General features: G+C 41.6%; 45 protein-coding genes and 1 pseudogene (2 of these 46 cut by a window edge). 30 read left to right on the plus strand and 16 right to left on the minus strand.

Annotated features, from left to right (window positions below):
• Nucleotides 1-1053, plus strand: the 3' portion of a protein-coding gene (locus AC2SLM_RS02470; protein WP_486551777.1) for a translocation/assembly module TamB domain-containing protein. The gene continues 3966 nt to the left of window position 1, outside the view; only the last 1053 of its 5019 coding nucleotides appear in the window; its start codon lies off the left edge, out of view; its stop codon occupies nucleotides 1051-1053.
• A 271-nt stretch (nucleotides 1054-1324) separates the two neighbouring features.
• On the opposite strand, the gene hemP is transcribed toward AC2SLM_RS02470, so the two are convergent.
• Nucleotides 1325-1489 carry a hemin uptake protein HemP gene (gene hemP / locus AC2SLM_RS02475; protein ID WP_077449338.1) on the minus strand — a complete coding sequence of 55 codons (165 nt, stop codon included), beginning with the start codon at nucleotides 1487-1489 and terminating at the stop codon, nucleotides 1325-1327.
• A 188-nt stretch (nucleotides 1490-1677) separates the two neighbouring features.
• Here hemP and AC2SLM_RS02480 point away from each other — a divergent pair, with 188 nt between their 5' ends.
• The 18 genes from AC2SLM_RS02480 (at nucleotide 1678) to AC2SLM_RS02565 (ending at nucleotide 26975) form a co-directional block, all read left to right on the plus strand.
• Nucleotides 1678-2826 (plus strand): NUDIX domain-containing protein, encoded by a 1149-nt coding sequence (locus tag AC2SLM_RS02480; RefSeq protein WP_486551779.1) that lies wholly within the window; start codon nucleotides 1678-1680, stop codon nucleotides 2824-2826.
• Between the two features lie 377 nt (nucleotides 2827-3203).
• Entirely contained in the window at nucleotides 3204-3905 is a 702-nt protein-coding gene (locus AC2SLM_RS02485; protein WP_486551780.1) for a lipocalin family protein, read from the plus strand.
• Between the two features lie 233 nt (nucleotides 3906-4138).
• Nucleotides 4139-5581, plus strand: a complete 1443-nt coding sequence (locus AC2SLM_RS02490; RefSeq protein WP_486551781.1) for a glyceraldehyde-3-phosphate dehydrogenase — start codon at nucleotides 4139-4141, stop codon at nucleotides 5579-5581.
• A 407-nt stretch (nucleotides 5582-5988) separates the two neighbouring features.
• A complete protein-coding gene (obgE, locus tag AC2SLM_RS02495; RefSeq protein WP_486551782.1) occupies nucleotides 5989-7203 on the plus strand; it encodes a GTPase ObgE in 1215 nt (404 codons plus the stop codon).
• A gap of 229 nt (nucleotides 7204-7432) precedes the next feature.
• Nucleotides 7433-8656 (plus strand): glutamate 5-kinase, encoded by a 1224-nt coding sequence (gene proB / locus AC2SLM_RS02500; protein ID WP_486540364.1) that lies wholly within the window; start codon nucleotides 7433-7435, stop codon nucleotides 8654-8656.
• Nucleotides 8657-8925: 269 nt separating this feature from the next.
• On the plus strand, nucleotides 8926-10032 hold the full coding sequence (gene hemE, locus AC2SLM_RS02505; RefSeq protein ID WP_486551784.1) for a uroporphyrinogen decarboxylase: 1107 nt from the start codon (nucleotides 8926-8928) through the stop codon (nucleotides 10030-10032).
• A gap of 228 nt (nucleotides 10033-10260) precedes the next feature.
• On the plus strand, nucleotides 10261-11328 hold the full coding sequence (argC, locus tag AC2SLM_RS02510) for an N-acetyl-gamma-glutamyl-phosphate reductase (RefSeq protein ID WP_486551786.1): 1068 nt from the start codon (nucleotides 10261-10263) through the stop codon (nucleotides 11326-11328).
• A 222-nt stretch (nucleotides 11329-11550) separates the two neighbouring features.
• Nucleotides 11551-12336 (plus strand): hypothetical protein, encoded by a 786-nt coding sequence (locus AC2SLM_RS02515; protein ID WP_486551788.1) that lies wholly within the window; start codon nucleotides 11551-11553, stop codon nucleotides 12334-12336.
• 112 nt (nucleotides 12337-12448) lie between these two features.
• Complete coding sequence (gene clpS, locus AC2SLM_RS02520) at nucleotides 12449-12898, plus strand: ATP-dependent Clp protease adapter ClpS (protein WP_486551873.1); 450 nt, start codon at nucleotides 12449-12451, stop codon at nucleotides 12896-12898.
• 563 nt (nucleotides 12899-13461) lie between these two features.
• On the plus strand, nucleotides 13462-15981 hold the full coding sequence (clpA, locus tag AC2SLM_RS02525; protein WP_486551789.1) for an ATP-dependent Clp protease ATP-binding subunit ClpA: 2520 nt from the start codon (nucleotides 13462-13464) through the stop codon (nucleotides 15979-15981).
• A gap of 411 nt (nucleotides 15982-16392) precedes the next feature.
• On the plus strand, nucleotides 16393-17148 hold the full coding sequence (locus tag AC2SLM_RS02530) for a uracil-DNA glycosylase (protein WP_486551791.1): 756 nt from the start codon (nucleotides 16393-16395) through the stop codon (nucleotides 17146-17148).
• A gap of 138 nt (nucleotides 17149-17286) precedes the next feature.
• A complete protein-coding gene (gene tadA / locus AC2SLM_RS02535; protein WP_486551875.1) occupies nucleotides 17287-17796 on the plus strand; it encodes a tRNA adenosine(34) deaminase TadA in 510 nt (169 codons plus the stop codon).
• A gap of 214 nt (nucleotides 17797-18010) precedes the next feature.
• Entirely contained in the window at nucleotides 18011-18724 is a 714-nt protein-coding gene (gene cmk, locus AC2SLM_RS02540; protein WP_486551876.1) for a (d)CMP kinase, read from the plus strand.
• A gap of 194 nt (nucleotides 18725-18918) precedes the next feature.
• Entirely contained in the window at nucleotides 18919-20601 is a 1683-nt protein-coding gene (gene rpsA, locus AC2SLM_RS02545) for a 30S ribosomal protein S1 (RefSeq protein ID WP_486551793.1), read from the plus strand.
• 435 nt (nucleotides 20602-21036) lie between these two features.
• Nucleotides 21037-21336 carry an HU family DNA-binding protein gene (locus AC2SLM_RS02550; RefSeq protein WP_486540348.1) on the plus strand — a complete coding sequence of 100 codons (300 nt, stop codon included), beginning with the start codon at nucleotides 21037-21039 and terminating at the stop codon, nucleotides 21334-21336.
• A 68-nt stretch (nucleotides 21337-21404) separates the two neighbouring features.
• Nucleotides 21405-22625 (plus strand): CNNM domain-containing protein, encoded by a 1221-nt coding sequence (locus AC2SLM_RS02555; protein WP_486551795.1) that lies wholly within the window; start codon nucleotides 21405-21407, stop codon nucleotides 22623-22625.
• A 273-nt stretch (nucleotides 22626-22898) separates the two neighbouring features.
• Complete coding sequence (locus AC2SLM_RS02560; protein ID WP_486540344.1) at nucleotides 22899-23381, plus strand: hypothetical protein; 483 nt, start codon at nucleotides 22899-22901, stop codon at nucleotides 23379-23381.
• Between the two features lie 219 nt (nucleotides 23382-23600).
• Nucleotides 23601-26975, plus strand: a complete 3375-nt coding sequence (locus AC2SLM_RS02565) for a LysM peptidoglycan-binding domain-containing protein (RefSeq protein WP_486551797.1) — start codon at nucleotides 23601-23603, stop codon at nucleotides 26973-26975.
• Between the two features lie 150 nt (nucleotides 26976-27125).
• Here AC2SLM_RS02565 and AC2SLM_RS02570 read toward each other — a convergent pair whose 3' ends face one another.
• Nucleotides 27126-28358 carry a transglycosylase SLT domain-containing protein gene (locus AC2SLM_RS02570; RefSeq protein WP_486551798.1) on the minus strand — a complete coding sequence of 411 codons (1233 nt, stop codon included), beginning with the start codon at nucleotides 28356-28358 and terminating at the stop codon, nucleotides 27126-27128.
• Between the two features lie 932 nt (nucleotides 28359-29290).
• The gene (locus AC2SLM_RS02575) at nucleotides 29291-30058 is read right to left on the minus strand and encodes a Nif3-like dinuclear metal center hexameric protein (RefSeq protein ID WP_486551799.1); all 768 of its coding nucleotides are present in this window, start codon (nucleotides 30056-30058) and stop codon (nucleotides 29291-29293) included.
• Nucleotides 30059-30534: 476 nt separating this feature from the next.
• Here AC2SLM_RS02575 and AC2SLM_RS02580 point away from each other — a divergent pair, with 476 nt between their 5' ends.
• Nucleotides 30535-31872 (plus strand): S1C family serine protease, encoded by a 1338-nt coding sequence (locus tag AC2SLM_RS02580; RefSeq protein ID WP_486540338.1) that lies wholly within the window; start codon nucleotides 30535-30537, stop codon nucleotides 31870-31872.
• Between the two features lie 132 nt (nucleotides 31873-32004).
• Here AC2SLM_RS02580 and yfaE read toward each other — a convergent pair whose 3' ends face one another.
• Together yfaE and nrdB are read right to left on the minus strand one after the other, a co-directional pair.
• Complete coding sequence (gene yfaE, locus AC2SLM_RS02585) at nucleotides 32005-32262, minus strand: class I ribonucleotide reductase maintenance protein YfaE (protein ID WP_486540336.1); 258 nt, start codon at nucleotides 32260-32262, stop codon at nucleotides 32005-32007.
• A gap of 215 nt (nucleotides 32263-32477) precedes the next feature.
• Complete coding sequence (nrdB, locus tag AC2SLM_RS02590) at nucleotides 32478-33611, minus strand: class Ia ribonucleoside-diphosphate reductase subunit beta (protein ID WP_486551800.1); 1134 nt, start codon at nucleotides 33609-33611, stop codon at nucleotides 32478-32480.
• A 294-nt stretch (nucleotides 33612-33905) separates the two neighbouring features.
• Here nrdB and AC2SLM_RS02595 point away from each other — a divergent pair.
• Nucleotides 33906-34064: pseudogene (locus AC2SLM_RS02595) on the plus strand (IS1/IS1595 family N-terminal zinc-binding domain-containing protein); the annotation flags it as partial.
• 6 nt (nucleotides 34065-34070) lie between these two features.
• On the opposite strand, the gene AC2SLM_RS02600 reads toward AC2SLM_RS02595, so the two are convergent.
• Nucleotides 34071-35057 carry a hypothetical protein gene (locus tag AC2SLM_RS02600; RefSeq protein ID WP_486551801.1) on the minus strand — a complete coding sequence of 329 codons (987 nt, stop codon included), beginning with the start codon at nucleotides 35055-35057 and terminating at the stop codon, nucleotides 34071-34073.
• 842 nt (nucleotides 35058-35899) lie between these two features.
• Here AC2SLM_RS02600 and AC2SLM_RS02605 point away from each other — a divergent pair.
• The 5 genes from AC2SLM_RS02605 (at nucleotide 35900) to AC2SLM_RS02625 (ending at nucleotide 39404) form a co-directional block, all read left to right on the plus strand.
• Nucleotides 35900-36238 carry a hypothetical protein gene (locus tag AC2SLM_RS02605; protein WP_486551803.1) on the plus strand — a complete coding sequence of 113 codons (339 nt, stop codon included), beginning with the start codon at nucleotides 35900-35902 and terminating at the stop codon, nucleotides 36236-36238.
• Nucleotides 36239-36424: 186 nt separating this feature from the next.
• On the plus strand, nucleotides 36425-36634 hold the full coding sequence (locus AC2SLM_RS02610) for a hypothetical protein (RefSeq protein WP_486551805.1): 210 nt from the start codon (nucleotides 36425-36427) through the stop codon (nucleotides 36632-36634).
• 2 nt (nucleotides 36635-36636) lie between these two features.
• Nucleotides 36637-37416 (plus strand): hypothetical protein, encoded by a 780-nt coding sequence (locus AC2SLM_RS02615; protein ID WP_486551806.1) that lies wholly within the window; start codon nucleotides 36637-36639, stop codon nucleotides 37414-37416.
• A gap of 121 nt (nucleotides 37417-37537) precedes the next feature.
• On the plus strand, nucleotides 37538-38728 hold the full coding sequence (locus AC2SLM_RS02620) for a DNA circularization N-terminal domain-containing protein (protein WP_486551807.1): 1191 nt from the start codon (nucleotides 37538-37540) through the stop codon (nucleotides 38726-38728).
• Nucleotides 38729-39167: 439 nt separating this feature from the next.
• Nucleotides 39168-39404: a hypothetical protein gene (locus AC2SLM_RS02625; protein ID WP_486551808.1), complete on the plus strand. Its 237-nt coding sequence runs from the start codon at nucleotides 39168-39170 to the stop codon at nucleotides 39402-39404.
• A gap of 328 nt (nucleotides 39405-39732) precedes the next feature.
• Here the strand turns inward: AC2SLM_RS02625 and nrdA are convergent, their stop codons facing one another.
• The 5 genes from nrdA to AC2SLM_RS02650 all read right to left on the minus strand — a co-directional run bounded on the left by nrdA (nucleotide 39733) and on the right by AC2SLM_RS02650 (nucleotide 49123).
• Entirely contained in the window at nucleotides 39733-42009 is a 2277-nt protein-coding gene (gene nrdA, locus AC2SLM_RS02630; protein WP_486551809.1) for a class 1a ribonucleoside-diphosphate reductase subunit alpha, read from the minus strand.
• 579 nt (nucleotides 42010-42588) lie between these two features.
• Nucleotides 42589-42930, minus strand: a complete 342-nt coding sequence (locus tag AC2SLM_RS02635) for a YbeD family protein (RefSeq protein WP_486540328.1) — start codon at nucleotides 42928-42930, stop codon at nucleotides 42589-42591.
• A gap of 215 nt (nucleotides 42931-43145) precedes the next feature.
• Nucleotides 43146-45014, minus strand: a complete 1869-nt coding sequence (gene rpoD / locus AC2SLM_RS02640; protein ID WP_486551811.1) for an RNA polymerase sigma factor RpoD — start codon at nucleotides 45012-45014, stop codon at nucleotides 43146-43148.
• Nucleotides 45015-45357: 343 nt separating this feature from the next.
• Nucleotides 45358-47607, minus strand: a complete 2250-nt coding sequence (dnaG, locus tag AC2SLM_RS02645; protein ID WP_486551812.1) for a DNA primase — start codon at nucleotides 47605-47607, stop codon at nucleotides 45358-45360.
• A 226-nt stretch (nucleotides 47608-47833) separates the two neighbouring features.
• Entirely contained in the window at nucleotides 47834-49123 is a 1290-nt protein-coding gene (locus tag AC2SLM_RS02650) for an outer membrane protein assembly factor BamD (protein WP_486551814.1), read from the minus strand.
• Between the two features lie 569 nt (nucleotides 49124-49692).
• On the opposite strand from AC2SLM_RS02650, the gene AC2SLM_RS02655 reads away from it, so the two are divergent.
• The 3 genes from AC2SLM_RS02655 (at nucleotide 49693) to AC2SLM_RS02665 (ending at nucleotide 52694) form a co-directional block, all read left to right on the plus strand.
• Nucleotides 49693-50784 carry an RluA family pseudouridine synthase gene (locus AC2SLM_RS02655; protein WP_486551877.1) on the plus strand — a complete coding sequence of 364 codons (1092 nt, stop codon included), beginning with the start codon at nucleotides 49693-49695 and terminating at the stop codon, nucleotides 50782-50784.
• Nucleotides 50774-51796: a purine nucleoside phosphorylase YfiH/LACC1 family protein gene (locus AC2SLM_RS02660; RefSeq protein ID WP_486551816.1), complete on the plus strand. Its 1023-nt coding sequence runs from the start codon at nucleotides 50774-50776 to the stop codon at nucleotides 51794-51796. The genes AC2SLM_RS02655 and AC2SLM_RS02660 overlap by 11 nt, the downstream gene beginning before the upstream one ends.
• A gap of 268 nt (nucleotides 51797-52064) precedes the next feature.
• Complete coding sequence (locus AC2SLM_RS02665) at nucleotides 52065-52694, plus strand: flavodoxin family protein (protein WP_486551817.1); 630 nt, start codon at nucleotides 52065-52067, stop codon at nucleotides 52692-52694.
• 23 nt (nucleotides 52695-52717) lie between these two features.
• Here AC2SLM_RS02665 and AC2SLM_RS02670 read toward each other — a convergent pair whose 3' ends face one another.
• The 5 genes from AC2SLM_RS02670 to tolQ form a co-directional block, all read right to left on the minus strand.
• Complete coding sequence (locus AC2SLM_RS02670; RefSeq protein WP_486540318.1) at nucleotides 52718-52861, minus strand: hypothetical protein; 144 nt, start codon at nucleotides 52859-52861, stop codon at nucleotides 52718-52720.
• Nucleotides 52862-52971: 110 nt separating this feature from the next.
• Nucleotides 52972-54285 carry a hypothetical protein gene (locus AC2SLM_RS02675; RefSeq protein ID WP_486551819.1) on the minus strand — a complete coding sequence of 438 codons (1314 nt, stop codon included), beginning with the start codon at nucleotides 54283-54285 and terminating at the stop codon, nucleotides 52972-52974.
• A gap of 84 nt (nucleotides 54286-54369) precedes the next feature.
• Complete coding sequence (locus AC2SLM_RS02680; protein WP_486551820.1) at nucleotides 54370-55284, minus strand: cell envelope integrity TolA family protein; 915 nt, start codon at nucleotides 55282-55284, stop codon at nucleotides 54370-54372.
• Nucleotides 55285-55422: 138 nt separating this feature from the next.
• Entirely contained in the window at nucleotides 55423-55875 is a 453-nt protein-coding gene (tolR, locus tag AC2SLM_RS02685) for a protein TolR (protein WP_486540310.1), read from the minus strand.
• 13 nt (nucleotides 55876-55888) lie between these two features.
• Nucleotides 55889-56626, minus strand: coding sequence for a protein TolQ (gene tolQ, locus AC2SLM_RS02690; RefSeq protein ID WP_486551822.1), 738 nt, complete (start codon nucleotides 56624-56626; stop codon nucleotides 55889-55891).
• Nucleotides 56627-57091: 465 nt separating this feature from the next.
• Here tolQ and AC2SLM_RS02695 point away from each other — a divergent pair, with 465 nt between their 5' ends.
• A protein-coding gene (locus AC2SLM_RS02695) for an NCS2 family permease (RefSeq protein WP_486551823.1) crosses the window boundary here: on the plus strand, nucleotides 57092-57671 show its start. The gene runs 716 nt beyond the window's last position; only the first 580 of its 1296 coding nucleotides appear in the window; its start codon is at nucleotides 57092-57094; its stop codon lies off the right edge, out of view.

Here is a 57671-nt window from a genome sequence, read left to right on the forward strand (position 1 = left end):
ATGAGCGGCGAGGGGACGGGTGATATTAGTGGGACGATTAACTGGCAGCAAGAAATGCAAGCCAAGATTCGTATTACCGGCGAGCGTCTGATCGTTAGTCAGCCACCATTATTATTTGCGGAGGTGAGCCCTGACTTTAATATTATCGTTAAGCCAAATCAGCAGTATGTCAATATTGTGGGCGCTGTTTCGGTACCGACAGCCACGATACGTCCACCAGAGGCGAACGAAGAAGTGGTCACCAAGTCAGAAGATGTGGTCGTACTTGATCGCCGTTTGATTGGTAATATTGATGAGGTTCTAGAAATCTCTAAACCTTGGTCAATTAACGCTGATATTGGGGTTGATTTAGGTCGTAATGTGAACTTCCGCGGCTTTGGTGCGGTATTGCCACTGGCTGGTGCCGTACATATTACTCAAAAAGGTCAAGGGGTGATGAAGGCGCGTGGTGTGGTTCAGGTTAGCCGTCGCAGTGATATCGATGCCTTTGGCCAAAATCTTGAGCTTAACTATGGTCAGGTTCGCTTTAATGGCGATGTCACCAATCCTACCTTAAGTATTGAGGCGGTTAAAAAGATTGAAGATCAAACGGTCGGTGTGCGTATTAAAGGTACTGCTGCAGAGCCGAATATTGTGGTCTTCAACGATGCGGGCTTGACCCAAGGTCAGGCAATGAATGCGCTGGTTACTGGACGTATCTCAAACTCAGGGGCGACTCAGATTAGTGAAGAGGGCTTTAAGTCTCAGGTTACTAATAATTTGGCAGCAGCAGGTTTGAGCTTAGGGTTAAGTAGCACACGCAGTTTGACCAATAGTATTGGTGATGCCTTTGGCTTAGAACGTTTGACCATTGACGCTTCTGGTAGTGAAGATGATGCCAACGTGAACGTGACGGGTTATATTACCCCAGACTTATACATCCGCTATGGTGTGGGTGTGTTTAACGCACAAAATAGCCTGTCATTGCGCTATCAGTTGACTCGCAGAATCTATGTCGAGGCGACCTCAGCAGCGGAGAACGCAGTCGATGTGGTTTATAGCTTCCACTTCTAGGTAGAGCATTAACCAATTGATTGTGTCAAAACAAAGCGTTAGTTTAAAGAGATAAAAAAAGGCATCGCTAAGCGATGCCTTTTTGGTTGAGCGAGACTGTTAAAAGACGACCTATTTGCTAATAAAAATTCAACCCAGTCACGGTTCATATTAATCAAATGACGACTTTACTTAATAAGTTTCGTCTCAGTAGGTGTTGTGACGAAGTGTCGTTCATTAAGGTTAAACAATTTGCCTAGAATTTGTTTATCTTCAAATATTTTGTTAACCGCTATTTGGTTAAGATTAGACGGTTATTACGAGTGAGACGTAAGCGGTATTCCTCTCCTTCATGTTGGATACGCACTTCTTTGGTTAGTGCGAATAGGTGCTCTGATTGCAGCATAGGAAGTTGGTTGTCACGAAGGTTAAGTGCGCGTGAAATGATAGTAGCCATGATAGTATCCTCTGTGTCTTAAAAGTTTTGGTTAATATTTTTATTAGCAATAAGGTCTATCGCAAATCAACTTATTGATAATGATTATCATTAACTTGATTATTATTTATTCTTCACGTCTTTGCAAGTGGTTTTTTTATTTTTATGAGGAAATAGGTGTCAATTTATTTATTTCAGGAGACAAACTGATGATGCAAATTGATGTGGCTGTTGCCGTTATACATTATGGTGACTCGTTTTTATTAGGATTTCGCCATGCAAAACAGCATCAAGGCAATCGATATGAGTTTGTCGGCGGTAAGATAGAGGTTGATGAGCATCCTAAGCAAGCCCTTATTCGAGAAGTTTACGAGGAGATTGGACTGGATATAACAGCAGGCAGTTTGATTAATCCGCTTGGGGTCCTGCGCCATACTTATCATGATTTGGACGCTCAAAAAGAGTCTAAGACTGTGTGCTTGCACGTATATAGAGTTGAGCTCACCTCTGCGCAATATGGGGATTTTCGATACCGTGAGCAGGGAAGTGAGGGGCAGTCGCTACATTGGGCAGATAAAGCAGCTTTATTATCAGGAGAATACGCATTACCTGAGGCCAATTCAGCGATTTTGAAGTGGCTTAGCTTGCCAGATTGCATCACCATTACTCAAGAGATTACGCAGATAGCTGAAACCGATAGTACTGATGTAGTAGAGAGCTTTGAAGAGAATAGTATTAAAGCATGGGCTGATTTTTATAGTCAGCACTTAATGGATAATGGCTGTGTTTATATACGCCTAAAACTATCGAATACTGACCAACAGATAATAGCAATTAGCAAGTTAGCAAAAAAGCGAGCAGATATTAGTTTTATTGTTAATCATACATTAGCCAATGAATTGATTAATCATCACAATAATAGCAAATTGATATCGAGATTGGCCGCACAGCATTTGACGCAAGCTGATTTGGACAGCCTTGTTTCTGATCGTTATCAACTAGATAAGGGGGCAGTTAGTCACCTAACTTATTTACCATTAACGATAAGTTGCCACTGTGAAAACAGCGTTAATAAAGCCAATCAATTAGCCCGATATTTACTCAATCAAGCAAGAGTAGCACAGCAAACGATGCCTATAGTGTTAGGCGTTTTTATATCCCCTGTCAATAAAACGAAAACACACAGTCAGCAGCCGGCATTGGGTTTTGATAAGTTTGATGTATTGGCTAGAAAGTCGGAGATTCCAGTTATCGGGTTAGGCGGATTAGCACCAAACGATGTGAGTCAAATACGTAGATACTCTGGAGATAAAGTAGCAGGAATTCGTAAATTTTTACGGGTCAATGCACAACAATAAAACAGGTTAAATTTACGTTTAATAGCATACTTTACAAACCTTATCCTATTACTACATTTTATTGATAGTAATGACTTTTAGATGGGAATACTCTAGAAATACACAAAGAGTTATCAATACATTTTTAGCTATTTTAGCTTGATGCTCATAGTTTAATACTGAGCTTAGTCATTAGTAAAGAGCACTTTAATGGCTCTTGGTCGCCTCTGTTGACTCTAACCTTTATCTATTATCTTTGTATTATTAAATTAATGAACAAGATAAGGCTATTAAGCACCACTGGCGATACGTTTAACCAGTAAATAAGCAAAAGATTAAAGTAAAAATAAGTATTGTTATATACCATTTTATACCGCTAACAAATCAAAAGGTTGACTATGAATCAACACAAGCATGAAATCTCAGAGAGACCCTTTATGCAGGCATTACTCAAACATACAGGTATTGCATTGGCCATCTTAGTGCCACTGGCGGCTTACTCTGCGTTTTCACAAGCAGCAACGGGCATGACGACTGAACAACAGCAAGCACGTGCTAATGCGCTATCACAAACAAAAGCCGCACCGACGGCACCTCGTTCTGTCAGTGAAGTTGATTTGAATAAGTATGCAGGTCAGTGGTACGAAATCGCTCGTTTCCCTATGTATTTTCAGCGTAAGTGCGTATCTGACGTGACTGCAACTTATCGACTCAATCATGACGATGCAGGCGATATTAAATCTGTTGATGTTGTTAATCAGTGTAGAAAAGAAGATGGCTCGATGATGAGCGCAGAAGGGCTAGCCAAACCAGCCAATAACACAGGTAGCGAGCTTAAAGTGACCTTCTTACCAAGCTGGATTAGATGGTTACCTGTTGGCAAAGCAGATTATTGGGTATTAGAGCTTGACGATAATTACCAAAGCGCATTAGTGGGTACGCCTGATAATAAATACCTATGGGTATTGTCACGTAAACCGACATTATCACAAGAGACATTCAATAAATATAAAGCCAGTGCCCAAGCGCAAGGCTATGATGTGTCACAGTTGCAAATTACGACGCATACTGGCACACCAAATACGCTAGTGGCTAAATAGTCACTAGCCGTTCCTTATTGTAATGAATGTTATTGAGACCAGTATTCTAGTAAAATCTGACTCAATAGGTGGGTATTATCCACGTATTCGACTGGCTTAAATAAGCAATATGATTTAAAATCTAGCATTTAAAGTAGAGTCAGTTGCCAATATAAATATCTGCTACATAGGATCATTATATTGAATACACTGGAAGCTAAGTTACCCAACTTTTCACTTCATTTACCCAAAGGATGACTATTGTGAGTAATGCTGATACGCGCCGCAAGTTACACCAAGTTCACCTAGCTAAATATCAAGAACAAGAAAATAAGGCTCATGAGCTTGTTAATCAGCTTCATGACTTATATATCAATAAAGATGTTAAAGTTAAGCTATTTGGTGAAGCGCTTAATGGCCTATCGACTGCTGATGTGCTAACTAAAATTGAGCAAACAGCCGTACGCAACAACGGTAAAGCGTTAACAGTTGATGATATCTTAGCAACCGTAAAAGACGTTGCTGACATTAACGAAATTAACACTGCTGTAGTTGATGCAGGCCAATTGGTTAAAAATAACGTTAGCGCTGCTGATGCGTTTGCTAAAGCAGACAAGTCTCAGCCTGCCAATAGCGAAGCGACAGACGTGGTCCTATATGGTTTTGGCCGTATTGGTCGTATCTTAACTCGTTTGTTACTTGAAGAAGCAGCAACTGACAAAGGTTTACAACTAAAAGCATTTGTTGTTCGTCCTGGTAAAGAGGGCGACATCGCAAAGCGTGCTTCATTACTTGAGCGTGACTCAGTCCATGGACCTTTCCCAGGTTCTGTGGTTGTTGATGAAGAAAACCAAGGCATCATCGTAAATGGCCGCTTCATCCAAGTTATCTATGCTAATGATCCAAGTGAAATTGATTACACCAGTTATGGTATTAATGATGCAATCGTCATTGATAATACAGGTATCTGGAAAGATGAAGATGGCCTAGGTAAACATTTAAAAGCTAAAGGTGTTAAAAAAGTATTGTTAACTGCGCCATCAAAAGGCGAGATTAAAAACGTTGTTTATGGTGTTAACAATGACACTATTGGTAATGATACTATCGTGAGTGCAGCTAGCTGTACTACTAACGCTATCACGCCATCGTTGAAAGTATTAAACGACGAGTTTGGTATTGTTAATGGTCACGTTGAAACCATTCACGCATTTACTAACGATCAAAACTTAATAGATAACTATCATAAATCAGATCGCCGTGGCCGCAGTGCGGTATTGAATATGGTTATCACTAGCACTGGCGCTGCCAAAGCAGTGGGTAAAGCGTTACCTGAGTTAAATGGTAAGCTAACGGGTAATGCTATCCGTGTTCCAACGCCAAACGTTAGTATGGCTATCTTAAACCTAAATCTTGAGAAAGCACCAGAAAGTGCTGAAGCATTAAATGCTTTCTTTAAGAAAGTATCTGATAGCGATGCTTGGCAGTCTCAAATTTCTTATACTGATTCAACTGAAGCCGTATCTTCTGACTTTGTTGGTACTAAGCAAGTGGGTATCGTTGATGCCCAAGCGACTATCGTTACTGATAATCATGCTACCGTATATGTTTGGTATGACAATGAAGTAGGTTATAGCACTCAAGTACTACGTGTTGCTGCTCAAATGGCCGGCGTGCATTACACAAATATCAGTGCTTAATAATTAGTCTTTATTGACTGATAATTGTCTTTAATAGTTTATACAGGAAGTCTGTCGTTTAACCCTATTGTCAAGCGCCAGTTAGAAATTAAAGCAGCTTATCGTGCATTAGTATGAACACTTATGTGTGACTTTCAGAGCATTAACTGTTTGATTCGCCACAAACTAATGACTGACACGATTTGCAACGATACCCGATAATCGTTATGGTTGTCGGGTATTTTTTTATTATTTGTTTTGTTCGATTATGCTGTAGAATACGGCTTAATGAATGTCGTACATTATTATTAACAAAATTTATTTATACCAGACTATTATTCTAATATGCATTTTTCTAAATTATTTTAGAGAGATGCCGTTAGCCATTTAAAAATACCAATTTAAAAAAAGTTAAGGGAGCAAGACCAATGCGATTTATTGATGAAGCAATTGTTACTGTCAAAGCAGGAGACGGTGGTAACGGCATTGTGAGCTTCCGCCGGGAAAAATATGTTCCGCGTGGTGGCCCAGATGGCGGTGACGGTGGTAAAGGCGGTGACGTGATTGTAATTGCCGATGATAATACCAATACTTTGGTAGATTATCGTTATACTCGCCGCTACGATGCCGGCCGCGGTGAGAATGGTCACAGCAAGAACTGTGCGGGTAAAGGCGCGGATAATATTTACCTACGTGTGCCAATTGGTACTACTATTGTTGATAACGAAACGGGTGAGGTTGTCGGTGATTTGACCGAAATCGGTCAAGAGTTGTTGATTGCTAAAGGCGGCGATGGCGGCTTGGGTAACACCCATTTTAAGAGCTCAACCAATCAAGCACCACGTAAAGCCACGTCAGGCTTTGAGGGTGAGCTGAAGCAGTTAAAGTTTGAGCTAAAGGTAGTCGCCGATGTGGGCTTGATTGGTTTACCGAACGCGGGTAAATCAACTTTTATTCGCCAAGTATCTTCAGCCAAACCTAAAGTAGCCGACTATCCGTTTACCACACTTGTGCCAAACTTAGGTGTGGTCGATGTGGGTCGTCATCGCTCGTTTGTAATGGCAGATATTCCAGGGCTGATTGAAGGCGCATCAGAAGGTGCAGGTCTTGGTATTCGCTTCTTAAAGCATGTGGCGCGTACCCGCCGTCTGCTACATATTATCGATATTAAACCTATTGATGGTAGTGATCCGGTTGAAAATGGTAAGGTCATCTTGAATGAGCTTGAGCGTTTCTCACCTGAACTTGCTAACCTGCCACAAATACTTATTTTAAATAAGATTGATCAGGTACCTGATGAAGATGAGTTAAACGAGCTGTGCCTACATATTGTGGCCGAACTCGGCTGGACAGGTGCAGTATTTAGAACCTCTACCTTAACCGGTGAAGGTGTAGATGATGTGAAATATCATCTGATGAATGAGATTGAACGTGAGCGCGAACGCGAAGAAGAAGACCCTCTGTTTGCCGAAGCGCAAAGAGAGCGGTTTGAGCGTTTGGAAGCGGAAGTACGTCTCAATACCGAAGAGCAGAAAGAGGCTTATCGAGAAGCGCGACGTGCTCAGCGTGAAGCTGCTCTACAAGCGGCAATGGATAGTGATGACGACGATGAAGATGGCGTAGAGATTATTTACGCCCCTTAAGCTCGAGTCTATTTGTCTTGCAATGATTAAAAATTTAAAAATTAGCTAGATATTTTTACTTCAAAAGTAGAAGTATCTGGCAGGTTAAAAAGAGACACTGGCTGATAGTAAAGGACATCACTATTGGTTGTTCTCTTTCAAATATAATATGACAAAGTATAGCTAGCCTCTTTTAGTACAGGGCATAGGACGATTCATATAAATACATTATTATATTATGGGAAGGATTATGAGTGCTAATAACAGCGGTAAAAAAGCAAAGAAAACAAAATTACAGGGCAGTATTCCAAAACCGGTTGACTCTAATGATGACCGTTTTGCCACAGAAAAAAGATCGTTTGATTTACAACGTATTATCGTAAAAATCGGCTCTTCGCTGTTAACCAATAATGGTAAAGGGCTAGACCGTACAGCGATTTATGAATGGGCAAGCCAAATTGCCGCTTTGCACAATCAAGGCAAAGAAGTAATTTTAGTCTCGTCAGGGGCAGTGGCCGAGGGTGTGGTCAGAATGGGGCTTAATGAACGTCCTAAAAAGTTAGAAGGCCTGCAAGCCTGTGCGGCAATCGGCCAAATGGGTCTGATCGAAACCTGGTCATCTGCTTTGATTCAAAGTGGCGTGCAAAGTGCGCAAATCTTACTAACTCACGATGATTTATCTAATCGCGAGCGTTATTTAAATACGGCTAATACGTTAGATAAATTGCTATCTTGGCGTGTATTGCCTGTTATTAACGAGAATGACACCATTACCGTTGATGAAATTAAGTTTGGTGATAATGACACGCTAGGCGCAATGGCCGCAGCTATGGTTAGCGCTGATTTATATATTATCTTAACCGATCAAGATGGGGTATTTACGGATAATCCACGTGAAAATCCTGATGCTAAGATGATTCGTCAAGAAAGAGCAATGGCAGACTATCTGTTTGATATTGCCGGCGAAGGCGGTAAGCTTGGTAGCGGTGGTATGTTAACCAAAATCCGTGCCGGACGTTTAGCAGCGATGGGCGGCTGTCCGACTGTTATTGCTAATGGTAGCATTGATAAAGTGATTAACCGTATTGCCGAAGGCGAGTCTGTTGGTACGCTACTCAAAACCAACCAAGCGGATAAAATCATTGCGCGTAAGCAGTGGTTAGCGGCTCACTTACGTATGGCAGGTACCTTGTTTATTGATGCTGGTGCAGTCGACGCGATTACCGTTCAAGGCAAGAGCTTATTACCGGTCGGTGTGGTTGATATCCAAGGTGACTTTGAAGAAGGTGATGTGGTTGCGGTTGTTGATCAAGATACCAATGAGCGTGTAGCAGTGGGTCAGGTGAATTTCTCATCGCAAGAAGCTCGCCGAGTTGCTCGTGAACGCACCAAAGATTTTGATAAAATTCTTGGTAATAGCGAAGAGCGGGTGGTCATGATTCACCGTGATGACATGGCTATTTTAAATAAATAGTGCGGTTTTTAATAATTGGGTCTATTATTTATTTACGCTTAGCCATTAGTTATTGATAGGAACTCAATAACTGATGCAATTATAATAACGATTTCGCTATGTCTTACTAAGTCTTAATTTCATTATAGAGATTGAATATGGCGGAATCACAGATAAAATCGGGTCATAATTAGTAGCAGATAAATAATTAATATCAGCTGCCTGAATTGACAATAACTCATTTAATATAACTATTTTGATTATATTCTGGTGACTTTAAAGAGATAATAATGTCTATAACTTCCTCACACTCTGTTAACTCGACACACAGCTTTACCCCTTTAAAAAATGATCGTTTGCTAAAGGCAATGCGATTTGAGCAGGTTGATGTCACGCCCGTTTGGATGATGCGTCAAGCAGGACGTTATTTACCAGAATATAAAGACACCCGTGCTGAAGCGGGTGATTTCATGAGTCTTTGTAAAGATACGGCTCGCGCTACCGAAGTTACCATGCAGCCACTGCGTCGTTTTGATTTAGATGCCGCTATTTTGTTTAGTGATATTCTGACCATTCCGGATGCGATGGGCTTAGGTCTGTATTTCGAGACTGGTGAAGGTCCTAAATTTAAGCGTACCTTACGCACAGAGGCTGATTTTAAGCAGTTAGAAACTTATGATCCAAACGATGCACTAGGTTATGTAATGGATGCGGTGACCAGCATCCGTAAAGAGCTCAATGGCTTAGTACCGTTATTTGGTTTCTCGGGTAGTGCGTGGACATTAGCAACGTATATGATTGAGGGTGGCAGCTCAAAAGATTATCGTTATACCAAAGGCTTGTTATACAGCAAACCTGAGTTTTTACATCAGATATTAGATCATGTCACCACAGCGATTATTGACTATCTAGATGCACAAATTGTTGCCGGTGCTCAGATTGTTCAGCTATTCGATAGTTGGGGCGGGGCACTTGCTCATCGTCAATTTATCGAGTTTTCACACAAATATAATAAGCGTGTGGTTGCTGAGCTAAAACAGCGTCATCCAGAGGTACCTGTGGTTGTCTTTACCAAAGGTGGCGGATTGTGGCTTGATGTACAGATGGATAGCCAAGCGGATTGTTTGGGTCTTGATTGGACCATGCCGTTAGATAAAGCGCGCGCTATTTTGGCAACCGGTGAGCGTAAGATTGCGGTACAAGGTAACTTGGATCCAGCTACTTTATATGGCTCATCCGAGTTAATTAAACAGTCGGTCAATGCCATGCTAGATGATGCCTATGCTGGCGGCGAAAAGACAGGATATATTGCCAATTTGGGTCATGGTATTACTCAGTGGGTTAATCCTGAAAATGCAAAAGTATTCGTAGATGCCGTGCATAGCTATAACCTTTAATACAATGACACGCTTTAACTTTAATAAGTAACGCTTATTTAACTAGCTGATAAGTCATTATTATTTAATTAAAGGCTAGTAACCTTTTAATAAATTGTTTAAGTTTAGGCAAATGCGTTACTATAAAACGATAGTGATAAAATAAGACAACGACAACGTTACTTTAAATAATCGCCTTAGAGCACATTTTAGCTTTATGCGCGTTACGTTAAACAAGTAGGATACGATATGTTGCAAGCAGCGATAGTAGGTGGAACAGGATATACAGGTGTGGAGTTGATTAGATTATTATCAGCACACCCTGAGGTCGCTGTTAAATGGTTAACCTCACGCTCAGAGGCAGGGAAGCCCGTTGCCAGTGTTTTTCCAAGTCTACGCGGATTTACCGATTTAGTTTATAGTGATTTAGGAGAGCGTACAGTTGAAGCACTCGCCGAATGCGATGTGGTATTTTTTGCGACCCCTCACGGTGTGGCGATGCAGCAAGCGCAAGCATTGGTTGATGCCGGTGTAAAGGTAATTGATTTAGCAGCAGATTTTCGCTTGCAATCATTAGAAGAGTTTGAGCAGTGGTATAAACACAAACACGCCTGCCCAGATCTTTTGCAACAAGCAGCATACGGTTTACCCGAGATTAACCGTGAAGCGATTAAATCAGCGAGTGTTATTGGTAATCCAGGCTGTTATCCAACAACTGCTATATTAGGCTTAAAGCCAGTTATCGAAGCACAAAATGATGCCAATGAAGCCTTGGTTGAACCGCGTATAATTATCGATGCAAAATCAGGTGTGTCAGGCGCGGGTCGTCAAGCTAAGCTTGATTTGAATTACGCTGAGACCACAGATAACTTCAAAGCTTATGGTATTAGCGGGCATCGCCATTTACCTGAGATTAACCAAGGTGTGCATCAGTTATTGAACAGTAGGTTTGCACATAAGGTTCGCTTTGTTCCGCACTTAGTGCCTATGATACGCGGTATGTTTACCACCATACACTTGGTGTTGACAGAAGCAGGTGCTAAGCAGGAGTTACAAGCCATTTATGAAGCGGCTTATAAAGATGAGCAATTTATTGATGTATTACCAACCGGCGAGTTCCCAGATACCCGCAGCGTAAGAGCGAGCAATCGATTACGTATTGCCGTGCATCAAGACAATGATAATAGGGAGGCTACTATTTTAGTGGTTCAAGACAACTTAGTGAAAGGGGCTGCTGGGCAAGCGGTACAGTGTATGAACGCTATGTTCGGGTTTGATGAGTCACTTGGGCTAAACCATGTGCCTGTGGTGCCCTAAAAGTAGACCCCTTAACCTTGTTTTTTGTAAAATAGCTGCGGCTTGATATCCTAATAAAGCATACAAAATCATAGGCATACAAGCAGCTGTATTTTATAAATATTTCATTGCCACAAATCTGCTGTTAGTTATTGGTTTAAGAGTTAGGTATAATAATCTGCCTTAAATTTGCCTTTGGCTTCTTAACTGACCGCCGATTCATAAGATACGAGCTTAGATTACATGTCCACCGAAATCAGCAAACCTACTCCTAAATTTAAGAAGCGATCATCTAGTCCGATGAGTCCGCTGATATTGGTATTATTTGCGAGCGCAGTATTACTGACTGGCATAATTGCCACTGTATTTGGCCACAAGTTTGGTTACCATCGTGGTTATCAGGCCTCACAAAATGCCGCAAAAATGAAAGGAGAGGCGCAAGAGCTTTCTGCTGAAGAGGTTAAGTCACTACAGCTAAAAGTTAATGCCCTTAATAAACAAGTCGATGCAGCCAAACAAGAGCGCGACATTAGCCTAAATAATCTAGGGCAATTGCGCCGTGATATTGAGGATTTAGAGATTCAAAATCTTCAGCTGAATCAGGTTAACAATGTCTATGCCGATACGCTAGTTGATCAAGGTGGCCTGCCTTTACAGGTGGTGGGCGCTAAGATGGAACCGTTGCCTGAAAATGCGTTTGAGTATCGCTTTGATGTGGCCATGCTTGCAGAAGATGGTAATCAGCATCGACTCAAACCAACGCTGACTTTGCTAGATGAAGAGAACTTGGTCGAAGTACCATTAGAGCCAAAATATTATGACATCAAGGGTATTTCACGTATCCGTGGCCGTTTTGTGATGCCGCAAGGCTTTAAACCAAAGCAGGCGAAGCTTGAGCTTCAAGCCGCTGGTCAAGAGGTTGAGCAGATTTATAACTGGCAGTTATCAAGTCCGGTCGATAAGATGCCTATGTCATTATCTGAAGTGCCAGAGACAGATCCGCGCCCAGTGACTGAAGGTGATAAATAGTTAAGCGATTGGCTATTTAGTGATAATTGAAATTCAGTCATTAGCCCTCATAATCTATAACTTACATACTTTCTTTAATTTAAGCGGTGAAATAACAAAATCTATGTCTATGATGATAGAAAAGACCTTGCTTGATACTGTGACAACTGAGCGCACATCGAGTCATCCGATATCTGCAGATTGGCATCATCCTGCCACGCTGCCAATTGCGCATCCCTCCAAAGTCTCACCGTCTAAACTGATAGACGATGAGTCTGAAGAGGAAGGTGAAGTTGAGGTCATGGTTGCTGACCCAGAGTTGGCTGAGCCGCCTATGTACGCTGTAGTTATGTATAATGATGACTACACTCCAATGGAGTTTGTGGTCTATATATTACAATCAGAGTTTCGTCATAATACGGAAAAAGCGGTTGAAATTATGCTGAATATTCACCATCAGGGACGGGGTATTGCCGGTATTTACCCTAAAGATATTGCTGAGACAAAAGCAAAAAAAGCCAATCAATCAGCGCGTAAAGAGGGCTACCCTTTATTAACTCAAATTGAGCCACATCAAGGTTAAAGCTATATCTGTCTATATTTTCTATATTGTAGGCCGACTTTAAGTTCAGTCTTTACCTTATAATGTTGATTAGCCAAGAAATTTGGCGTTTAAGCTCTGTAATCCGTTAGATACGACTAATTAACTCGGCCCTCTTTAAATCTTCTTAACCAGACACCATTATAGTAATAAGCTTTGATGAGTCTGAGCTTATTTTTCTACTTTGTTAGAAATTAAGCTGTCAATGGTCTTATCCTATCTTTATCTTATAACTTAATTAACACTCAAAACAACCCTCATTGCACCATTCTTACTGCCATTACCCTTATGCTAAACCTCTGAAATAATGTGTGAAAATGGCAGCATTCACTCAAACAGTTTAATTAGTAACCTTGATTTTTAGTGCTAGTAACCTTACCTACTAATTAAGTCATAAAAGATTATTGTTTTTATTGAGATAGTTATCTGCATGAATGCGATTAAATAACCCAATCGGGATTTTAATTGCTATAGTTAACAGACCGTTCATCTTATATCTACAATAATCTTACGATCAAAAATAACAATATTATCAGGACACATATATGCTAAGTCGTCATCTAGAAGTTTCATTGCGGTTAGCCATGACGTTGGCAAGACAAAAGTCGCATGAATATTTAACAGTAGAACATCTACTATTGGCACTACTTGAGAATAACAATGCAGCGACCACACTTAAGTCATGCGGTGCAGACATTGGTAGCCTGCGCTCAGACTTAGAAGCGTACATAGAAAAACACACGCCAACCCTAGATGCAGATCTGGAGCAAACGCCACAAGCAACGCAGAGTTTTGACCGTATTTTGCAGCGTGCTATCTTCCACGTGCAATCTATCGGCTCAGGTCGATTGGTACAAGGTTCAGATATCTTGGTATCTATGTTCTCAGAGCATGATACCTATGCTGTATATCTCCTTAAAAAACAAGGTGTTAGCCGTCTTGAGTTAACTCAGTACTTATCACATGGTGCTGATGGAGACGAGACACGTGATGGCCAGACAGAAGTAGAAGGCAGTGATAGCAAAGCGGGTAAAGCACAAAAAGACCCATTAACTGAGTTCGCTCAGAACTTGAACAAGCGTGCTGCTGAAGGCAAAACAGATCCTTTGATCGGCCGCTCTAGCGAGATTGAGCGTACTGCTCAGGTGTTGTGCCGCCGCCGTAAGAACAACCCATTATTAGTGGGTGATCCAGGCGTGGGTAAAACCTCGATTGCTGAAGGTCTAGCGTGGCTTATCATTAATAACAAAGCGCCAAAACCATTACAAGGCTGTGTTATTTATAGCCTAGATATTGGTTCGCTCATCGCAGGTACTAAGTATCGCGGCGACTTTGAAAAGCGCATGAAAGCGCTGCTTGATGAGTTGAAGAAAAAGCCAAATGCGATCTTATTTATTGATGAGATTCATATGATTATTGGGGCAGGTTCCTCAATGAGTAGTAATATGGATGTCTCAAACTTGATTAAGCCAGCACTGGCTAACGGCGAGTTAAGATGTATCGGTTCAACGACCTTTACAGAATACCGTCAAGTGTTTGAAAAAGATCATGCTTTATCTCGTCGATTCCAAAAGATTGATGTGAATGAGCCAAGCATTGATGACAGTATTGAGATTTTACGTGGTCTAAAATCACGTTATGAAGAGTTTCATAATGTTGAATATACCGATGCAGCATTAATCAGTGCGGTACAGTTATCAGCTAAGCATATTCATGAGCGCTTTTTGCCAGACAAAGCCATTGATGTGATTGATGAAGCGGGTGCCTATAAGCGTCTAGGTATTACTCCAGATGCTGATCAAGTCGATGATGAAGATCAGTTGATTAATGAGCTAAATAGTAAAGAGCCGACAGATTATGATGCTCAAATTGATGCTGATGAGACTGGCCTAGAAGAAGAGGCTGATACGGAAGCGGAATTTGATGCCACTGACGTAGAGGCAGAGACTGACAATAGCGAAGAGGAAGCGGCAGAAGAGCGCCCTGAACCGACTGTTATTGACGTTGAGGATATCGAAGCCATTATCTCTAAATTGGCTCGAATTCCACCTAAATCTGTTTCGAATGATGACAAGTCATTGCTTGAGCACTTAGATCGTGATTTAAATCGTTTGGTATTTGGTCAAGATGAAGCGATTAAAACCTTATCTGATGCGATTAAATTATCACGTGCAGGTCTTAAATCTGCTGATAAGCCAATTGGTTCATTTATGTTCGCTGGCCCTACTGGTGTTGGTAAAACAGAAGTATCTAAGCAGTTGGCTAATTTGATGGGCATTGAGTTGGTTCGCTTTGATATGTCAGAGTACATGGAGGCGCATACTGCATCTCGTTTAATTGGTGCGCCTCCAGGTTATGTAGGCTTTGATCAAGGTGGTTTGTTAACTGAGAAGATTAATCAGTATCCACATTGTGTGTTGTTATTGGATGAGATTGAAAAAGCGCATCCTGATGTCTTTAACTTGTTATTGCAAGTAATGGATCATGGTACGTTGACTGACAATAATGGCCGTGTGGCAAGCTTTAAGCAAGTTATCTTGATTATGACTACTAACGTGGGTGCGGAGAATATTAGCCGTGCGTCAATGGGCTTTACTAAGCAAGACCATAGCCGAGATAATACAGAAGCGATGAACCGCGTGTTCACACCTGAGTTCCGTAACCGTTTAGATGCGATTATCCACTTCAATCCATTAGACCCATCGATTGTGGTCTCTGTGGTTGATAAGTTCTTAGTTGAACTACAAGCACAGCTTGATGACAAGCAAGTGGTTTTAGAGATTGATGATGCGGTACGCGAGTATTTAGCAGAAAAAGGATATGATCGTTTAATGGGTGCACGCCCAATGCAGCGTCTCATCCAAAATGAAATCAAGAAGCCACTGGCGAACATGGTTTTATTTGGTGATTTAGTTGATGGCGGTGCCGTGCATGTAACCTTAAATGAAGAGGCTTTTGAAGCGCCATTAGATGATGGCGGCAAGGCCGCTGCAGAAGGTAGTCGCATTCTACTGACGGTTGTTGAAAAGCATGGTCAACGTGGTGTGGAATATGCGGAAGGCTAATAGCGATTTGCTGTAGCTTATAGTAAGTATGAGACTAAAAAGAGGTTAACTTGAGGTTGGCCTCTTTTTTTATCTTTTTGTTCTATAGGTTTGTGCACAGAATGGGTGTTGGTTATACAGATTGATTGAATACGATTTACAGCATCTATGAGACAGCCCTAATTTTTCTATGCATTGTGTTATACAATGGGGTATTAATACTATAGTCAGCGAAAGATTAAACGGTTACGGCATTAACCTTGCTAAGCCTTACTTGTAGTACATGCGCTCACTTGCCTTGTCACCATTTTAGACTTCTCTGACTATCAGTGGTGGGTTATTAAAAATAACCACACGTTATAAGCACATTTAAAATACGTCATCATCAAAAAATTAGAATAAATTCATATCATAAAATTAAAGAGTGGATATATGCAATCAATTGATAGCTTAATCTCTGGACAAGTAGAGCCTCAAAAAACAGCTGAAGAAAAGCAAGCCATCTTAGCTCGCGTGCAGATGCCAGAGGATTGGAAACAGGCATTAGCCGATGAATTGACCTCACAGAATATGGATAATTTGCGTGAGTTTTTAAAGCAAGAATATGGCGCAGGTAAGAGCATTTATCCCAAAGCCAGTCAGATGTTTAACGCTTTTAATTTGACGCCACTCTCTAACGTAAAGGTGGTCATCTTAGGTCAAGATCCTTATCATGGCCCAGGTCAAGCAATGGGGCTGTCGTTCTCTGTGCCCAAAGCCATTCCTAAGCCGCCGTCATTGAATAATATCCTAAAAGAGATGGCTTCTGATATTGGAACCTTGCCACCAAGACATGGCGATTTGACGCATTGGGCGCAACAAGGGGTTTTATTGTTAAACGCCTCTTTGACGGTAGAAGAGGGTATGGCAGGCAGTCACCAAGGTAAGGGCTGGGAGCAGTTTACTGACGCAGTGATTGATGTGGTAAATAAGCAAACCGAGCATACGGTATTTATCCTATGGGGCAGTAAGGCGAAGCTTAAGGGTAAGTTTGTAGATACTGATAAGCACTTGGTATTGTCTGCGGTGCATCCGTCTCCCTTGGCAGCAAATAGAGGAGGGTTCTTTGGTACTAAACCTTTCTCAAAAGCCAATGATTATTTGCAACAACATGGAAAAACGCCTATTAATTGGCAATTGCCACAGTAATTTCACATTGGCCCAAATATAAAATACTCGTTTACATACTTGTTAAGAAGCCATCGATTTATGATTCAGCCGCGTCCTAAAACAGAACATATCAGTCTAGCCCCTTATTCGTTAATAGAGGATGCTTGTGCTGATCATATGTTAGATGCGAAATATTGGTCGCTGGATGATGTGACTTTTATGCATCAGGCGTTGGTTTTAGCTCAGCAGGGAGCGCAGCAACAAGAGGTGCCGGTCGGTGCAGTTTTAGTGTGTGAGGGTAAGGTTATAGGTGAAGGGTTTAATAAGCCCATTACTAGCAGTGATCCAACGGCACATGCTGAGATAGTGGCGTTACGCTGTGCTTGTCAGGCAATACAGAACTATCGTCTGCCACCCAATACCACGCTTTATGTGACGCTAGAGCCTTGTACTATGTGTCTTGGCGCATTAATCCACGCCCGTCTTGAACGGCTAGTGTTTGCCACTTTTGAACCGAGAGCAGGAATGGTCGGTAGTCAGCTAAACCTCACTGAAATGGACTTCTATAATCATCGCATTTCAGTAAACTTTGGTTTGCTACAGCCAAACAGTCAGCAAATGCTTAGGTCATTTTTTAAGAGGAGGCGTGAGAAAAAAGCAGAGCACATGACTGAAAACAAAGCTTAAATCAAAGTGAACACAGATGTTTAAGGAGTTATTATTGATAGACAATATGTGAAGACGATTTTGCTATTATTATGTAAATATTAGGTGGTTATAGGCTTAGTTTTTTGTTATAATCCCGCCCTATTTGCGTTTATTGACTTAATTAGGCTGAATACATCAGTCTAACATCAAGTATTAACGAGTCAAATGTCTCATATATAACGGGTACTAAATGATGAGCTATCCTGTCATTACAATCGATGGCCCAAGCGGTGCAGGTAAAGGCACAGTCTGCTTAAAGCTTGCCAATGCGTTAGGTTATCGTTTATTAGATTCAGGTGCGTTATACCGTATTGTCGGTCTTAAGGCATTTGAGAAAGGATTGCTCACAGGTGATACTCAGCAAGTGCTTAATGAGGATGATGAAGAGAATATCGCGCAGCTCACAGAAGCGCTAGATATTCAATTTCTTCCTCAAAGCTCTGGTAAAGTTGATATTGTTGTTGATGGCAATAATGTGGCTGGCGAGATTAGAAATGAGACGGTTGGTGGTTATGCGTCAAAAGTTGCGGCATTGTCTAAAGTACGTGCAGCGTTACTCTCATTGCAGAAAAACATGAGCAATGAATCGGGCTTAATTGCCGATGGTCGTGATATGGGAACAGTTGTTTTTCCAGATGCTGATGCCAAGGTTTATTTGACTGCTAGTGCCGAAGCCCGTGCTAATCGCCGAGTGGCTCAATTAAAAGAAGCCGGTGAGCAAGCGGATTATGCTGCGATATTAAAAAGCATCAAAGGTAGAGATGAGCGTGATGAGAGCAGAAGCGCCTCTCCATCGAAACCTGCAGAGGATGCTTTGGTACTAGATAGCTCGTCAATGGACGCAGAGGCAGTATTTACAGAAATCAAAAATTTCTGTCAACAAAAGGGTATTTGCTTTAGCGCATAAACCGCTAAGCTCTATTCATTAGTTATAAGGTAATACGAACTTAGATAGCAGAACAAGTTAATAGTCTGTTATCCTCAAATTTAACGTTTTTATCAAATGAGAATCAAAAGAGCAAAACCAGCGTTAATCTTTTATTCTCATTAACTTGAACCGTACTGTGCTGGACAGGATACGGCTATATTAAGGTAATCATAATGGAATCATTTGCTGAACTATTTGAAGCGAGTCTAGAAGAGCAGGGTCTTGATATTGAGCGTGGCTCAGTAATCAGCGGTGCTGTTGTAGCAATCGATAGCGATTGGATTACAGTTGACACTGGTTTAAAGTCTGAGGGTGTTGTTGCTCGTGAAGAGTTCTTAGACGACAATGGCGAGCTTGAAGTAGCAGTGGGCGATAGCGTTGATGTTGTTGTTGAAGCTGTTGACAACGGTATGGGTCAAACCTTACTGTCACGTGAAAAAGCAAAACGTGTTGAAACTTGGAATGCGCTTGAGAAACTATTTGAAGGCGATGAAATTGTAAAAGGTATCATCTCAAGCAAAGTAAAGGGCGGTTTTACTGTTGATATTGGTTCAGTACGCGCTTTCTTACCAGGTTCATTGGTTGACGTTCGTCCTATCCGTGACACAACGCACCTTGAAGGCAAAGAGCTAGAATTCAAAATTATTAAACTAGACCAAAAACGTAACAACGTCGTTGTTAGCCGTAAAGCGGTTATGGAAGCTGAAAACTCAGCTGAGCGTGAAGAGCTACTTAATAAGCTTGAAGAAGGTATCGAAGTTGAAGGTATCGTTAAAAACCTAACTGACTACGGTGCATTCGTAGACTTAGGTGGTATCGATGGTCTACTACACATCACTGATATGGCATGGCGCCGTATTAAGCACCCATCTGAAGTTGTTGAAGTGGGTCAAGACCTTAAAGTCAAAGTACTTAAATTTGACCGTGAGCGCAACCGCGTAAGCTTAGGTCTTAAGCAGTTAGGTACTGATCCTTGGGATAATGTTGGCGGTACTTACCCAGTAGGTAGCATCGTTAAAGCTCGCGTAACTAACCTAACTGATTATGGTTGTTTCGCTGAGATTTCTGACGGTATCGAAGGTCTAGTACACGTATCAGAAATGGATCATACCAACAAAAACATTCACCCATCTAAAGTTGTTCAGATTGGTGACGAAGTTGACGTTATGATTCTAGATATCGACGAAGAACGTCGTCGTATCAGCCTAGGTATCAAGCAAACTCTACCAAACCCATGGGAAGAGTTTGATAAGAAATATGACCGTGGTGATAAGCTAACGGGTACTATCAAGTCAATCACTGACTTCGGTATCTTTATCGGTCTTGACGGTGGTATCGATGGTCTAGTTCATCTATCTGATATCTCTTGGAATGAAGCTGGCGAAGAAGCTATCCGTAACTACAACAAAGGCGACACTGTTGAAGCTATGGTTCTATCAGTTGATGCTGAAGCTAACCGCATCAGCCTTGGTATTAAGCAGTTAAGCTCTGATCCATTCAACGAGTACCTAGTAACTAACGACCGTGGTTCAATCGTTAACGGTACAGTTAAAGATGTTGACGCTAAAGGCGCAACTATCACTTTAGCTGACGAAGTTGAAGGCTACTTACGCGCATCTGAAATCCAACGTGATAAAGTTGAAGATGCTACTAAGCACTTAAACGTAGGCGACACTGTTGAAGCTAAGATTATTAGCGTTGACCGTAAATCACGTGGTATCAGCTTATCAATCAAAGCAAAAGATGAAGCGGAAGAGCGTCAAGCTATTAAAGAGCTTGGTAGCACTCAAATAGTAGCACCTGAAGCACAGCCAAAAACTATTGGTGACTTAATCAAAGAGCAAATGCAAGACTAATATTAATTGAGTAGGGCAACCTATTTAACTAATATCTAGCATTGAGCTTATAATAGGTCACTTAAAAGAAGGAGCAACCAATGGGTTGCTCCTTTTTTGTGAGTTAATAATCAAAAAAAAGTAATATTAATTTCACACCAGTGGTAACTTATGATTTAATACGATTTACATTAAAGATATGAATATACTAGCATTTATCATTGCTGTCATATTAAACTGACAGAATAGGATGTAAGTTTAGTTTGAAAAGTGTCAAGATTTAATAGGGATGCTAATAATAACGCCCTAATATTACTGTGTTATCGCAGTCTCGATAATGCAGCTTGTTTGCTTTTTGTAATTGAATTTCTTTAAGTAAAACCTTTGCTTAGATTCTTCTAAAGGATTATTAGTATCGGGCAAATCAATATAATTATTTAATAAGGTCAGATGGACATGACAAACGTTATAAATAAATCAGATTTAATCCAAGATGTTGCCGCACGCTGCGATTTTATTGCGGACTCAGAAGTGGATGGAGCTGTACGTGAAATATTATCGCTGTTATCAGAAAAACTTGTGGATGATAGCCGTATAGAAGTGCGTGGATTTGGTACGTTTTGCCTACATCATAGAGAAGCCAGACAGGGCCGTAACCCAAAAACAGGGGAGGCGGTATTGGTACCTGCGAAGGCCATACCTCACTTTAAACCAGGCAAAGCATTGCGCGAAGGCGTTAATGATAAATGGATATAATAGTTGAGGGTTTAATGGTATCCTGTCATTCTTATTTATTTTCTGTTTAACTACATTAGGTGTTTGACTTGAAAGCTCGATTTAGAACATCTCCATTTTCTACTCGTAAGATAACTATCTTCTTAACTCTATTGCTATCTGTACCATTAGTGGCTTATGCCGCCGCTGGTGGTGTTGATACAGCGACAGTGGTACAAACCTCTTCTTATAGTACTCACGTGTTCATGCTGATCGGTTTCGTGGTTCTTTCTGTCTTTGTGTCCTTCGTTTGCTCGGTGTCTGAAGCAGCCTTATTAACAATGACACCGTCTTACGTGGCTTCTATTGCAGAAGAAGATGCTAAAAAGTCGGCCATTTTAAAAGATGTTAAAGTCGACAATATTGATCAATCTATTGCAGCTATCTTAACGTTAAATACGGTGGCTCATACTGTGGGTTCACTAGGTGCTGGTGCGCAAGCAACGATTGTCTTTGGTAGTGAATGGTTCGGGGTATTCTCCGCAGTCATGACACTCATTATCCTTATTGGTTCAGAGATTATTCCAAAAACCATGGGTACCATTTATTGGCGTCAACTATCAGGCCCTGTAGCATATTTTGTTAAAGCTATTATTTTCTTGTTGTATCCGCTCATCTGGGTATCAGAGAAGCTGACCAAGCTATTGACCCGTGGTAAACAAGCACACACCTTTAGCCGTAATGAATTTGCCGCGCTTGCCAGTGTGGGTGAGCAGTCAGGTCAAATCGATCCTCTAGAGTCACGTATTATTAGAAACCTGTTGGCCTTTGGTGCTATTAAGGTTGAAGATATTATGACGCCGCGTTCGGTTATGCATGCTTTTGACCAATCGATTACCGTTGCTGAATTGTTAGCAAATCGTCCAAAACTGATGTTTTCAAGATTGCCTATCTATGATGAAGATTTGGATAAAGTCACTGGCTTTGTTTTAAAGTCCGACGTGTTATTAGCTAAAGCCAATAACCATATGGATAAGCCATTAGAGAGCTATAAGCGTGAGATTACCTTTGTTTTCTCAAAAATGAAGCTGTTTGACTTGCTTGACTTGATGTTAAATAGTCGCATTCATATTGCTGTCACAGTTGGTGAATATGGCGAAGTTAAAGGCCTAGTAACCTTAGAGGATGTGCTAGAGACGTTATTAGGTCTTGAGATTGTTGATGAGATAGACCGTGTTGAGGATATGCAGGTATTGGCACGACAAATGATGCAGCGTCGTTCTGCACGTTTGGGTATGTTAGTCGAAGATGACGCTACCAATTCAGATTAAGGTGCTGAATAAATTAATATAGTAATTAACAACGGCTTAGTATTCTGTGACTAATTATTACAAGCTGTTAATACTCAACAAGGGTGGGGTTAACTATATTATAGTAGTATAGGGAGTGGATTGTTATCTTATAGTTGTGTCAAGTAATTGGCATCTTTGATGTGATGATTTTTAACATCCCTACTATAAATAAACGATAAATTTACATGGTGTCTGGCATCACATGGCGTCATTAGACCAGATTAATCTATAAAGACAGGATACGACACTATAATGAGTATTTTTAATTCTAATAAAACATTGGCTTCACTATTAGCACCAGCAGCGATTGCTGTTGTGGCAACAGTGGGTGCATCGACGGCACAAGCAGCCATCACAGAAGCAGCTGTACAAAACTATGCCTCTGCCATGAAGCAAGCAGCCAATAGCCAAAATATTGGTAAAGTATCAAGCTTGGTCGCAGATGAAGCGCTTATCTCTTTATCACGTAGAGGTAGAACCACCAGCCTTGATAAACAAGCCTACTTAAAGCTATTACAAGACAGTTGGTCGGACTCAAGCAATTACGCATATGATATTCGTATTACCAATGTGGTGACCAGTGGTGATCAAGCCAAAGCCGATGTAACCACTACTGAGACTTGGGTAAGAGAGGGTAAACAAACCAAGTTAACCACCTCATCGCGTGCAACCTTAAAAGCCGATGCGAATAACGCTGTTTTGTTAAGAGCAGTGGCTCAAGTTAGCATCGAGTAATATCTATTTTTGAATTGTATAAACGATAATCAGTATTAGAAACTGGTATCAAGACACAGCTTAAAGGATTAGGCGGATAAGGATAGGTGCCCTCTTATGCTAGGTCGGGGCACCGTACCCTTGTTAGTTACATGGTTTTTATTACTGAAATATTTATAGCCCTGCTTATAACCGCCTATTGAGCATTTTATTCACTTATCACACTGGGTTAACATTGTCATGAACTTTAGAAAAACGTCTCTTCAATTTTGTAAACTACCTTTGGTTATTGCGATTAGCTCTGTTATTTTGGCTGCCTGTAATAACACGGCACCTTTACAAGGGGGTGCAAATACGTCACCTGCAACCCGAGTGCCAGTAGCTCAAAATGAGGCGGTATCTAACGTGCCGGCAACTGGCGGTGATGCGAGTGCATCGCTATTAGATGATGAAAGTTTAGATGAATTGGCTAATTTATTAGAAGCCACCGATATGAAAATGGTGGAAGACGATAAGCTTGCTATTCAGCAGTACGGTAACTTATGGGATAGAATGCGCGCCGGCTTTAAGATGGATCAAGGCCAGTATGGCTACAATCAGCGTATCGAAGCTCAAAAGAACTGGTTTATTACCCGTCAAGATTATATTAACCGTCTAACCGCACGTGCCAGTCGCTATTTATACCACACAGTACGAGAAGCTGAGCGCCGTAACATCCCAACAGAATTAGCACTGTTGCCTGTTATTGAGAGTTCGTACGATCCAACAGCGAACAGTAATGCTGCAGCAGCAGGTCTATGGCAGTTTATTCCAAGTACTGGCCGTATCTATGGTCTGACTCAAACGCCAACTTATGATGGTCGTCGTGACGTTATCGAATCAACGCGTGCCGCTTATGACTTCTTAACCTCTTTATATAATCAGTTCGGTAGTTGGGAGTTGGCATTAGCGGCTTATAACGCTGGTCCTGGACGTATTCAAAGAGCAATTGACGCCAACCGCGCACGTGGCTTACCGACAGACTTCTGGTCATTAAACCTGCCAAAAGAAACCATGAACTATGTGCCACGCTTTATGGCCGTTGCTCAAATTGTAGCCGATACAGATCGTTATAGTATTTATCTGCCTGCGATTGCGAACCGTCAGCATTTCCGTAGTGTACCTGCAAACTATGGTGTGAGCTTAAACGAAGTGTCACAGCTGACCGGTACCAGTTATGATGAGTTAAGAATGCTTAACGCCTCGTTAATTGGTGGCCGTGTCGATACCGCAGGTCCGAACCGTATTATCATTCCCAATCAAGTTAATACGCTGGTCGATGCAAAAATCAGTGAACTAAATGGGAGTGGTGGTACGGTTAGCCCATACACTATTCCTGACTCGCAATATGAAGTCATGGCTAAGTCTCCTGAGGGTCTAGCAGAGTTTGCGAGTAAGGCACGTGCACCGCAGCAAAACAGTGGATATATTGCGCCAGTAGCGTCTGCGTCCTCATCGGGTTCTGCCTTTAAAGAGCCGCCAATTAGTGAAAGTGAGAAAAAACGTATTGAGTCAGAATTTGCTATCTCAAATACGCTACCGACCACCTCTGCACAAGTGACACGTAACGATACAGTAATCCAAGAGCCGCCTTTATCACCAGAAGAAAAAGAGTTTATTGCGCAGCAAATTCGTCAGCAGTCACCTAACGTGGGAGAGGTGGTCAGCTCGGTCGACGGTAATATTAAGCTTGATGCGATTCAGACACAGCAATCTATTCTAGAGTCTAGAGGTGAGGAGAAAAAGTTACGCTTTGATGGCAGACAGTCAAGCTCAAGTCAATCAATTAGTAGCCCTCAGTCTAGTTCTCAATACACACCTGCTAGACCCAGTGGTCAGCGCAGCGTTTATACTGTCCAACGTGGTGATACCTTAGTAAATATCGCATCAAGAGCAGGCCTAAACTGGCGTGATATCGCTGACTGGAACCAGATGAACCCGAACTCAACGCTACTTGCCGGCAGTAAGTTGTATTTATATGGTGCTAAGCCTATTAAACCATTAAACTCGTCTGCAGCAGGTGTTGATAATAGCCAAAGTAGTTCACAGCCAAACACTTATATTGTTCGCCCTGGTGATACTTTAATCGGGACAGCAAACCGCGTTGGTCTGAGTGTATCTCGCTTAGCCAGTTACAACGGTTTATCAACCAATGCGCAATTGCGTACCGGTCAAAAACTGTGGTTAATTCCGGGTAAAGTAGCCAATAGTTCGAGCAGCAACAGTAGCTCAAGCAGTGCCTATAAAGGGGACACGCAGTCTTATACAGTTAAGCGTGGTGAGAGCCTGATTGGTTTAGCGTCACGTTTTAATGTGCCACTTGGCACGTTAGCGGATATTAACGACTTGAGTACAAATGAGCAGTTGTTAGTGGGTCAGCGGTTGACGATACCTGCAGACAGCTCGTCGTCTTCTAGCACTACTAGTGGCAGTAGCTCAAGCAGCTATCGCGGTGAGACATCAAACTACACCGTGAAGTCAGGTGATAGTTTGATTGCACTAGCCAATAAGCTCGGCGTACCACACATACAAATCGCACAGATTAATGGCTTCTCTGCCAATACGCGTTTGCAACGTGGTCAAACCATTAAGCTGCCTGCCAGTGCAGAACAAATTGCAAGAAGCATTAATAACGAGTCGATCAAATACAAAGTACAGTCAGGTGACTCGTTAATTGGACTATCTAATAAATTTAACGTGCCGTTAAGTGACCTTGCGGCCGCGAACAACTTATCATCGACCTCTCAATTATTAAGAGGGTCGACCATTACTATTCCCAGTGCTAATGGTAGTAGCAGTAGCCGTGACATAGCATCTAATAGCCGCTCGTCATCTAGCAGCAGTAGCTCTGCATCACGTCCAAGCTCTTATAAAGTAACCTCTGGTGACTCTTTAATTGGGCTGGCAGGTAAATTCGGGGTATCCGTTACTGATTTAGCCGCTGCTAATAACTTGAGTACCAACTCTAATCTATTTATTGGTCAGGTACTAAGCATTCCAGACGATAATGGTAGCACACGTAGTACCAGCAGCAGCCGTTCAAGCGCAAGCTCAAATGTGTCTTATAACAGCAGCTATAAAGTAAAATCTGGTGACAGCCTAATTGGCCTTGCCCGTGAATATGATGTGTCCGTTGCTGACTTAGCCTCTGCTAATAATATCAGTGCCACTGCTGGTCTGCGTATTGGTCAAACACTAAAAGTACCAAGCAGTAACTCGAGCTCAACGACTCAACAAAGTCCCAGCAGTAGCAGTCGCGCGCCAACTGCCTCAAGCGAATCAGGCAATTACACCGTAAAATCAGGTGACTCGCTGATTCGTTTGGCGAGCAAGTACGGTCTAAGCGCTAGTCAGTTGGCCAAAGCTAACGGCTTAAGCAGCAACTCACAGCTACAGATTGGTCAGAAGATTACTATTCCTGCGACCACTACGGCATATCGTGTTCAGTCAGGTGATAGTCTAATTGGTCTGGCTAGAAAGTACGGTATGACACCAACACAATTTGCAGAGTTAAACGGTATTAGTAGTGATACCATGCTACAACGTGGTCAAATGCTTAAAGTGCCGGTTCAATAAAAGTTTTAATGTATTAAATACTAGACCCAAAAAAGAGCTCAATGTGAGCTCTTTTTTTATGCCATCTATGGGAGAGACTGTAAAGCAGTAAATAGAGTAGGGAAGTACTGAATGTCTATCAACCAAGCCTGCCAGTTAATGCCTTATGAACTAGGTAGTACTTGTCTTTAACGACTCTAAGTAACTACGAATATTAGTCACGTAGTGCATACACTGTACATAGCGTGAGTTACTGCCGGCATGATCTGACATATAAGCATACACATTAGACCAGCTATTTGGATTGTCACCCGCTGCAGCTACTTTTTTCTGAATTTTCTTAACGGCATTTGGGCCCATGTTATAAGAGGCCAGTGCGAACCATAATCTATCTGGATTTGGCACGTCACTAAATGCAGCTTTCATCTGTTCTAGGTAACGTGCACCACCACCGATACTTTGATAAGGGTCAACACGATCTGATACACCCATTGCCTTAGCAGTATTATTGGTCAACATCATCAGACCACGTACGCCCGTTGGCGAAACCGCATTGGCATCAAGGTGTGATTCTTGATAACCCATTGCAACCAATAACTGCCAATCATGGTCGTAGTTAGTGGCTTGTTCTTGGAACGATGATTTATAGCTTGGCAAGTTAGTGCTCAGTGCCTTTTCAAAATGCTCACGATTATAATCATCTTTTAATAGGTTTTGATCATAAAAGTTCGCAATTTTGGCAGTATTAACCAATTGCTCATTGTCACATAAAAAGTGACTGGCATTAACCGCTAGTGGGTCTTGGCTATTTCTAAACGTCCAATTGGTCTTTGGATGTAAACCATTTTCTAGTAATGTCTGATCAAAGCCGCAGCTAATATTAAGTGCCGCTAAGCCGGCCGTTTCAGTCATTTGAGTACTGGCTGTGGTCAATGCCATATCAGCATTACCTTCATTCACAGCCCTTAGCGCTTCAGCATCAGTATCAAAGCTTTTAACTTCGATTTGTACGCCTAGTTCATGAGCATACATACGAGCGATATCGTAACCAAAACCATGTTGAAAACCATCAGTTGAAAAGAAAGTGCTATCCCCTTTAACAGACGCCATCGTCAATGTATTACTGGTCATGACGTTGTCATATGCCATCGAATCAGTATTATACATAGTCGTTGTTATGCTTTTGGCAGGCAACGACAGTAGCGCAATGCTAGAGACTTGTACCAGCATTTTAGTCTTTGCGAACCGCTTGTTCGCAGGGATTTGATTTAGATCGAGTCTAGGTACTGGTGAGGTAGGTAAAAAGCGGCGAATGCTTTTGAATGTATTAGATAATTTTAGAGTTTTTTGAGGTGTTGATGCCTTAGTGTTCTTACGTGTTAACCAATAGGTCATGCGTTGCATGGATGTCTCCTTCGTCCAACCATCCATATCGTGTAGAGGCTCCTGCACCATTGCAGTAGTATCTCTTTAAGCCACAGATATGAGCAACACCTCTCTACGCTTGTCGGGCTTATTTTGACCTATCGATTACGCAAAGCGCGATAGGGCAATACTAAGCCAAGCACACAGAATGCATCCATGTGCAGCGTACAGTCTTTATTTAGCTTGATTTTAGGAGCAACACAAAGGCAGCGGTATATCATCTGCCTTACCGCAGCCTTGTTAAAATCAAGCCAAACTCAGTATGTTGCTAGCAGACGGGTTAAAAGCAGTGAAGTTAGACCATTGAAAGTACTAACTTAATAGTAGAGGTATGAGAGACAATCTCATCCACATTACTATCAAGGTTACTATCAAGATAAACTTAAGCCATATCGGTTATTGCTATCAATTAATCGCAATAGCTATTGCGGAGAATCTCTAAACAATGCATCGATACCTTCACGCCACTTTTGTCTTTGATATCACTCAAATATCTTTTTATATCAAAACTACCGATTAATAAGTAGTACTTGATATTAGACAATGTTTGGATTTATCAGCATTAATATTACACAACGAGAGTACAGCCCATAACGTTATAAAAACCGCTATAGGCCATACCAACAAAATTGATGTATTAACTATAATAACCCCAAACAAAACCCGCACTTGCGATGGTTTGTAAAATTTGGCAGTTCATTGCAAAGCAAAATAAACCTGATAGTACATAGGCATAAATTTTGCTATGAGTATATATATGGGGGTTTGTTTAACCAATTTCAATATGAAAACTGAACAGTTGCCCATACTTTTTGTTAACTCCCCACAATATTGGCGCTATTATACTTAAAAATAATGCACAATTGTGGGTAGTTAGTGACTCGCAATTCTTTAATAATTCAATAAAACGTTTACGCAGGATTGGGGTCATTAACAAAGGTAACTTCAAGGCCATGAGTGTCTTTAATTAGTTGACCTAAAGCCTTGATTCCGCCCATTTCAGTAGCATGGTGGCCACATGCGAGATAATCAATACCAAGCTCGCGCGCGCTGTGCGTGGTACGCTCTGATATCTCGCCTGATATATATAGCTGACAGCCCATATTTGCCGCTTGCTCAATCATGTCTTGTGCACCGCCAGTACAAATGCCTACTTTGGTAATCTGCTCATTATTTGCGCTGATATGAGTGGGCACGCGGGATAATGTCTTAGCGACTTTATTAATAAAGACATCAATCGAAGTTGGCGCGCATTCGGCAATATTACCCACAGGATACCTCTCTTCAGGATATAAAGCGCCTGTGATTTTCAGCCCCAGCTCTTGTGCTAGCACCGCATTGTTACCAATGGCTGGGTTGGCATCTAATGGCAAATGATAGGCCAGTAGTGAGATGTTATTTTGAAATAGGCTGCGAATACGCCTGCCCTTCATACCAATCAAAGGCTGCGGTTCACCCTTCCAAAAGTAGCCATGATGAACCAAGATAGCATCGGCCTGCTCATTAATAGCCGCATCAATTAAGTTTTGTGTGGCAGTGACACCAGTGACAATCTTCTTAATAGGTGTATTAGCATCAACTTGTAAGCCATTAGGGCAGTAGTCTTTAAACTCGTCTGCTTTAAGATAATTATTACACCATTTTTCTAATTCAGTCGGAGTCATTTCAGAGGTACTCATAAGTCATTCTGCTTTATCATTTAAGGTTAATAGTAGATGCCCGATGATACCTATAGGTCCAAACAATAGGCAATTTAAATACGTAACCTGTGTGAAATTATATTGGTCCTTTAGCTATTCGTTCAAATTTGACCACAATTCATCTGCACCAAGTAACATTAACTTAACAATATATAGTGCAAATTCTTTGAGTGGTTTACCAGTTAGTAGTGAACTAATGTTAGACTAAAGAAGCTGAAACAATACTGCCAGAAAGTGACGCGCCTGATAGTGCGTTGATAGGTTGTCGCAGAGACCTTAATAATGTCTATCAGAGTCTTGCTAGCCACGCTAATTTTGGTAATGGTATAATCACATCATTAACCCTTATAACGCTTGCACACCTAACCTCATTACCGACGCTAATATATTGTTAGCGTTACTTGAATAGTGACTGTGTCAGTAGCCGTATAATATTAAGAATATCGAGGAGTGACATGTCCGCATCTTCAAAGTCGAACATCATCTGGAGAATCCTACCATGGCTTTTGTTACTTGCTGTGTTGGCGGCCTTTATTTTGGTTTATATCGACCAAAAGACTAGCCAACAAAGCACTTGGCAGCCGCCGCGTAGTGAGACGACCTCAATTCCGTTAAATTCGGATAGAGATTTAGACAGACCAGAGCCAGTCAGATCTTATCATGATGCAGTCGCTAAGGCATCACGTTCGGTGGTCAATATTTATACCACTCAGACCATTACTCAAAACCCTTATATGAATGACCCGATTTTACGTCGTTTTTATGAGTTTCATGGTCAAGTCCCGCAGGCAGGTTCTGAGACCAACTTGGGCTCTGGTGTAATTGTATCCAAAGACGGCTATATCGTGACCAACGCGCATGTGATTGCCAAGGCAGATGAGATTGTTGTCGCTTTAAATGATGGGCGTAAAGCGGTAGCGAAAGTGGTTGGTACCGATCCTGACAGCGATTTGGCAGTCATTAAGGTAGATATGAATGGTCTTGAGCCATTAGCCTTTAGAGAAGTACCTATTGAAGTCGGTGATGTAGCGCTGGCCATTGGTAATCCATTTGGTGTCGGTCAGACTGTAACGCAAGGTATTATCTCAGCCACTGGTCGTACTGGTTTGGGTATCAACACCTTTGAAGACTTCATCCAAACCGATGCGGCAATTAACCCTGGTAACTCAGGTGGTGCTTTGGTCGATGCTAGAGGCGAGCTGGTGGGTATCAATACCGCTATCTTCTCACGCTCTGGCGGGTCGATGGGTATAGGCTTTGCGATTCCAACTGCACTGGTTGAGCAAGTGATGAACGCCATTATTACCGATGGTAAAGTAAGCCGCGGCTGGCTAGGTATTGAGGTTCAATCGCAATTACGTGATCCGACTCAGCTAAACAGCAGCACTGGCGTTGAAGTACTAAATATTATTGACGGCAGTCCTGCAGCGAGCAGTGGCCTACAGCGTGGTGATATCATTCTATCGATTGATGGTATAGAGATGACTGATGCCAATAGTTTGATTCAATATGTGGCTCGTAAAATGCCAAATACGGTACTATCGACTCAGGTACTACGTAACTCTAAAAATATGAACATCAATATTACTTTGGCAGAGCGTCCAACCCAAAGTGATTTACAGCAGCCACCAGAGTTGCCGATTGCACCGCCTCAAATGCCAGATGATGCCGAGCTATATCTCGAAGAAGAGCAAGATGACGCTAGTCCGCTTAGCGAAGAGCAGCGTGCGCAGCTTCGTGAAGAGTTGATTGAACTGTTCGAAAATGGTGCACGTCCTGATCCAACGCAGTAGTTAAATCTAAGAGGTTTAAACCCGCTTGATTAGAGTGATGTTTAAATCACTAATAAAAAGCCCGCTATCCATTAGATAGCGGGCTTTTTTTATGTCGTTACGCTCATTCTAAGAAAACCAGATGTTATCCATTCAATGAACGTCTTTTAGATGAATCATACCCTGCACCTGACAACAGCAGGGCAGTATCTCGTTTTTCTCTATCATCGCCAGTGGCGGCTCGGCATAATTGATAGGACGGGATGCGGCGGTTAAGGTAACTCGGCAACTTCCGCAATAACCTTCACGGCACTGAAAATTGACATCATGGCCAGTACGCAGCAGGCCATCAAGCAAGGTCTCATCATCGTGTAAGTAAAAGCGTGTTTTGCCTGTAAAAACCCAAGTCATATGATTCCTAACGATTCCTCATTACCATTTATAATCGACTCGAATCGGTTCGATATACAAATATAAAATAGCCTAAGCAAAAATGCGTACGTTATCCTAACCAATAACCGTACGCATTCTTAATTAACAATATTTTGTGAACACGCATTAAAAGGTCATCTTTAAACCAACCATTTAACAATTATGCTGATTATTCACAGTGTATCGTCTAAATCTTACAGCTCGAAGTCATCAAAATCACTGTCTGATAAGTCAGAGTCAATCTGACCGACTAAGTAAGAGCTGATTTCTGTCTCTTGCGGTGCGACCTGAACGTTATCTGATGACAGCCATGTATTGATCCATGGAATCGGATTACTTTTAGAGTCTGGAAAGAGTGCCGGTAGGCCGACCGCTTCCATACGTAGATTGGTTATATATTCTACATATTGACACAGAATATCTTTGTTAAGTCCAATCATCGAACCATCTTTAAACAGATAGCCGGCCCATTCTTTTTCTTGTTCGGCTGCTTTACGGAAAATCTCGATACTTTCGTCATAACATTCGCGAGCGACTTCCGCCATTTCTGGATCGTCTTTACCTGATGCCATGATGTTTAACATGTGCTGGGTGCTAGTTAAGTGTAGCGCTTCATCACGGGCGATTAGCTTAATAATTTTAGCATTACCTTCCATCAGCTTACGCTCAGCAAAGGCAAATGAGCAGGCAAATGACACATAGAAACGAATCGCTTCTAATACGTTGACCGCCATCAAGCACAGATAAAGCTGTTTCTTAAGCTTTTTAAGATCCACGTATTTTTCTTCACCGTTAACCACATGCGTGCCTTCACCAAATAGGCTGTATAGCTGCGAATGCTGATACAAGTCATCATAGAAGAAGGCAATGTCAGAAGCACGTTGTAAGATATGCTCATTTTCCATAATGTCATCGAACACAACCGCAGGGTCGTTAACGATGTTACGGATAATATGGGTATAGCTGCGTGAGTGAATGGTCTCAGAGAATGACCATGTCTCAATCCATGTCTCAAGCTCAGGAATAGACACCAGTGGCAATAGCACCACGTTTGGGCTACGACCTTGGATAGAGTCGAGCAGGGTCTGATACTTTAAGTTGCTGATAAAAATATGCTGTTCATGTGTAGACAAGTTACCGTAGTCAATACGGTCTTTGGAAACATCTACTTCTTCTGGACGCCAGAAAAATGATAACTGCTTTTCGATAAGCTGCTCAAAAATAGGGTGTTTTTGTTGGTCATAACGCGCCACGTTAACAGGCTGACCAAAAAACATCGGTTCTTTGAGGGCATCATTATTGGTTTGGCAAAAGATTGAGTAGGTCATGATTTTGCCCTTTAAAATTTAGCGAGTAAAAGTTGGAATGATGGATATCGTAACGATCAGTAGAGCTGTGTCTCAATGATCTGAAGTTTCGCTCAATGATACAGCTATTCGCCGTACTAAATAGGAGGTCTGCATATTGTAATATGTTGAGCACTATAAGTCATTAGATGCTTTAATAATGGAACTCATCAGACATTAATTAGGAGGTATTGGTGAATAAGTATATTCACATCATAATAAATTAAACTATCGACTCAGAATACCTCTATGAATTGTACTCGTTGACACTCTAAAAACTATCACAAAGCTGGCATAGTAAATGGTAAACAGCGTTACAAATGTAAAGATTGTCATCACTACTATAGCGTAGAAAGAAAGTCTACCAAGAAACCCTATAATATCAAACGCCTTGCTATTCACATGTACTTAGAGGGCTTAGGGTTTTGGGCTATTAATCTTTTAAGGTCGCCAGTCTATACCTTCAATCGGCAGTTTTTCTGCTTTTTGTTGCCAATAGTGTTTATCAGTGTCATCAAATATTTCTGGCGCATATCTAATCAGATCTTCAGATTCGTCTGAATGCAAGTGTATAGCTAGGCGACTGCCTTCATTAGCAAGTACAATGAGTTTTGGTAGTGAATACTCAATACATTTAGGATCGGCAGGATCGAAGTCGTCTGCCAGCTGCATCGCTTCAGCATCAATTAATCCAGCTTCTATTAACATTTTAAAAGGAGCCTCCGAAATATCATTCGACCAAGTTGGGTTGTTTTCATTATCAATTATCTCTCCATAATTGCCCATTTTATATATCGTACCTATCACGAGTGCTTCAACCTGCTCTGGAGAGATCTGCTGATACAACTCAATATACTTGCTAAGATATCTCACTGCTTCATAATCATTTTTAGGGACATATTCTCCAAAATAATAAGAATTGAATAAATATATTAAAACATCACTTACGTCGCTCTGAGTCAATCCGTTACTGAGTTGAAGGACTTCTCTGACCTTCTCCTTGCCACCTTGAGCGCTATATTTATGCAGATTCTCATTTGACGGGAAGATAGTTAGGTCTGCATTCATAATATATTGCTCTGCGGCTTTCTGCATTTCTTTGATTTCACTCTCTATTTCTGGATTATGAGTTACCGCAGCATTGGCGGTAATCATAGGGTGATTTATAACTTGACGGTGATAGTAACCACATTGATCACTTGAATCAGCTGTTGGTATAGACGGGTTACTTTTTTCAATACTAATCTCTGCGATACTAGGGGTTGATAGACCTAGTAGAATTGACAGGACAGATAACTTGAGTAGCTTATTAGTTAGTGTCGTAAGTGGTCTATTGATAGGTAGGGGAGTACTTAAAGAGGTGATGCTCGTTTGTTTGCCTAATGTTCTATTACTTGTTTTGCTAATCATTAATTTAATTTTATGCATCTAAAGTCCTTTTAATATATTTCTAATTAAGTATTCTGTATTAATATTAACTTCTTCACTATGTAGTATAGTTTAAAATTATACTAATTTCATATTTACTAATTATGCCAATTGAGCACTGCAAACCCTAAATCTTTTGAAACATGATAGTTTTATTAAATATCGGGATGCATTATGATAATAGAGTTGAAGTTGTTGCTACAAAAGGCGGCACTATTTTTTAAGCTGGTTTTGGAAAAGTGGGGCTGGTGGTAGCTGTACTGGGAATCGTTGCCTTATCTCTCTTCAAGATAGTATTTGGATGGACTTTTATCGGCATTGGTCATTTTCAAAAGATTTTTCTTCTCAGAAAGCGGTATCTTTGAAAAGCGTGTTGGTTAGGTGATGATGCTTTGACCAATACAGATGAAATAGTAGATTATTTAATCTGTGGGTTTCACTGAGTTGCACGTACGCTACGGTTCTTACATAAGTCTGTTTTAATTTAAGGTTGACTGTACTTTCAATCGGTGTTGTTGAGTTAGCTGAGCTTTTGTGCCATTTATGGTAGCGTGGGTGATAACCCACGGCAAGCCAAGCTATTATGAAAATTGAGCTTACTATTCTATTGATAGATTCATTGAACTGATTGATAACGTAAGTGCTACTTAATCCGTTGGTTTCACTGCGTGGCACCCACGCTACGCTTGCTGAATCCATGCGAGGTCATAAATAATTCCTTAAGGTTTAAAGTGCCTTTGAGTTTAGCTAAATTAATTAAATAAAGAAACTTATTTGCTTATATTGGCTTTTTTATTAAGTTTATATTAATATCCAGTGAAACTAAATTAAACCGTATTAATATGAAAAAACTATTAATTGCGGCACTCGCATTTAAATCAATGTCAGCGTCAGCATTAACTCCGGAAGGTGAGCAGTATTATAGTTCATTGGCAGGACTAGCTTATAATGTTATGGCTATTAGACAGATAGGCTTACCGTATGAAAATGTCACCGAGGAAATAAACTCTTTTAATTACACAACAGGTAGCGATGAACTAAACGAATATGTATGTGAAACTACATTAAAGTTAATGGACGTAGCGTATCAAGTGCCTGTAATACCTAATGATGAAATGAAAACCTATATGATGGAATCCTTTTCAAGTACAATTTATGATGGCTGTACGTCAAAGATTTAAGCATCATAATGAACATTTAATAGCTTAAATGAGTCTTAAGAACTCAATTATTAAGCCTTACTAGAAAATAGTAGGGCTTTTTTTAGTTACAAAGGAAACATTTGTATAATGGGAAACAATTGCTGATTAGCTACCTTTGGGGTAATATAATGTTTACAATCGTAAAGATTTACCAACGGGGGCATTATGTCATTTATCAGAAAATATTTTAGATTATTTAATGGGCCAATATCCATTATAGGTAATAAAAATATTCAGAATGAAAAAAGTCAACTAATTATTGATACTTATGGAAATATTAGGATAAATTATAAAAATCCTGAAGTTCAAAAGAATATTAAAAATCAGATTCAAGAATTTAATAAAATAAAAGTGCATAAAGCTGAAACGAATTAGAAATGGCTTTACTTATTGTTTTATATATACTTGTGTTAGGGTATATGAATGTCTCATCTGAACCAGTTAGAAAAAATGCACTTAAAAGAACTGCAGGATGGGAAGCATATGTGTTTTTAGCTAAAAGTGGTCTATCTCTTTTAGTATCATCTATAGTGGCTTGGTTATTCATATATACATTAATTTGGGGTATAAGTGTATTATTAGAAGGACTTTTTGCATTATGTTGTAAACCTGGCTTTTCAATACTAAATGATTTAAAAAATACAGTTTTAAGTATTGAGGTAATTATCAATAATAAGTTATATAGCTTTGCGTTAAGTGTTATGTTTTTGGCTTGGATATTAGGAAGTGCTGGCTACAACTCAAAAAAATCAACCTATAACTATGAAGAATTAAAAAGTCTTGATGGAGTTTTGGACATTGTTATACAGGCTATGCAAACCAATTCTACTATTAAGGTTTCACTAAAATCTAGAAAAGTATATATAGGTATGGTTTTTGGGGAGCAGTTTAAAAATGCAGATTTAGAAAATATCGTAATTGTACCGTATTTAAGTGGGTATAGAGATAAAGATACATTAAAAATGATAATCGAATGCAATTACACAGATATGTATCTAAAGAATGACCTTTTCAAAACGAGCAATGGAAAAAAAGTCGTAACTGAAGAACGTATTAATGATTTTAAGCTATTAATAAGGGTAGAAGAGATAGAAAGTATTTCGCTTTTTGATCCAAATATCTACAATGATTTTCAAACATTAAATATTGGTAATTAGGGTTAGAATGAAAAAATGCCTCACTTTTAAGTGAGGCATTTTTTATTTTAGATATTAAAGAAAATAAAGGCTCGAAGTTCAAATAAAGCCAATTCAAATATACAAGAAATAAGGAAACACTATGCTTTGTAACGACTATGGCACCGCTAAGTTTAAGGGCGTAGAGTTTGAGATATTGCCAGTAACGTATAGCGGTGGTCGTAGAATACTAACTCACACCTATCCATTTAGCGACCACCACTATAATGAGGGCCTGGGTGATCTACCTGAGAAATTTAGCGTCACTGGGTGCTTTCACGGTAAAGATTTTAGAGATAAATTTCAAACAGCGAAAAGGATCTGGAGCGTAAGAGGCGATGGGGTTTATTTTGACCCAACAATTAAACGTAGCTTCCAATGCACCTTAAAAGACTGGTCATACAAACTAGACCATAAAAAACTTAACTATATTGAACTTACGTTAGAGCTAGTCGAAAGAGCCAATGACCCTTACCCAAGTAACATACTTGGTTTGATTGGTCAGATTAATGGAATTATCGATGATGTGATTGGTGCCATAAGCGACGTGCACGTTGCAGTGAGTCAACTCGTGGGGAGTGTCCGCAGTGTAACAGACGGACTTAAAGCTGGCTATGAGTACATGGACGACGGTAGCGTCAGAATGACAATGCCGGCAAGCGATTATGTTGAAACTAAAGAAGCTATTACGCAAGGCATAGAAGTGTCTGAATCTGTGACTACCGACACGCCCAAGACCGTATTGGCCAATAATAATATTAAAGCAGTGCTAACAGTACAAGAAGCAGCGGTTGAAACAGCACCGACCTCATTTTATAAAATGGGTAGCGAAGTGAGGTCAACGGGGACGATTGTCGAGGAAGCACAAACCCAGCTTATAGTGCAAACTTCACTCGTTTATTACTTTGAAAAAATATCGGACAAAGCCGACTTTGGCGAGCTGCAAGACTTTAGAGATAGAGCAACATCTATCAAAGATGACCTACAGACAACCATAGAGCGAGTTAAGTCTGAACCATTGCAATTTGTTAAGTCAAACGAGCGAAGTGTTTGTCAGACTAACAAACAGACTATTATTGACGCTATGCAAAAGCTCATTGAGCAAGTCGATGACATGATTATCTATACCGGGCAAGCGACAACACATACGCCAACCTATAATCTTGACGGTACACACCACGCTCTAGTAGCGAGCTATGAGCTATATGGCGATATCAGTCAAGCGAGTGATATTATTCAGTTGTCAGGTGGGGTATCAGGTTCGCAACTGAGTAGGGTTAATTACTATCAGTGATCACCATACTATTTATTTAGCATTTGTTATACTAGGTATTAATTAATATAAATAAAATGGTATATGAAATGAAGCTAGATAAAAGAACGTTGGAAATTGAGGGTTACAACCTAACCATTAATGACGACGATATGAATGTGATATATGCCCATGATGACGGACAACACTTTGAGTTCACTACAGAATATATTCAAACTATTTTTCATACTGGCGGTATAGACGCTTTGGAAAGTCTAATTCGAAAGCATCACATAAGTGCAACTAATGGCGATTGTCTAAAATACATATAAAATAAATTTCACATATAAACCTTACATTAGGAAAGTATTATGAAGCGCCTTTTAATATCTTGATTGGCTATCGTTGCGATGTCAACTATGTCTTTAGTAAATGCTGCAGAAGAAGAAATCTGTGCAAAATATAAAGTGTTCATTAATAAATGGTCAAAAATTATAATGTTGATGCCTTGATAATTGATGGGAGTGAACTTGGTAGGGAAACAGGCTGCTATAATTGTTATGAATCTTTTTCAAAATATGCTGTTATTTTTTTGGGCAATGATGCAGCATCTGTTATTGAACTAGAAGATCGATATTTAGGTTATTCGGGTACTGAAGGGTATGATCAAGAAGGTAGAATGTGGGAAATTAGTGAAAGCTCAGGATATTGTTATTAATAGTTTAGGTACTTGGTATTTACTTTCTGTTTGTAAGAGTCCAAGCATTTTCATTTTAACTTCATTAAAGTATTCATGCTGATAACTTGTGAACATATGAATTCCTAGATGCTATTTGAGTATTTAGTAAAAAACTTAAATTTCCACATACTTGTTGTATCAGAGGAGCGGTTTAGCCCTGACAGGAGCGGTATCCTGCTGACGACAATGGCGATGCGAACTGTGGATAGGGGTGGTGTCGAGATAACAGCAACACACCTAGACACGATAGTTCGCACGCCATTGGCTAAGTAGATACAAGTGGATGGCAGGATTAGCTACCAAAATACTACAACTTACAAGCACCACTCGCACAGCCATCATCAATATCGGCTTGGGCATCGTTCGCACCATCACGAGTGTTGTGATAATAAAGAGTCTTAACGCCGAGCTTATATGCTGTTAGTAAGTCTTTTAACAACACTTTCATCGGTACACGGCTGCCCTCATAGCGAGTAGGATCATAGTTGGTGTTAGCAGAGATACTTTGGTCAATAAACTTCTGCATTACCGCAACTAACTGCAAGTAGCCATTGTTGTCAGGCATTTGCCACAATAGTTCGTACTGACCTTTTAGATTCAAGATATCAGGCACAACTTGCTTTAAGATGCCATCTTTAGACGCCTTAACCGATACCAAGCCGCGTGGTGGCTCAATGCCGTTAGTAGCATTAGCAATCTGGCTTGAGGTCTCAGATGGCATCAATGCAGATAGAGTAGAGTTGCGTAGACCATGCTCTTTAATCTCGCTACGTAACGCTTCCCAGTCAAGCCTCAATGGCTCATTGCACACTTTATCTAAGTCCGCTTTATAGGTATCAATTGGCAGAATACCTTGCGAGTAGGTGGTCTCATTAAAAGCAGGGCAAGCGCCTTTTTCTTTCGCCAGTTTGTTAGACGCTTTTAGTAAATAATACTGTAGCGCTTCAAACGTCTGATGCGTCAGACCAAGGGCCGAGCCGTCAGAGTAACGAGTACCATTTTTGGCTAAGTAATAAGCATAGTTAATCACGCCCACACCTAGCGTACGGCGACGCATACTGCCATTTTCAGCGGCTTTAACCGGATAGTCTTGGTAATCAAGTAGGGCATCAAGCGCACGGACAATTAGTTCGGCAGGCTCTTCCATATCGTCTAAGTTTTCGACTTCACCCAAGTTAATTGCCGATAGCGTACAGAGGGCAATTTCGCCTTTTTCATCATTGATGTTATCCAGTGGCTTAGTTGGCAGTGCAATCTCCATACATAAGTTGGACTGACGGATAGGGGCAACCGTGGCATCAAAGGGGCTGTGAGTGTTGCAATGATCAACGTTTTGGATGTAGATACGACCCGTGCTGGCACGCTCTTGCATCATTAAGCTGAACAATTCTGTCGCTGGCACATGACGCTTACGAATGCTCTCGTCTTGCTCGTATTTAACATACAGCTCTTCGAATTTGTCTTGGTCCGCAAAGAACGCTTCGTATAAGCCAGGCACATCTGATGGTGAGAATAGAGCGATGTCTTGACCTTTAATCAAGCGAGTGTATAGGGTACGGTTAATTTGCACACCGTAGTCCATATGACGCACACGGTTGTCTTCTACGCCGCGGTTGTTTTTAAGCACCAATAACGACTCAACTTCTAAGTGCCATAGTGGATAGAATAAGGTTGCCGCACCACCACGTACGCCGCCTTGTGAACAGCATTTAACGGCAGTTTGGAATAGTTTGTAGAATGGGATACAACCGGTATGCTGTGCTTCACCACCACGGATAGGGCTGCCTAGCGCACGGATGTTACCGGCGTTGATGCCAATGCCGGCACGCTGTGATACATAGCGTACAATAGCGCTAGTAGTGGCGTTAATTGAGTCTAAGCTGTCACCACATTCAATCAATACGCATGAGCTAAACTGACGCGATGGGGTACGCACGCCTGACATGATTGGCGTTGGTAATGAGATCTTGAAGGTCGATGCTGCATCATAGAAGCGCTTCACATAGTGCATACGCTCAGACTTATCGTATGAGGCAAACAGACACATACCGACTAGCACATACAGGAACTGCGGGCTTTCATAAACGGTCTTGGTCACACGGTCTTGAACTAAGTATTTACCGGCCATTTGCTCAGCAGCTGCATAAGCAAGGTTCATATCACGCCAGTGGTCGATGTAGTCGTTTAATTCATCAAACTCTTCACGAGAATAATCTTGCAAAATGTGTTGGTCATATTTACCAGCTTCGGTCAGCTTGCTTACATGGTCATATAAATGTGGTGGCTCAAACTGATTATAGGCAATTTTACGTAAATGGAAGATGGCCAAACGTGCCGCAAGATATTGATAATCTGGGGTTTCTTCACTGATTAAATCGGCAGCGGCTTTGATGATGGTCTCGTGAATATCACGGGTTTTGATACCGTCATAAAACTGAATATGAGACTTAAGCTCAACTTGCGAAACAGAGACATTATCCAGACCTTTTGCGGCCCAAGTTATCACTTTATGGATTTTGTCTAAATCGATTGGCTCTAATCGGCCATCTCGTTTCATTACTTGAATATTATCCATATGTGTCATTGCTGTCTCCGTTATTTTATTGCAGGCTAATAGGATGAAACGCTCGTAGAATTAAATGAGAACACTCCATACAGCGTTGTGTCTATCAAATCAGACAGACACTATATATGGGGTGGTTTTTATATGATAGACACAATATAAAGGAAAAAAAGAAATTTTACTATCTTGACAAATCACTCTAAAGGGGTTCAACTTCACGATTCATAGTGAATAATCAGACACCGAAAATATTTGCAAATCTGCAACCGTTGAAGCGCTGCCGTGTAGCGGTTATGTCAAGTAAAAAATGCACTTTTTTTAGCGTCAAAAAATATTTTCAGAGTTTTGTGAACACCGCGTTCAACAACAAACATTCGTTTAGTTGTCTTCTAATCTATCAAACTAATAGGACTAAGTCGGCTGATCTTTGAGGGGTTAATTTATCTATTTGAATTACAGAACGTTTAGGTTTTGATGTCTATTTTCTGATTTAAGATATTTTGCACATAAAAAAAGAGCCGCGTTAGCGACTCTAATTATTGAACCTAAGATATGTTTTACATCACTCACGGGTTAGGAGGGATGACTTGAAGTGGATGATTACACCACAGTACGCACGGTAGGCGCTTTATCAAGTGCTGCATATAGCTTGTTTACTTGCTCAGCTTCGGTAAAGTACAGTTTTACGCGTAATGAGCTAAAACGGCCAGTGCTTGATTTTTTGACCTGAATCGTTTCATGATCAAAATCTGGGAATTGAGTACCCAAAATCATTTTCACTTCATTTAATAGTGTATCGTGCTCACCTTCGTGACCAATAATGCTCATTGGATAATCCATTGGGAATGCCCAAAGATCAGGGTTTTGGATATCTGTTTTTTTGGCTAATGGGTCAGTGCGTAAGGTTAATTCACGGCTTAAATCAATGTTTTTGTCAGACATAATGTCTCCATTTATATTTTATTAAATAGTCTTTCGTATGAGTACTATATGAGGGTATTATCGAATTTCTCAAGAGGCAGTAGTGGGGTGCTAAGCTAACCTTGCTCTACATAATCCAAAACCCTCAAACACAAAAAAGCTGAGAATATCTCAGCTTTTTTGATTCAACCTATATTTTTAGTACGTTACTTAAAAGTGAGTACGATACTTAAAAACTAGTCATTTTCTAAGAACGAACGTAGGTGCTCAGAGCGAGAAGGATGGCGCAGCTTACGTAATGCTTTTGCCTCAATCTGACGAATACGCTCACGAGTCACATCAAACTGTTTACCAACTTCTTCTAGCGTGTGATCAGTTGGCATATCGATACCGAAGCGCATACGCAGTACTTTCGCTTCACGTTCAGTAAGGTTACCTAGTACATCACGAGTCGCTTCTTGTAGACCGGCTGAGGTTGCATCTTCAACAGGGCTTGAGATGGTTTGGTCTTCAATGAAGTCACCTAGGTGCGAATCTTCATCATCACCGATTGGGGTTTCCATTGAAATAGGCTCTTTCGCAATTTTTAATACCTTGCGAACTTTTACCTCATCCATCTCTAAACGTTCGCCTAATTCCTCAGGCGTAGGCTCGCGGCCCATCTCTTGCAATAATTGACGTGAAACACGGTTAATTTTGTTAATTGTTTCAATCATATGTACAGGGATACGAATGGTACGCGCTTGGTCAGCGATAGAGCGGGTAATTGCCTGACGAATCCACCATGTCGCATAGGTCGAGAACTTATAACCACGGCGATATTCAAATTTATCGACCGCTTTCATCAGACCAATGTTACCTTCTTGAATCAAATCTAGGAACTGTAGACCACGGTTGGTATATTTCTTAGCGATAGAAATAACCAAACGTAAGTTAGCTTCTACCATTTCTTTCTTCGCACGGCGTGCTTTTGCTTCACCGATGGCCATACGGCGCGCCACTTCTTTCATCTCGGTAATTTCCATACCAAGCTTGTCTTCATGGTCACGGATACGGCGCTGTAGTACTACAACGTCATCAACGACTTTGGCTAAACTGTCGGCAAATTTCGGGTTACCTTTAAGACGATCGCTTAACCAATCAACATTGGTCTCATTACTTGGAAAGGTCTTACGGAACTCAGCACGAGGCATCTTACCGCGGCGAATCACTAAACGCATGATTTGACGTTCTTGCTTACGCACGTCGTCATACACGTCATGCATAATCGCCATTACGTTATCTGACATACGGTTGTTTAGCTTTAATAGCATAAAGCGTTCAGCCAATTGAGCATAGGCTTCTTCTGCTTGCGGGCTACCGCGGCCATATTCGTCCAGTGCTTGTTTAGCAGTGGCAAATAATTCGCGAATTTCTTCAACACGTTGGCGAACGATTTCAGGGTCTAGACCGACAGTCTCTTCTGCTTCTTCTTCGTCATCAGTGTCTTCATCTTCGTCATCATCGTCGTCGATGTCTTTGGCTTTCGACTTAGTGGTGATAACTGGAACTTTCTCTTCTTCCTCCTCTGCCTGCTCAAGCTCTTCTGGGTCTAAGAAACCCGTGATTACATCAGAAAGCTTTTTCTCGCCTGCCTCAACAAGGTCGTATTCATCCAGAATAAACTGAACCGTACCTGGCCAGTAAGCCATCGCATGTTGTACGTCACGGATACCTTCTTCGATACGTTTAGCGATAACAATCTCGCCTTCACGGGTCAATAGGTCAACGGTACCCATTTCACGCATATACATACGCACAGGATCAGTGGTGCGACCTGGCTCAGTTTCCACTGCAGCAAGTACAGCAGCGGCTTCATCGGTCGCCATTTCATCATCGCCGGATTCGTCATTCATCAAGATATCATCAGCGTCAGGGGCTGTCTCGAAGATCTTGATGCCAACGTCGGTTAACATCTGTACGATGTCTTCAATTTGGTCACTTTCAGTAATAGAGGCGGGAAGTTGGTCATTCACCTCAGCATAAGTCAAATAGCCTTGCTCTTTACCCATCTGGATAAGTGTGGCTAGTTGAGAGGTAGATTGAGAGGCTGCCTTATCGGTCATAATATCTCGCTTGCAATAGAAGATGTGGGTTAAAGGTAGAGTGAGGGAGTGGCCTTGATTGTGATCTTGTTAGTCAGTCGTCTTATTATTTTAAACGTCTCTTTTAAATTGCGCGCTACGTCACAAGTCGCTCATCAAGGCTGAATATATAAAGGAGTAGGCTGACATTATAACATAATATAAAAAACAGCACCGCAAACACCGTTCGGTTATTCGTCCCATTGGTGTGTTAAATAACTCACTAAGAACTACCCATCGTTAATTAATGTATGGGGGCGTGCAGGTTTTTTTAAAGCTTAAATTGATTAATGAGTGTTTAATAACGATAAAGCGTGTCAGGTAACTAGCCAATTTTTGCCGATTGCTCTGCTTGATGCTTTTTTTGCCACATAGACAAGGTTTGGCGTTGCCTATTCAAATAGGTCATCATATTTAAATCTTTGGTATCGGCGATTTGTTTCGACAAAGCTTGAAACATCAGCTGTATAAGTAAGTCATCGACCAGTTCATCGACATCGATAATACCGCGCTGATCTAAATTTGACCAAAAAGGCCGCCAACGCTGAGCCAGTATTTGTTGCTGCTGTCTCGGCAGATTGGCCAAAATAAAATGCGCTGCCGCATTGGTATCTTTTGGCAAATGGGGCGATAAGCTGATAATGGTTCGAGTCAAAGCCGTTAAGCTTGGGCTATTAAAATCATCCCAGCTCGGCAAGGTCGGTACATTCAGACGCTTTTGATTAATTTCTTGCTGCAGCTTTGGCGGTATTGGAATATCGGCCACACCTGACACTTGCCATAAGCGCTCAACGGGGTCTTCTGTTAATAAGTTTGGTGAAAACAGTAGGCACAGCTCAAGCTGACGCCCAATGGTCATGTCGCTATCAAAATCTAACAGCACATCATGCGCCGAATTCTTTTGATTTTTACGCCCGCCAAGCTTCTGATAAATATCGTTGTTTAACAGATACTTAAAGCTTGACCCTTTGGGCAGGTTATTGGTCAATTGACGCACTTGTGACATCAATTTAGCCTTGCCTTCAGCGACACTTAAATCATAACGCTCACTTAAATAGGCAAAGATATATTGCGATAATGGCATGGCACGTTTGATTTGCTCACGCATCGCATCAACGCCTTGCATCGCAATATAGGTATCGGGGTCATGACCACCTGGTAAGGTCAAAAAGCGCAGCTCTTTGTCATCACTTAATACCGGTAGCGCAACTTCTAGGGTACGCCATGCTGCCTTTTGACCAGCGCTGTCACCATCAAAACATAAGGTGAGAGTCGGGTTCATTTGTAGTAGACGTGCAATTTGGGTTTCGTTAATGGAGGTGCCCATGGACGCGACTGCCCCATAAATACCGGCTTGGTATAAGGCGATAACGTCCATATAGCCTTCCACCACGACCCAATCGTTGGCGCGGTGCTGGCGAGACTCAAAGTAGCCATATAGTACGTGCTGCTTATGGAAGACAGGCGAGTCGCTTGAGTTAATGTATTTAGGTTTCACCTCATTATCGAGTGCACGTCCTGCAAAGCCGATAATACGACCTTGATTGTCACGGATTGGGAAAATAACCCGATCACGTAGCAAGTCATAATCGCGGCCTTTTTCGGATTTACGTACTAAGCCTAAGGCTCTTAAACCCTCGATATCTTGCGGAAAGGCTTGCTCCAAATGCTGCCAACCTGCCGGCGCATAGCCCAGCATAAACTCATTAATGGTGGCGTCAGTTAATCCGCGCTCTTTAAAATACGCCATTGCTTGAGTATTATTATGCAAGTTACGCTGATAAAATTCGCCGATGCTAATGAGCAGCTCGTATAAGTTGCCTTCTTGCGACTGTGCTTGAGCGTTATTTGATGCGTTATCTGAAACAAAAGGGACTGCGCCATCTGCGGCAGTAAAACCATCATCCCATACAGGCGGTGTACCATCATTACCGAAATAGCTCTCTGACTCGTAGTAACTGCCCATATCAGCATCATTGTAATAACCTGTATCGAGAACAGGTCCATTAGGCATATCCAATGGAGACGGTGTTAATGTGCCTACGTTGCTATTATCTGTTACCGTGCCATTAGCTGTCTGCGTAGGCTGATTGGTCGTCGCAGAGTTTTGAGCACTGTTTTGAGCATTATTTTGATGATTACTGCTTTGATTGCTACTATTTTGATTATTAGGGTTTTGGCGGCTATCGGAGTTGTTGCTTCTGTTATTGCTGTTTCTATTGTTAGATGAGTTTGTATTAGAGGCAGGAGTAGAGCGCTTATATTGAACTTTACGATTGTCTTCTTTGGGTATCTCGATACCGGTTTGGCGCGACAGCTCTCTCACCGCTTCCATAAAGGTTTGGTTTTCATAATCTTTTAAAAAGCTGATTGCATTACCAGACACGCCACAACCAAAGCAGTTGTAGACGTTCTTTTGCGGATTAACATAAAAAGAGGGGGTCTTTTCGCCATGAAACGGGCAATTACCCTTAAACTCTCGTCCCGCCTTTTTTAGAGTCGTGTGTTTACCAATTATTCCCACCAAGTCTGCTTGGCTATTGAGTTGATCGAGAATATGGCTGGGAATACTCATAGGATACTAATTATAATAAATAAGAAAGCTTAAGACAGACAAACCACTTTACATAAGTATAAAGTGGTTTGTCACGATAATAAGCAAGTCGCCTGTTGATGCATAGATATAGAGGCTATTTAAACCCTCTATCTAAAGTCACTAAATAGATGGATTCAATCAATAACGATACTATATCAATGCGGGCTGCTGCACAAAAGTAAAGCGGTTTGAGCGCTTGCGAATGCTACTCGGCAGTCTCTTGTTCAACAGGGCGTCTGATATTTTCAGCTGTCGGTCTAACCACACGAATATTACTTAGATCCGTTTCTGGCTCTGCGCGTGGTGGCTCAACATCATCAGGGTACATCTCGCTTGGGCTAGTAATTCTGCGCTGAGGGCGAGGGCCTGTTGGCTGTGCACCTGGATCATCTGGAAGACCAAGACCCACATTAATGCCGCGACGCGTTTGCGGTAGGGCGGGTAAGCTATCTTGAGTTATGGCCGTTGTATTATCATTAGGTAGCTGTAATTGTGTTGCTTGCTGAATAACCTGCTGTCTGGTCTCACCTTGATATTGCTCAGGCAGAACGGCAGTTGACTCATTACGGTTATCCTTATTCGAACGGCCAAGCTTACCAAAGGTCAGCATATTTATGATGCTGCTCTTACGGTTGATGTTTAGCTTCACTTGTCCATTATTGTTTAACCAATCTGGGTAGTTGATTTGCAATAAGGTTTTATATTCTTTGGCTAGGTCAGTTAAGCCCAACTGCTCATTACTATAAGCAAGAATGGCAATTGCTTCTGGGATTTGCGGGCTAAGTGGATAATACTGGAAAACCCATCGTGCACGGTTAGCAGAAGCAACATAGGCTTCACGCTTGATATACCAACGCGCTGCAGCAAGCTCACTTTCTGCAAACTGGTTATAGATATAGTTCATACGCTGCGCCGCATCTGGTGCATAACGGCTATCAGGATAACGGCTTAACAACTCTTGGAAGTTACTAAAGGCAAGGCGCAAATAAGAGGTATCACGATGAGCCTGCTCAAGACGGGCAATGTTTATCAAAGCACTGTGACCGGCCTGCATATTGGCAACGCCGCGCACATAATACGCATAATCTACTTGGATATTACGCGGATATAGCTTAATAAATTGCTCTGCACTGGCAGCGGCTAATTCGTATTCTTTACTCTTAAACTGAGTGTACATAAGGTCAAGCAACGCTTGTTCTGCATACTCACCGGTTGGGTAGAAAGTGCGAAGCTCAGATAACTGCTCAGAGGCATAGATATAGCGCTCTTTTTCCATTGAGCGAACCGCGTCAGCATAATATTCTGCATCGGTTTTTTCTGCGGTAATAATAGCGTCTTCACCATCGCCAGTTAGATTTTTAATGGTCTGACAGCCTGTTAAGCTAAATATGCCAGCGGTTAGCACGGCCATGGTTAATTTATTCATAGTATTATTCGATTGTTCGGACTTGGGTTTGGTAAATGCAGTAAATAAAGAGTTCGAAGCACGCTGCATGGAAATCTCCGCAGAATAGGATGGTCAATATTAATGGCACTAGTGTAGCATACCGCTATAATTTTGGCATAGAAGATATTATGTCATACCGTCAAGCGAGAAAAGGTATTAGCTTGGTTGTGTTAACTTACCTTATCTTAAAACAGTTTGCTACTGGTCGATAGATGGTAAATCAATTGGGTTTTACAGCGGAATAACCTTAATGTCGCCATGATTCAGCTAAGCTATTGCACTAATATAGAGACAGTGGTGACAGCAAATCAGCGAGACAGGGTCAAATCGTGCTACACTTAAGGCATAAAATAACGCTTATTTTAGGCGCTTATTTACGTTAGTTACAGCACCATTTATTTAAAAATCACTTATTTAAAATCCAGCATTTAAAACGAGCATTTAAAACGAACATCTAAAATAAGTCACTCACATTGGTTCACATCATTATGTCTTCATCTACACCGCAAAATACGACCCATACTATGACGTCTTCAAATACCGAACATCAAGACACAGCGCACTTAGCTATTGATGAAACATCTGCTACTCAAGCCCACCCTCAAGATAGACTAGACATAGATTCAGAAAGTGTTATCGATACAAATGATCTAGATGATATCAACGACGATGATATCGATGATGATGGCGATATCGAAGACCTTGAGGAGGGTTCAGAGTCGGCAGCAAAATCAGAGGTACGTCGAGGTGATATTCTTGAGGTCAATGCTGAGCATACAGTAACTGAAAAAGAAGCCGGTCTGCGTGTCGATAAATTGGCCGCCGAAGTATTCTCAGAGCATTCTCGTGGACAGCTACAAGAATGGCTAAAGTCTGAAAACCTGACCGTCAATAGTGAGGTAGTTAAATCAAAGCACCGTGTTAAAGAAGGCGATAAGCTGGTTTTAAAAGCGGTACTTGAGCAGCATGGTAGCGATCAGCCCGAAAAAATTGACCTAGACATTATCTATGAAGATGATAGCGTGGTGGTGATTAATAAGCCAGTGGGTATGGTGGTGCATCCAGGTGCTGGTAACTGGTCGGGTACCTTGGTCAATGGTCTGTTGTACCATTATCCTAATCAAGCGCATTTGCCGAGAGCTGGCTTGGTTCACCGTATTGACAAAAATACTTCGGGCTTATTGGTCATTGGTAAAACTAAAGCGGCGCAAATGGATTTGCAAGAGCAGTTAAAAGATAAAAGCGTCTATCGCCACTATCAATGTGTGGTCGCTGGTGATGCCGCGAGTCTAACGCGTCAACGTGTGATTGATGCGCCAATTGGCCGTCACCGTACTCAGCGTACCAAGATGACAGTTACCAGTACCGGTAAAGATGCGCTGACTCACATCATGAAGATCACTGCGCTTAATGACTCATATAGTCTGCTCGATGTGAAGCTTGAGACTGGCCGTACGCACCAAATCCGTGTGCATTTAAGCCATATCGGTCATCCTATTATTGGTGATGATGTGTATGGTAATCGTCAGCAGCTGCGTGCTGGCCTAACGCCTGAGCAACGTGAAGCGATATTGAAGTTCCCGCGTCAAGCGCTGCATGCTTACAAGCTAGGCTTTGTGCATCCTGAAAGTGGTGAGTCAATGGAGCTAACCGCACCGCTGCCAGAGGATATTATTGCGTTATGTGAGATGTTACGTGATGACGCCTAACCACTCTTATAATCCTTTATCACAGCAGACCAATAATCAGCCTTATGAGGTATTGGTGCATACGCCAGATATACTGGTAATACAGACCAATGCTGGTATGGATTTATCAAACAGTAGTAGTCTAGACGCTAATAAGCAGTCAGCACGCAATAGCTTTGGTGAATTTAATCTTGGTTTGCATGTTAACGATGAGCCGCAGCGTGTTTTAAGCAATCGCGCACAGTTATTGGCTAGTGTGAATCATTATTTGGTAGCCAATCAGCCACAAATTAACGCTGTCGACGAACTGGGCACAGTCTCTAATAACGCAGTTGATAGTATTCACTGGTTAAACCAGATTCATAGCAATAAAGTAGTGCGAGTTGAAGATAATGAATTAAATGTTGGTCTGTCATTAACACCAAACTCCGCTGATGCATTGGTTGCCAGTCAGCCTAACACAGCGCTTGCTATCATGACCGCAGACTGTGTACCTATTGTGATTTATCATGACCAATCAAAACAAGTCGCAGCAATTCATGCAGGCTGGCAAGGGCTTACCAATGGTGTGATTGCCAGTACTTGTAAACAGTTAAATTTAAATCCAGTTTCTGATAGGTCGTTATCAAATAAAGATAATATAAGTCTAAAGCCACAAGCTTGGATAGGCGCTTGTATCAGTCAGCCATGCTATGAAGTTTCAACAGATGTAGTAGAGAAGCTGCTGGCAGGCTGCCGTGAAATGGGTATGGATAGCGAGGAGGTGCGAGCTAAGATAGTTGGTGAGCACGATAATCCAGATAAAGCTTGGCTTGATTTACCGGCACTTGCCGCTTTGCAGTTAGCAATGTTTGGTATACAGGTTAATAACACCAAGCCGCAGGATAGTAGTCAAGACAACAGCGAAGAGCAGAGCAGCTCTGCGTATGCTTGCAGCTATAGTAATCCTCGTTATTATTCTTACCGTCATATGACTCATGCCGGCGAGAAAAACACAGGCAGAATGGCACTACTTATTATGCGTCTGCGTTAAATAAATCTGCGCTAAATAAAGTAGTAAAGAGCCATACGTAAATTAAATCATCAGTGTTGTTGTGATTTGGTGGCAATATTTGCAAATGGTCTTTATCTTCGGTTAAATAGCAGCACCTCAAAACTGATTGAGCCTTTAGCTAGAGACTGTTATTAAAATACCCTGCTATCAATCGTCTTACTTATTAACCTTTAACCCATTAAAGACATGTTTTGTGGCCAGTTAATTGATCTAAATGGCCATTTTATTATTAGGATATTACTCCCTTATGACCGTAAACAGCTCAAACCTTCAAGACACTAGCGCCACTGATGAGACGCTAAAAATTGCCATTATTTATCATAGCAATTATGGGCATACTCGCCGAGTGGCTCATGCAGTAGAAGAGGGTGTGCGTCAATATAAAGGCGCAGCGGTTGAGGTGAAATGTATCGATACCGACGATGTGGATTGGGAATTTGCAGATGCCGCACAAATGCTAATCTTTGGTAGTGCCGTCTATATGGGCAGTATCACTGCTGAATTTAAAACCTTTATGGATAGCACCTCAAAGCGCTGGTTCCACCGTAAGTGGCATGGTAAATGGGCGGCAGGCTTTGCAAATTCAGGTGGTCTAAGTGGTGATAAACTTGCGGCGTTGCAGCAAATTTGTGGCTTTAGTATGCAGCACGGCATGAACTGGGCAGGATTTCCAGTGATGCCAACCGGTCATACAGAGAAGGATATCAACCGACTATCCAGCTTCCTTGGTTTGATGACGCAGTCGGTGGATGGACCACCAGAGGTGACACCGGGTGAGGGCGATATTAATACGGCCAAGCTATTTGGTAAGCATCTGGCGCAAATATTGGCAGAACAGCCACCCGTTTTCAATCGCATATTAACGGATGATAAATAGAGTATTACAGAGGTGACTGGCTGCTACGGTCTAGACTGAAATTCTGCCATAACTGGTATTGGGTTTTCAGCCATTTGTAAATGTTGGCAGGCAGTGCTTAGCAGTACTAACTGAGCCAGAAGTATCCAGTGTAGCAGTCGATGCTTTGATTTAAAAGTAGTGTGCATGAGGGGTGTCCGTATCCTTCAGAGTGATAAGCCTCAGTCTTTGGACTGAGGCTTTTTAGGTGTTGTTAGTAGGCTTTATAATCCAAATAGATCTGTTCAAACCATAAGCGTTATCGACTAGGAATCCATACTGGTGAACGGGCGATACCATCAATGGATTTGGTAATAGTACGGCCACCATCAAGCGGACGAATCACCAGATTACTTTTGCTTCGGCCTTGAGCCTGCGTATAAGCCACACGCTGATTGCTTGGAGAGAAGGTAGGCGACTCGTCTAGACCCGTATTACCAAAGTTCAATAAGTTAGCGCCCGAGGTGCTCATCACAGAAGCAGTACTGCCGTTTAGATAACCGATTTTTGTACCATCTGAGCTATAGTTAGGGTTGGCCGCATAGCTACCATGCGACAGGCGAGTCGGTGAGCCTGAGAAGGTATAGCGATAAATACTTGGGCGACGTGGACTGGTATGATCTGATACAAATACAAAGCTGCCATTTGGTGCATAGCTTGGCTGTACTTGGTCATAAGGTAGGCCAATAATCTTTTCAGCACGTCCACCGTTACTGCTAACACGATAAATATCTGCATCACCGTCAACAGTACTTGAGAATAAGATAGCACGGCCATCTGGAGAGAAGCTTGGGCTTAAGTTCTCGCCTTTTAAATCCACGAGCTTGGTAATTTGTCGGGTCTGTAAGTCGTATTTAAACAGATTAGCGTGATTGTTTTTTAGCTGTACAGAGTAGGCGATATATCGACCATCTGGAGAAACCGCTGGGCTAAAAATACTGGCATTGGTTACCTGGGTAATCAATTGTGGATTCTCGCCATCGGCATCACGAATCACCAAAGATGAGATTTTATTGGTTGGGCTGCCTTTTTCTTCAATATAAGCAATACGGGCATTAAAGTCAGCCTGTTTTCCGGTTAATAACTCATAAATACGTGCAGCGGTCTTGTGTGCTGCAGCTCGAGAGTTGGGTGCCATAACTGTCTGCTGTTTACGTATGATACGGCCAGTTGCCACTTCAATCACTTCGAAGTTAACCATAGTGTTACCGGCACTGCTTTGGGTTCTACCAATGACCAAATACGGAATACCCACACGTTGCCAATCAGGCAAGGTAGTTTGTAGCTCACTGCTAGAGTGCGGCTGACCAATGAGGTTTTCAGTGGTGATATTAAGCGACGTTGTGCGTAAGTCATTGAGTACAATGTTAGATAGCGTTCTGTCACCAGCAAAAGGAACAAAGGCGACCTGGCTTTCATCAACCTCAACTTGCTTTTCAACCGTAAAGCGAATCACATCGTCTTCTTCAGCGGCTTGCGCTAGTACAGGTGCTGTAAGACCACTCATTAAAATGATGGCTGACGATAGCGCAAAGAGGCGAGGTAGAGTAGTACATTTTGATATTAAAGTCATAAGATTAGTCCATTATATTTACGAGTTGTCTTTTTAGATTATGATTCTTTATAAGAGGTGTGCGGTTTTTAATGTGGCATAACACTACTTTTTACTGACCACAAACACTGGCTCTAATTTGGTATAGCCTGATCCAGCAATTGGCGTTAACGGGCTGGCTTGTCTAATCGCCGCAATGAGCGAATCACCCAGCTCTTTATCCTGTGCGTTGGTCGTCACTGTCAACACATTGCCATTGTCATCAACGGTAATATAAGCGGTAATCTTGGTACCCACAAATTTCTTGTCGGGATTCCATTTAGGCTTAATATAGTTTAGCAGCTCATTAGCAATTTGCCCTTTGCTCTTACCGCTAGTACCACCGTTAGCGCCACTATTTTTGCCAGCAGCAGGGAATGTTTCGCTTACAGGTTTGCTTGATTTAGTAGGCTTGGCAGATTTGGCATTATCGGCTGCGGCATCCATTTCTCGCTGCATCTCTTCTTCTAGCTGACGCTCATAAGCGGCTTGTGCTTCATCAAAGGTACGGCGCTCTTCTATTACTTCTTCATCAAGGCCATTATTCTCAGGCATATCAAATTCATCAGCCGGCTCATCAGATCGCTCAAACACTGGCGTCTGCGTACTACGTCTAATAGGCGCGCTAATATCACGCGGTGAGGATAAACGAGTAGAGCGACTCTCTGACTGTGTTGCCACAGAGGAGGCATCGTTATAATCATCCGAAAAGCTGTCCTCCATAGATGCACTTGACCTCTCATTTTCCGCAGCGAGCGCACTACGATTAGCGATAATATTCGATTGAATATCGGCAAGCTCTTCAGGGGTGACAAGACTGGTCTCGATGGTATCCACCGTATCTAGAGTCGGTACCCGATGAAAGAATAGAATAAATGCCAATATTGCCCCATGCACAACAATACTTAACAGGGCAGGTAGGGCAACCCCATTATCTTCAGGCTCAACAGGAACATAAACAGAAGGCGCACGTTTTAGCACTTATATTATCTCAATCATTTAGGGCCATCGTGTTAAAGCCAGTTGATTTACTCATTCATGGCAATTGCCATATCGCATTTGTTAGCGGTAGGTTTGGAATACAATCAACAGTCATTAACCATAGCATTAAAGTGAATATTAGTTTTGGGTAGCAGGTAGTGGCTTGCCTGTGAGCAGACCCACCTTTTCAACGCCTGCTTGTTGCAAATTTGCCATCAGCTGCATAATCATGCCGTATTGGTTGTTCTGATCGGCATTAATCATAACCTTTAAATCACCGCCGTCAGGCTGGCTTTGCAAACGAATCAGCGTATCAATCAGCTCTGCTTCACTGACGGGTAAATCAATATCATTTTCATAACTCATATAAATCTCCCCATTGCTTAATAAGGAGACGATAACCGGCATTTGCGTACCTGTGCCCATATTTTTGGTTTCAGCTTTTGGTAAATCGACATTGACGCCCGTGGTTAGCATGGGCGTTGTCACCATAAATATCACCAATAGCACCAGCATCACGTCAATGTAGGGCACCACATTCATGGTGGCGTTGAGCTCTTTTTTGCGTCTAGTAAAGGGGCTTGGCTTCATAATAACGCTCCTTTTATACTAGGGGAGATTGAATGGAACTTGTGATATGAGTGGTGTCACGGGTACCCTGATTACTCGAGTTAGTCTCATGAGTTTCACGCTGAAGCATGCCAGTCATCTCATCACAAAACAGCGCTCGGCTGTCATAAAGGTTGGCTGCTTTAGCCGTGAAATGGTTATAAGCCAATACCGCAGGAATCGCTGAAAATAGGCCCATGGCGGTTGCAATCAAAGCCTCTGCAATACCCGGAGCCACCGCTGATAAGCTCACTTGGTCTGTCATTGATAAACCCAAAAAGGCATTCATAATACCCCAAACCGTACCAAATAGACCGATATAAGGCGAGACAGAGCCGATGCTGGCAAGCAGGGCAAGACCTGACTCTAGGCGCTGCTGCTGACGACCAAGTCCTACACGCAGTTTACGCTCAACGCCATCAATGATTTGGTCTTTGGGTTGGCGTTTTTTATTCATGCGCAAAAATTCTGAGAATCCCACATAAAAGATATTGGCCAGACCGTGCTTTTCAGGCGCATTTTGGATGCCCTGATACAGCTTAGCCAAATCTTCACCGGACCAAAACCAGCTTTCAAATTGCTCGTCTTGACGTTTGGCAGTGCCGATTCGGGCACTTAAACGGAATATCAATACCCAGCAGATTACAGAGGCCAAAAGTAATATCCCCATGACAATCTGTACCAGTAAACTGGCTTCTGTAAGGAGGGCAATAAGGTTGATAGACTCTGACATGAATAAAATACTCGCTGTAAATAGTAATAAAAAACGATAAATAAAGGGTAAGGCGTGTGTTAGAGCAGGCGCTAAGTATAATTGAAATAGTTAACAATGGCTGATTATATTCGCGTAATTTATATGTCAAATTGTTTATCAGCATTTTAGCCTAGACTAGCATTGTCGGGGCATAATGTTAAACGCTCTGATATATAAAGGGCGACGAATAATGATATACGATAGGCAAATTAGGACGTTAAGGATAAATTAAGGCTATTGTAATCAGAGTGAGCCGCAAAAAAAAGTAGCATTTGGTGTTTTTACGTCTCAAAAATGCCCACTCGATGTCTATTTGCGATTCACCTTGATATCATCAATGGTAGTTTTTAGAGCTATCCTTTATAATTCACCCCTTAATTTGGCGATGACAATTTAGACCTAACCTCGAATTTATATCCCCCAAATATACTCAGGCGATTACCTATGAATGCAATTGAGCGCTATTTTGGCATTGACGGTCAAAACACCACCATCAGAACCGAAGTTCTAGCCGGTATTACCACGTTTTTAACGATGGCATACATCATCTTTGTAAACCCCAATATTTTAGCCGATGCCGGAATGGATAGGGGCGCCGTGTTTGTGGCCACCTGTTTGGCAGCAGCGATTGGCTGTTTTATCATGGGTATTTACGCCCGCCTGCCGGTAGCATTGGCACCTGGTATGGGTCTGAACGCCTTCTTCACCTATGGTGTGGTATTGGGCATGGGTTACACATGGCAGACCGCGCTTGGTGCTGTGTTTTTATCAGGCTGTATCTTTGTTTTATTAAGCTTATTTAAAATACGTGAATGGGTAATTAATGCTATTCCAAATAGCTTAAAGCAAGGTATTGTTGCCGGTATTGGTGCGTTTTTGGCCTTTATTGCATTAAAGAGCTCAGGTGTTATCGTCGGCAATGAAGCGACGTTTGTCAGCTTAGGTGATTTACAGCAGTTCTCACCGGTAATGGCTGCACTTGGCTTCTTTTTAATCATTGGCCTGGTCTATCGTAATATTCCAG

It is taken from the genome of Psychrobacter sp. CX16, assembly GCF_057396245.1.

Excerpts from the sequence above, each read along its gene's own strand:
- hemP (WP_077449338.1), bottom strand. The coding sequence starts at position 1,489 with ATGGCTACTATCATTTCACGCGCACTTAACCTTCGTGACAACCAACTT.
- AC2SLM_RS02480 (WP_486551779.1), top strand. The coding sequence starts at position 1,678 with ATGATGCAAATTGATGTGGCTGTTGCCGTTATACATTATGGTGACTCG.
- AC2SLM_RS02485 (WP_486551780.1), top strand. The coding sequence starts at position 3,204 with ATGAATCAACACAAGCATGAAATCTCAGAGAGACCCTTTATGCAGGCA.
- AC2SLM_RS02490 (WP_486551781.1), top strand. The coding sequence starts at position 4,139 with ATGACTATTGTGAGTAATGCTGATACGCGCCGCAAGTTACACCAAGTT.
- obgE (WP_486551782.1), top strand. The coding sequence starts at position 5,989 with ATGCGATTTATTGATGAAGCAATTGTTACTGTCAAAGCAGGAGACGGT.
- proB (WP_486540364.1), top strand. The coding sequence starts at position 7,433 with ATGAGTGCTAATAACAGCGGTAAAAAAGCAAAGAAAACAAAATTACAG.
- hemE (WP_486551784.1), top strand. The coding sequence starts at position 8,926 with ATGTCTATAACTTCCTCACACTCTGTTAACTCGACACACAGCTTTACC.
- argC (WP_486551786.1), top strand. The coding sequence starts at position 10,261 with ATGTTGCAAGCAGCGATAGTAGGTGGAACAGGATATACAGGTGTGGAG.
- AC2SLM_RS02515 (WP_486551788.1), top strand. The coding sequence starts at position 11,551 with ATGTCCACCGAAATCAGCAAACCTACTCCTAAATTTAAGAAGCGATCA.
- clpS (WP_486551873.1), top strand. The coding sequence starts at position 12,449 with ATGATAGAAAAGACCTTGCTTGATACTGTGACAACTGAGCGCACATCG.
- clpA (WP_486551789.1), top strand. The coding sequence starts at position 13,462 with ATGCTAAGTCGTCATCTAGAAGTTTCATTGCGGTTAGCCATGACGTTG.
- AC2SLM_RS02530 (WP_486551791.1), top strand. The coding sequence starts at position 16,393 with ATGCAATCAATTGATAGCTTAATCTCTGGACAAGTAGAGCCTCAAAAA.
- tadA (WP_486551875.1), top strand. The coding sequence starts at position 17,287 with ATGTTAGATGCGAAATATTGGTCGCTGGATGATGTGACTTTTATGCAT.
- cmk (WP_486551876.1), top strand. The coding sequence starts at position 18,011 with ATGAGCTATCCTGTCATTACAATCGATGGCCCAAGCGGTGCAGGTAAA.
- rpsA (WP_486551793.1), top strand. The coding sequence starts at position 18,919 with ATGGAATCATTTGCTGAACTATTTGAAGCGAGTCTAGAAGAGCAGGGT.
- AC2SLM_RS02550 (WP_486540348.1), top strand. The coding sequence starts at position 21,037 with ATGACAAACGTTATAAATAAATCAGATTTAATCCAAGATGTTGCCGCA.
- AC2SLM_RS02560 (WP_486540344.1), top strand. The coding sequence starts at position 22,899 with ATGAGTATTTTTAATTCTAATAAAACATTGGCTTCACTATTAGCACCA.
- AC2SLM_RS02565 (WP_486551797.1), top strand. The coding sequence starts at position 23,601 with ATGAACTTTAGAAAAACGTCTCTTCAATTTTGTAAACTACCTTTGGTT.
- AC2SLM_RS02570 (WP_486551798.1), bottom strand. The coding sequence starts at position 28,358 with ATGCAACGCATGACCTATTGGTTAACACGTAAGAACACTAAGGCATCA.
- AC2SLM_RS02575 (WP_486551799.1), bottom strand. The coding sequence starts at position 30,058 with ATGAGTACCTCTGAAATGACTCCGACTGAATTAGAAAAATGGTGTAAT.
- AC2SLM_RS02580 (WP_486540338.1), top strand. The coding sequence starts at position 30,535 with ATGTCCGCATCTTCAAAGTCGAACATCATCTGGAGAATCCTACCATGG.
- yfaE (WP_486540336.1), bottom strand. The coding sequence starts at position 32,262 with ATGACTTGGGTTTTTACAGGCAAAACACGCTTTTACTTACACGATGAT.
- nrdB (WP_486551800.1), bottom strand. The coding sequence starts at position 33,611 with ATGACCTACTCAATCTTTTGCCAAACCAATAATGATGCCCTCAAAGAA.
- AC2SLM_RS02600 (WP_486551801.1), bottom strand. The coding sequence starts at position 35,057 with ATGCATAAAATTAAATTAATGATTAGCAAAACAAGTAATAGAACATTA.
- AC2SLM_RS02605 (WP_486551803.1), top strand. The coding sequence starts at position 35,900 with ATGAAAAAACTATTAATTGCGGCACTCGCATTTAAATCAATGTCAGCG.
- AC2SLM_RS02610 (WP_486551805.1), top strand. The coding sequence starts at position 36,425 with ATGTCATTTATCAGAAAATATTTTAGATTATTTAATGGGCCAATATCC.
- AC2SLM_RS02615 (WP_486551806.1), top strand. The coding sequence starts at position 36,637 with ATGGCTTTACTTATTGTTTTATATATACTTGTGTTAGGGTATATGAAT.
- AC2SLM_RS02620 (WP_486551807.1), top strand. The coding sequence starts at position 37,538 with ATGCTTTGTAACGACTATGGCACCGCTAAGTTTAAGGGCGTAGAGTTT.
- AC2SLM_RS02625 (WP_486551808.1), top strand. The coding sequence starts at position 39,168 with ATGGTCAAAAATTATAATGTTGATGCCTTGATAATTGATGGGAGTGAA.
- nrdA (WP_486551809.1), bottom strand. The coding sequence starts at position 42,009 with ATGACACATATGGATAATATTCAAGTAATGAAACGAGATGGCCGATTA.
- AC2SLM_RS02635 (WP_486540328.1), bottom strand. The coding sequence starts at position 42,930 with ATGTCTGACAAAAACATTGATTTAAGCCGTGAATTAACCTTACGCACT.
- rpoD (WP_486551811.1), bottom strand. The coding sequence starts at position 45,014 with ATGACCGATAAGGCAGCCTCTCAATCTACCTCTCAACTAGCCACACTT.
- dnaG (WP_486551812.1), bottom strand. The coding sequence starts at position 47,607 with ATGAGTATTCCCAGCCATATTCTCGATCAACTCAATAGCCAAGCAGAC.
- AC2SLM_RS02650 (WP_486551814.1), bottom strand. The coding sequence starts at position 49,123 with ATGCAGCGTGCTTCGAACTCTTTATTTACTGCATTTACCAAACCCAAG.
- AC2SLM_RS02660 (WP_486551816.1), top strand. The coding sequence starts at position 50,774 with ATGACGCCTAACCACTCTTATAATCCTTTATCACAGCAGACCAATAAT.
- AC2SLM_RS02665 (WP_486551817.1), top strand. The coding sequence starts at position 52,065 with ATGACCGTAAACAGCTCAAACCTTCAAGACACTAGCGCCACTGATGAG.
- AC2SLM_RS02670 (WP_486540318.1), bottom strand. The coding sequence starts at position 52,861 with ATGCACACTACTTTTAAATCAAAGCATCGACTGCTACACTGGATACTT.
- AC2SLM_RS02675 (WP_486551819.1), bottom strand. The coding sequence starts at position 54,285 with ATGACTTTAATATCAAAATGTACTACTCTACCTCGCCTCTTTGCGCTA.
- tolR (WP_486540310.1), bottom strand. The coding sequence starts at position 55,875 with ATGAAGCCAAGCCCCTTTACTAGACGCAAAAAAGAGCTCAACGCCACC.
- tolQ (WP_486551822.1), bottom strand. The coding sequence starts at position 56,626 with ATGTCAGAGTCTATCAACCTTATTGCCCTCCTTACAGAAGCCAGTTTA.